We start from the raw sequence: 57,105 nt of genomic DNA, 5'->3' as shown, positions 1-57,105 counted from the left end.
TGGGCGGCCGGTCCCGACGGCAGGCGGTCCCCGGCGAAGGCCTGCAGGAAGGCGCGCTGGAAGCACGCCCCGAGGAACAGGGCCGCCGCCGCCTCGGGGTCGGCGTCGGCGCGGACGCGCCCGGCGGCACGCTGCTCGCGCAGGTAGGCGGCCAGGGAGTCGAGCGGCTTGTGCGGGCCCATGTCGAGCCTGTCCATCTCCTCGCCGTGCCGCCGCAGCAGCGCCGGATCGGAGAACAGGGAGGCGGCGATCGGGAAGGACGACGCGTAGAACGCCACGGCGTGCCGGGCGATCTCGGCCAGGGTCTCCTCGACGTCACGCCCGTCCGCCTCCCCGCTCTCCAGCTCGGCGAGGAGCGGGGCGAACCGGGGCAGCCGTTCCTTCAGGACGAACGTGAACAGCTCCTCCTTGCTGTCGAAGTGCTTGTAGAGCGCGGCCTCCGAGCATCCCGCGGCGCGGGCGATCTCCTTGGTGGTGGTGCGGGCCAGCCCGATGGTCCGCATCAGCTGGTCGGCCGCGTCCAGGATCCGGACCCGCGTCGGCTTCATGCTGGGCGCTCCCCGCGGTTGACGAATGGGTGGGTGAACACTCACTCTAATGGTTAGTGAGCACTTACCCACCAGGAGGGCACCATGAAGCTGACCGTCTGCGGAGCCACGGGCGGTACGGGCCGGGAGGTCGTACGACAGGCGCTGGAGGCGGGGCACGAGGTGACGGCGGTGGTGCGCGATCCCGCGCGGCTGCCCGGCGACCTCACCGGCGTGCGGGTGGTGACGGCCGACGTGACCGACCCGCGGTCGTTGCGTCCCGCGATGGAGGGACGGGACGCCGTGATCTCGGGTCTGGGCCCGCGCAGCAGGAAGCTCGCCAGAGACGGCGTCGTCGCGCCGGCGACGCGGGGGATCCTGTCAGCCATGGAGGTCTGCGGGGTGCGCCGCTTCGTCGCGGTGAGCGCGGCCCCGGTCGGCCCGTCGCCGCAGGGCGACCCCTTCCTCGACCGCAGGATCATGACCCCGCTGATCCAGAGATTCCTGCGGGACGTCTACACCGATCTGAGGGCGATGGAGGAGGCCGTCCGCGCCGGCGACACCGACTGGACGGTCATGCGGCCGCCCCGCCTGCTGGACAAGCCCCGCACCGGGACCTACCGGCTGGCCGTCGGCGGCAACGTCCCCGGCGGACGCACGATCGCCCGCTCCGACCTGGCCCACGCGATCCTCGCCCTGCTGGACGACCCGGCGACCGTGAGGCAGGTGGTCGGCATCGCGTACTGAGCCCCGCGAACCTCCGGCGCCCCGCTCCTGCGCGACGCGGGCACGGGGGCACGGGGGTACCGCCGGCCCGGACGTTCCCGACGGTCACCCGGATCCGACAGGCCCCGGCAGGACCCGGCCGAACTCCGCGGGACCCGGCACGGGAGCATCCCGGGGGGTGCCGGGACCGGTGCCCTATCCGGGCTCGCCGGTGAACGCCCGGGCGAACGCGTCGTGGACGGGCGTTCCGGGGGCGTTGTCGAGCACGGCGAAGACCACCCGCTCGAAGCGCCCGTGGAAGGCGCCCGAGGGGCCGAGATGCGTGGCGAAGCAGGCCGCCACGAGCGCGGGCGAGTTGCGGAACACCCCGCACCCCCACGCGCCCAGCACGAGCCGGCGCAGCCCCGAGGCGGCGAAGAGGCCCAGTGCCCTCCCCGAGCGCTCGAACAGCACCTCCGGCAGGCGGGCGCGCCGCTCGTCGTTCTCGTCCATGGCACCGGCGTTCGGCGCGGCCACGGTCAGGAACGAGACGGGGTACGGACGGGCGAGCAGGGCGTCCCGGTCGTCCCTGAAGACCGGGACCGCGGGCGAGAAGATCGCACGGTCGCTGTAGAGCGGGTCGCCCCGCTTCCGGTGGAAGGCGTAGAAGTCCGGCGCCTCGACCAGGCAGCGGTAGAGCCCCGACGCGTACGCCAGGCTCTCCTCCTGCGCCTGGGTCCCCCGCAGGAAACCGCCCCCGGGATTCTTCGCCGAGGCGAAGTTCAGGCAGCCGACGGCACCGTCACCCCAGCCGTCCCCGTTCCCGTCCCCGTTCCCGTCACCGTTCCCGTCACCGTCGATCCCGTCGGCCCCGGCCATCCGGCGGGCGGCCGACAGGGAGGTCTCGTTGACGACCTCCACCGAGGTCGCGACGGCCGGGGACGCGGCAGGCGGCCCGACCGTCTCGTCGGGCCCCCACAGCCGGGTGCCCGCGACGGCACCGGCGAGCTCTTTCGCGATGGACACCCGCCCCCGCGAGGGGTGGTCGTACCAGCCGCGCTCCAGGATCTCCACGGTCTCCGCGGCGAGCGCCCGGCGTGCTTGCGTCATCATTCCTCCCTGTCTTCCCTGGGCAAAGTTATCCTCACAGTGAGAAATTCTCAATACGAGAAAGACATGGAAGCGAGATTCCTCGGCACGGGCGGCCGGGGAGACGTACCGGTGCGAAGTTTCGCGGCCCTCTTATCTCGAACTTTCCGACTCGGCCAACCGGCTGGCGACCCAGTCCGTGCCCACGCAGGAGACGAGCGAGATGAGCCTTCGTACAAACCTGTCAGCTGCCTTGGGACTGATTCCGAGATCGCGGGTGGCGCGGGCCACCAGCTCGGCACCGTCCGTCGGGACGTCCGCGCAGATACCGGCTAGCAGCCCCCGGTGGTGAACGCCTTGGTTCGCCGTACGTTCACCGGCGATCAGCGTGGACAGGGTGCGGCGGGCGAATTCCTTCTCCTCACCGAGAATGAGCAGGTCTTCGGGGTTGTGATCCAGCGCGGGGAAGAGCTCGGGAAAGAACTCGCCCTGCTCCAGGTGGATGGTCACATTGGCCATGAAGAAGCCGGGCCGTAGCTCACGAAGCCGGTCCAGGGCGGCACGAAGCGAGCGGCGAGCGGCGAGCGGGTCGAGGTGGTGGCGGTCGAGCAGGTCGGCGGGAATGTCGTAGGGATCGCGGGCCCCGTTCCGCAGCCGGGTGACGGCGTCGGTCAGCAGCGCGAAAGACGTCTCGTCGTCGCGGAGTGGCCGCGCCCAGTCGGACTTCCCGAGGTCGCGCAGCGGCTGCGCGGAGGCGCCGCGCCCCATCGCGTCCTCACGGCACGTTCGCGCCTCGATGTTTCGCAGAGGGTGGTGGACGAGCTGGGCGCGAGCCGCGCGAACTCCGGCGGGTTCCCCGTTGCCGGGCCGCCGCCGGATCAGACGCGCCATGAGATCGATGTCGTTGACGGCGGCCTCCGGCGAGGTCACCCAGCGGGCGACCGTGGCCATCTCGCGCACCGCCTCCCCCGCCCTCGTCCGGGGAGGCGTTCCCGCCAGGGCTTCGCGCAGCCTGGTGTATCCGCCGAGGAGATGGTCGTCGATCGTCCGCTCGCACTCGTCGCACCAGCGCGTCCCGTCGGCTCCGCTACAGGGTCTGCCACCGTGGCGGGCCCTGCGTAGCGGTCCGCGCGCGACGTCCCTCATCGCCGGGGAGACCAGCGAGAAGTAGGCGAGGAAAGCGACCGGCTCGGGTGCTGCGGCAACGGCGGCGAGGTTCATGGCGGCGTCCTTCCAAGGCATGACAGGAGAACGCGTCCGAATGGGACGGTCTCTCGACATCGGCCTCGAAGTCCGAGGCCCTCAGAAGGAGCGACATGAAGCGCTCAAGCTCGCAGGCGACAGCCGTTGAACGCAACCAGAGTGGCAGGAGGCATGATCAGCGTCAACCGCTTTCGCGATACGCTCGATTAAGTCCATTTATGACTGATTTGTAGTGCTTAATAAGCTCATCATCTCTTCCACGTGTTCCGTCCAGCTCATCCGCCGCCCTGCGGACCAGCTCCCGCACGTCGCCACGGCCACCCCCCACCTGACGGCGCCCTCCACGACCCCGCTGATCGAGAGCATGCCCCTGCAGAGCGGAGTTCGCCAGCTTCGCAAGAGCGTCCAGTGCCGGATTCCCCGTACGCAACTCCGCCCAGATTCGCCAGGTGAACAGCGCCGGACGGATCGCCTCCACCGCGAGGTAGGCGGCGAGTTCGCGATGCTCGCCGCACACCTCGGCGACCAGCAGCAGGCGTCGTCTGGCGGCGGAGTAGCGCTCCTTCATCGTCCAGTCGTCCGGAGCCGGGCCGAGAAGCTCCATTTCAAGGGTCGCCAGACCGGGCAGCGCCGCGCGCAGCAGGCCGGAGCCACGCTCGATCAGCCGACGGGCCGTCCGCAGGTCCAAACGCCTGACGGCGCTCATCGCCAGGCCTGCCAGCACCCGGTCGGCACCGAGACGCGCCGCCACCGGCCGACCGGTACGCAGTTGGGGGACGGCACCCGGCACGCGGACCAGTTCCGTCACCCAGAGCGGGCAGGCAGCGGTCAGTGACCACTCCACCCCGGCCGCGATCATGCCGTAGTTCGTCATCGGCGGCCCGGGATTGAGCACGAGAACAATCTCGTCGACATCGCGCGGACTGCCCGACCCCATGCGACCGGTCGGCGGCGTCTCGGCCCGCAACGCGGTGACGACGACATCGTGAATCGACTGCAGGTCACCCGAGACGCCCTCGATCACTCGCGCGTCCACCGACTCGCCGGAGGTCTCGGCCGCCCACCGGGCGAGCCGGTGTGCCCGCTCCCGTGTCTCCTCGCTGGCGAGCAGCCTGAGCCGTAGAATCCCGCGGCGGGACAGCAACGCACGCCGTTCCCTCAGCCCGGCGAGAACCGTCTCCAATGCCGTCTGATCCTCGGTGTCCCTGCCTTCCCGGTCCAGTCCGACGGCCAGCAGCCCCAGAACGTCACCGCTGCCCAGGACGGGCCATCCGGTTCTGCCGGTGGCTGCGACGAGCTGGAATCCGGGATCGTCCTTCTCCCAGCGGTCGGCGGCCCTGAGCAGGGTCCGCGGCAGTGGCCCTGGCTCCACCCGCTCCGGCATCAAGTGCGCCCGATGGGTGGAGGCCGCCGTGTAAAGGCCGGTCAGCGCGTCGTCCCTGATCATCTGAACGCAGGCGGCGTCACCGACCATCTCGACGGTGCGAGCGGCCGCGCGAACAAGCGCGGACAGCCTGCCGGACCCACCGGCCCGGTCGCCGAGCGCGGCGACGAGCTTTCCGATCTCGCGTTCGGTGCGTGCCGTCAGAACCTTCTTGTCCTGGTCGCGTTCGAACGACCTGCGGAGTTGTTCCGCGAACCATGCTCGCAGCAGACCGTAGTCGGCTGCCTCTCCCCGCCCGATCCGCTCGAACAGAGCGGCCTGCACGGTGGGCCACTCCTTCGTGAACCAGTCGGCCTTCCCCGGCGTCAGGCCGGGAATCCCGGCCGTCCGGGAACGGTCCCGCAATCGTGCGGCGACCTCCAGGTTTCCGGCCTGCCGGGCGGCGAGCAGCTCCCAGAGCACCTGGTTGGCCGGGTCCACCTCGGCGAGACTGTCCCAGAACCGGTAGCGGAGCAGCCAGGCCGCCAGATGGGCGTCCATGTCGCGTGGCCTGTCCAGCGAGTACGGCCGGTCCGGGGTGTCGAGGTGGACGATCCGCGTGGGGCGGCGCGTCTCCAGGGCCGCGCACAGAGCTCCCACGCTGAGCGCGAACGCGCCCGAACCGCAGCTGATCAGGATGTCGTCGGGGTGGTGTTCCGCCAGCCACCGGCTCATGGCCCCTGCGGCGTCCCTCAGCGCGGGGTCGCCGAGCCTGACCACCGAGACCGCGCCCGGCTCGAAGCGAGCCCCGCACATCCCGGCCTCGGAGGTGAGCAGCCTCCGCATGGCCTCGGCGTGGTCGGCGAACGTTCCTCCTCCGGGCGCGCCGGGATTGGTCGTTCCCAGCAGGACGAGCAGGGAGACCGGGATGCCGGCCGCGGCCAGGCCTTCGAAGATCTTGCGCAGAGGGCGACGGTCCTTGCCCGTCGCCCTCGGGTCACCCTCGAAGACCGCCGTGTCGGAAGTCCACCGGCCCGCGATCTCCGGGTCATCCGCGCGCATCCCGGCGAACCCCAGATCACCGCCGCCGACCGCATGGACGAGCAGCGTTCCCTCCGTCTTCTCCGGAACCGTGTTTCCCGGAACCGTCCTTTCCAGAATTGCGTCCTCCCGCTGCCACCGAAACGCGACCGACCGCGCCGACGGTAACCCACGCCGGTGACATTCTCGGCGGAACAGCGGAACTACCGTGACCTTCCGCCGTTTCCGCGCGCGTTTCCCCGCCCCTTTCCGTCACGTCCTCGACGGGGAGAACCTGAGGGCGGTTTACGACCGCCCTCGTCGCCCTCTCCCTTTCTTGACGGGTAAACACCGAGCGGCGCGACAGGGTCCACCGGGTAAGGCAGCGAGCGCCCACGCCCCGGAACGATCCTGCCGTTCTCCTGCTTCTCGTTCTCGGTGAACCACTCGTAGTTCCTGCCGCGCGGATCCGGCGGCCCGGGAACGCCCTCGCCCAGCCACTCCGGCCTTGTGCGGGGATAGTGCACCGGGAGTTCCGGATCGCCGCGGGAGACCGCGAGCATCGCGTCGCGAACCGTGGACAGGGCTGGCGTGCCGTTCACCATGCGGGTGAACGCCTCACGTGCGTTGTCCAGGATCTTCGGACCGTCGGTGTCCGGTAGCGTCCCGGAGAGGTCGCGGTAGTAGGCGGCGTACTCCGCTCCGGAGTGCAACTCGGTGTTCTCCGCGTCGACGTCGAGCCGCACGCTGCCGAACCCGAGGGGTCTGCCGAGGCCGAGCCGGTGGAAGTGCCCCTGAGGCAGGGAGAGCAGCCAGGCGAGCGCTCCCAGCTCGTGGTCGTCGAGGTCACGGACCTCCACGGTGAACCGGAAGGTCGTCTCGCGGCGCACCCAGCCGCCGATCGAACGGTTCTGCGTGTCGCGCTGCTCGGGGGGCTCCGTCAAATAACGCTTCCCGCCGGGATCCGGATCGCCGCTGTCGCCGGGCGAGGTGCGGGACCGCCGGTATTCGCGGTAGTAGCGGCTGATGCGGACCTGCGCCGGGTCGAGCTTCCCCTGACCTTCGCTCCAGTGCTGGCTCCGGTCCAGCCCGGCGTGGTGCCAGTACGCCTTCCGGCCCCGCAGTCCCTGGCCGGGCTGGTACAGCTTCTCCTTGGGCGTGCCGTCCCTCACCGGCAGATCGGGCCTGACCGGAGACTCGGCGAGATAGAAACGCCCCTGCTGGGGCTTGGGCCCGCCCAGGATCGCGAGCGGCAGGCCGTCGCCGCCGAACCGCTCCACGGCCCGCTCCGCGTCCTGCTCACAAGTGACGGGACCGATGCGCAGCCTGCCGCGATAAGCGGCGGGACGTACGCCGGAGCCGTTGGGAGGAGCGACCCAGCCGAAGACCCGGTCCGCAGGGGAGAGCTCGCCGTAGCCGGGCGCCGGGGCCAGTGAGGGGTGCAGCAGTTCCGAGGGGGCGGCGGGATAGATGTCCCTCGACACTGGGACCGGATACAGCTGGTAGATCTCACGCTTCTCATTACGACGGGCATAACAGACCGTGCCGGGTTTCAGCTTTGTCCCTTCCTTGTCATGGATGTGCGGGCTCCAGGCGAGCTGGCCGGGTCCGTCGCCGATCCGCTCACCGGGATCCGCCACGCGGTCGTCCAGGGTGCGGCGTTGCCGGAGTTCCTTGTTGGAGTGCGCGTCCCGGTAACTCTGGATCAGCAGATCCCAGTCCTTGACCAGCGCACTCCACTCGCGCGCCAAGGGCAGCACCTGCCGTTTCCCTCTTCCCCGCGACGCCGGGTAGAAGAAACGCTCATATCGTTTGCCTTCGATGTTGGGCCCCGTGACGTAGGCGATTCCCTCCACCATCGAGGTAACGAGCTGAGGATCGAGCGTGTCGGATAAGCCCTCCCTCACGAAGCGGACCACTTTGTCGTGTCTGATCAGCGCCTTGAGACGTTCGAAATGTTGGGGACTTTCCCGATCAGAGCGAAGAGCCCTGCCGTCCTTTCCGTACATCTCCAGTGCCGCGGTCTTGTACTCGTGGAGCACGCCGTCGGCGTGCACGTAGACCGGCACCATCTCCGCGGCATCATCGGCACTACGGCGGAACCCCAGCCGGGTACCGTGGCTGTCGAAGACCCCGAACCGGGAGTTGGTGACAGCCTCGTAGGCGGCGCGCAGCATGCCCTTGACCGAGGTGGCGGGCAGGTGCGGCCGTCCGTCCCTGAGCCGGACGGGGTAGACCAGGTGACCGTCCACGCCTTCGTCCGGTGGCGTCCCCCGTGTCGTGTCCAGGAGGAGCAGCGGCGTCTCGACGGTGAGCGTGACGCCGACGCGACCGGTCCAACAGCCGGGGCGCAACCGGTCTCGGGCGGGTGGCGGCCCGTCGCGGAGCGGCTCGGGCAGGCCGTCCCGGGGAAACGCCGGGACGAACGTGTAGGGGTTCAGGAATTTCGCGTCGCCGCTCATCACGCGACCTCCTCCGCGTAGGTTTCGGGCTCGGTCTCCGGGGCGTAGGGTTCGAACCCGATCAGGCGTTCCTCGGCGACGTAGGCGTTGCCGTGGATCCGGTCCGCGACGACGTACTCGCGGGCGGTCAGTCGCACCCGGTCCTGGGGGGCGGGGGTCGTCATCGGCACGGTGACGGCGCCGATCCGGGCGGAGCGGAGCGTGACCCAGCCGGGCACGGACGCGGCGACCGGTGAGACCGTGGCCTGAGCCGGTGCGACGACCTTGCCCCAGACGAGATACCGGGCTTCCAGCGTCGTCTCGACGGGTAATGCGTCGAGCGGGTCGCCGAAGGACGCGGGCAGCAGGCTCTCGTCCTCGGTGAGCGCCACCGCGTACCCGGCCTCCACCCAGCGCAGTTCCATCCGCGAGGTGAAGACCCGCGCCTCGTACACGGTGGACAGGTCGACGGGACCGGCCGAGGTGACGCAGCCACGCCCTTCGACGCGGGCCACGTGGTACGCCGAGGGCGCGGTCAGCAGGGCGCATCCTCCGGCGACGCCGGTCGCCTCCAGCGCGTCCGCCAGGGTGACCCCGGTGGTCGCGGCGCCGTACAGGGCGGTCATCTCATTCCTTCCAGAGCTCGTGGGAAGAAGGTCATGACGACTCCTTCGCCAGGTGGTCGGCCCAGGCCCGGGTGATGGGCGAGATCTCCGGCCCGCTCATCGCCCGGGGCAGCGTGACCGGTTCAGGCCAGGGACCGCCGCTCAGGGTGATCTCGGTGACGTCGACGTCGCCGAACCCCCGGTTGACCAGGGCCCCGAGCGGTATCCGCCCGTCCGCGAGGTCCCGGAGGGTGAGGAGCAGCAGGGCGAGCCCGCTGTCTCGCTCGCCGCCCAGCCGGGTGAGGTCCACCGAGAGCCGGATGGGCTCCCACTCCACCGCGTGCGGCTCCAGCACGCTGAACAGACGCCCATCGGCCGCCCCTCCGGTCCAGCGGTCGAGCGCAACGTGGTCGGCCTGCGCCATGCCCAGGTCCTCCAACCGGTCACGTACGGAGTCACTGAGCACGGGCAGCCGCTCGTCCCCATCTCCGGCCTCCCCCGGCACGCCCGCCGTGTCGGCCTCTCGTGAGGTCCCCGTGGTGACGGACTCCCAGAGCGTGTCCGGGACGGTCAGCAGGGCGGTGCACTCCTCGGCGCGCAGCGCTCCCGCCCGGCGGGCATCGGCGTCGTCGCGAGCGGAGCCGAACAGGGCCCGTACGGCACGCAACTGATCGAGCTGCGCCCGGAAAGCGGCGCTGTGCTCACTTGGGGACGCGCCCGGCTCGGCCGACGGCGCGTCGATGTCATTCCGCGCGGTGCGTTCCACCAGTTCGGCGTGGCCGCGCAGCGCTCCCTTGATGGACCCGCCCGGCAGGACCAGCGTGAGGTGGCGGCGGTCGACACGCGTGGTGAGCGGCAGCGTGTCGACGACCAGGCCCCTCGAACCTGACCTGACCATCACCGGAGCGCGAGGAGCCCAGGTGACGCGGACGTCGAGAACCTCTCGGCGTCGCGGAAGCCCCGCATCGGTTGACCGCAACGACGCCGTCGTACGGGCTCGGGCCGGGTCGTCCCGTAGCACGGCCAGCAGGCCGGCCGGGGAGTCGAACCGGTCCACGAACAACTCGAACGGGTCATCGAGCAGTCGTACCGCCCCCAGCCCCCGGCCGGTCGCCGCGCCGACCCGCACCTCCCCCGCGCTCAGTGCGGCGAGCAAGGCCCCCAGCCGGGCCTCGTCACCGGCGGCGTCGTCCATGCGCGACTCGACGTCGATCTCCAGCCTCAGGTAGCACCCGGCGGGCACGACGGTCCTGCCGTACAGAAACTCCTGGGCCGCCGTACCCGTCACCCGGTCGATGCCCACCGACTGCCGGAGTTCCAGGCCGGCGGGGTCGAGAGGGCTGGCGGGCAGCCCTCGCTCGTCCAGACGATGATCGGTCGTGACCAGCGCGTCGGCGACGATCACCCGGCTGGCGCCACCCTCCTCGAAGTCATCTTTGGATATGAAACCCCACAGCCTGTCGAGGAGCAGGGATGCCTCGTCGGCGCCGCGCGACCAGTTCCGCAGGACCCCCGCCAGCGTGGTGCCGGGGACGTAGAGGCGGCCCAGGCCGTCCAGGGCGATCGGCAGCGGCTCCGAAGGGTCGTGGCCGAGACCTCCGACGTGTAGCGGCGACTCCGTACGCAGCCAGCCACGCACCCGGATCCTGCTGGTCACGTGCCGTCCCACTCTGGCGGTCATCCCTCACTCCCCACGGTCGCCGTGACGGTCCCGGCGTCACCGTTCCGCGTGGTTCTTTCGCGGCTGCCCGCCGCCTCGTCACGGCTGTGCGCGGCCAGGCAGGCGCTGACCAGGACCCGTACCGCCTCGCCGTGGAGCTCGGCCCGCAGGGTCGCGACCCCGTCCCCGGTCACGACAAGCCTCTCCTCCGGCAGGGCGAGCAGCGCCCAGACCGGATCCGGGGTGGTGAGCAGGTCAAGCAGCTGCGTCACCGCCTCCTTGGGCCAGTCGGGCCGGCCCGCCCTTTTCCGGGTGAGCCACAGCAGGCGGCTCCTGGCGCGCTCCTGCGACGGCTCGCGGACGATCTCGCGTAGCGCGTTGAGCTGCGTGCTGGGGACCCTGGCGGGAATCACCCGCGACCGACTCTCCCGGTCCCCCTTGATCCGCTCGCAGGCCCGGTGAATCTCTGCCCGCCAGGCGGCGCGCTCGAAGATCCTCGCGGTGTCATAGCCGTCCTCGCCCGGCGTGAGGAGTCCGGGTGAGGACGTTCTGGCGGACGCGACCTGAGACTCTGCGGAGAGCACCTCGCCCGGCACGACGGCGAATTCCGTGGGAGACACGTCGTCCGGCGCGACGGTGAGCGGGCCGGAGGGACCGTTCTCGATCGAGGCGACGGCCGAGGACCGGATGCCATGAGAACCCGCTGCCTCGACGGGCAGCATCAGGAGGTCGTGATCCAGCTCCACCTGCCCGAATCCCTCGGCCCTGCGCTCCCCCACCCCTGCGGCCCGGACCTCGGTCAGGATGTCCGGGGCGATGGGTCCGCCGCTCACCTCGAAGGTCAGGCAGCTCCCGGCGGCCAGGCCGTACAGGGTGGGGCGGGGCAGGCCCCAGCCGCGATGCCAGCTCTCCGTCCGGTGGACGCCCAGCGCGACACCGACCCGCCCGTCCCGGCGTCCGGTCACCGGGGTCAGGCTCACCCCGGGGGCGCCGGCCTTGGCCAGGGCCTGTTCCAGTGCCCTCTTCACGTCTTCGACCTCCGTACTGGGCCGCAACCTCAAGTCACGGACCAGCAGTTCCGACAGCAACCACACCCGCAGCAGATCTCCCCCCTCCGCCGCTCGCCGCCCGTCGGCGACCGGCCGGGCCGCGACCTTCACCTGTCCGTAGTCGTCCTTGGATGACCGGCCGACCCGCCACCGCCCGTTCAGCCTCTTCTCCCAGCCCTCCTCCAGCGCGCCCGCCCGGACACGCACCTCGGCGCGGAGCACGGTCCCGGCGGCCAGTGCCCGGTAGACGTAGACACCGCCGATGTCCCGGGTGGGCCGCTGGACGTCGTCACGGATGCTGTTGTGCATGCGCAGCATGGACGGAGGATCGACGACCTCGTGCACGTCCTCACCGTCCGGCACGACGTATCCGCCCCGGTACGGCTTGCCGGACGACACGGCGCCGGCCATCCGGTTTCCGGTCACCATGCCCGGCTTCCCCTTCTCGTGGACGAGGACCTTGGGTACCGGCAGCGTGCGGGCGCCTCCGGCCGACTGCGGGGTGGCGGCCGTGACCAGCAGATCCCCCGTACGGACCAGAGCGTGCGCGGCGCCGCCGAGCCGCCGGGCCACCTCCGGCATCAGGCACCAGCCGGGAATGTGGCCCGCGCCCTTCACGACGTTGCCCAGGACGGTGGCCGCGGCGAGAACCGCCTCCTGCACCGTGATGACCAGCTCCGCGCGCTCCCAGCCGTCCCGCGTCGGCCGGGACACGGGAATGGGCCGGTCCGCGACCGCGTACGCCGGGCCCGACGGGGGCGGCACCACCCGCTCGGGGGGCGGCATCGACCAGACGGGAGCGAACCCGGCCCCTTCGACGGTCATCGTGCACCGCCCCGATCCCCGGCGACGCTTGCCTCCGATGCCTTCCAGCAGCCGTGCCCCCGCCCCCAGCAGCGCCACGGCGACATCTCGCTGGCCCTGGTCCAGCTCCGCGAAGCCCTCGATCCGCCCTCGGCCCGTCAGCGTGACCCCCGCGCGTGCCATCTCCTCGAATCGCAGCATCTCCGCCTCGGCGGTGCCGGTACGGACGTCGATCGCCACCCCCGGCTTGCGGAACGTCGCCGCCCAGGCGACCTGCGGCCTCGCCCGCAGGAGCCGGGCGAGCTTCGCGGGAAACCGCAGCGGGCCCTCGACGACCAGCGCGGCGGGCCGGGGCGCGTTCCCGTCGAACCTGCCGCCGAACAGGAAGCCCACCCAGTCGTGCCAGACACCGCTGGGACCGCTGTCCAGAGCGTGTGCCGCCAGCTCGCAGGAGTCGCGCCAGACCCCGACCAGCGTCTTGGCGGGCACGATCGGCGCGGCGGGAGCAGGAGACACCTCCGTACCGTTCAGACCGTCCTGCCGGACAGTCCCGACGGCGTTCCCATCGCCGTCCTCGTCCCTGTTCCCGGACAGGACGGGTCGGCTCGCCTCCTCACCGTCCCGCTGGACGAGCCGGTCGGCATACCCCTGAATGCCCGTCCCGGTCCCCACCCGCCAGTCACTGACCATGAACAGCGAGATCGCGAAACTCCCGGCCTCGTTCACCTCGCCTCCTCCTTCGCCTTCAGGAACCGCTGCGCCGTCATCGCGTCCAGCAGGCCCGTCACCTTCTTCGCTCCGTGGGCGTGGTCGCCGTGAACGTGATCGGTCCACAGCAGCTCTCCCTCCTCCGTCAGCTCCATGAGCGCCTCCCTGCGCTCCCGGTCCTTCTCGAACCGCCGCAGCAGCAGGCCGAACCGGGACGCGGCGACCTCCTCGCCCAGGCACACCCCCTCGCGGAGGTCATGGGCCGCGCTCCGGGGAATGAGCGACTCCTTCGACCCGGTTTCACACAGGTTCAGCGCATCGACCCGCCGTCGCAGGTCCGCCCAGCGCCGCCCTCGCGCCCGGGCATCCTCGCTGCCCTCCCCTACCAGGTACGGCGAGGCCGATCCTCCCGAACCGCCCGACAGGGTGACCGACGCGCGGATCCGCTTCAGGTCGGGGGCCGCGCTCTCGAACAGCACGACGAAGGCGAGCGCGGACCCCCAGCTCTTGACTCCCTTGGCTTCGACCTCGGTTAGTTTCTCGGCCAGTTCGTACGCGAAATGGAACGGGTAGTTGCGCTTGACGATGGCCACACCGGCGCCCGCTCCCAGGTGCGCGCGACCGCTTCTGGCCAGCGTCGGGCCGAGCAGGGGATCGGTCGCGGTCTCCTCCTCGAACGCCTCCAGATAGTGCCGGGTGAAGGGCAACGCCACCTCACCCGCGCACACCACGGTCAGGTCGTCGCCACCGAGCACCAGTGGCAGGACCGGCAGCGGATCCTCTCCGCCCAGTTCCTCGGCAGTACGGCGCAGCGCCTCCTGAAACGCCCCTTTCCCGCAGCGGTCCACCCCGAGGGAGAACGCCCGCAGCGCGTCCGCGTAGGCGCGGTCACCCTCGCCTCGCACCGACTCGCCCAACGTCCGTAACAGCTCGCCGAGCCCGTTGCCGTCGGCGTGCACCACCGCGACCCACTCGGCGTTCAGGCCAAGCTCGTCGACGATCCCTCGCATCGCCCGCCGGCCGGCGTGAGCGTCCTTCACCGCGGCCATCCGGTCGAGGGCGGACCGGTAGGCGGCCAGCTTCGCCGCCGCCGCCGCCGACCTCGGCTGCGCGGGCTCTCCCTCTCCCTCGAAGCGGATCGCCTTCGCGGGCAGCCCGCTCGACGCGCAGTCCTCGACCAGCGGCAGCCGCAGGAACCGCGCCTGCGGTCCCGGCCGGGCCTCCCGCACGGCCGCCAGCTCCGTCCGCGCCTTTCCGATCGCGTCGGCCAGCTCGCCCGGGACGTATTCGACCACGACACCGCAGACGTCCAGCCCCGGCGCCTCCTTCAGCGCGCGCCGGGTCAGCTCCGTCACCAGCCTCCGCCCGGCCTCCTGGTTCCTGACCAGCACAGTGATCCCGCCCGCGCCCGCGACCAGAAGCTCTGCGTCGTGGCTCTCGACACGCCACTCGCTTTTCGCGAAACCGCGGAACACCTCCTCCAGGGCTTCGTCGGCCCAGGCCCCGTCCACCCTGGCGATCAGATCGGACGCTCCGACGACCTCCTGCCGCTTCCCCGAGGAGAAGATGTAGCGCTGGTTGCCCGCCGTACCGATCATGACGACGTACATGGCTCTCCCGTCTCGTCCATGCCGCCCTTACGCGGCTCGCTCCTGTCCGTCCCCGTCCCGGACAGCTCGGCGCCGCGCGGTCCGGCCCCACCCGATCCGGTCTCGCGTGGTCCGACCTCGCGCGGTCCGACCTCGTGTGAATCGGTCTCATACGGATGCGGAACCGCCTTCATCGCGTGGCCGAGCAGCCAGCCCAGCGCGAAGGCGACGCTGGCCGGAGCCGCGATGAACAACCGGGGACTCAGGGCGGCGTACTGCGGCCTGGCCGCCACCCACGCCTGCCACGCCGCATAGACATGCCGGACGACCAGCTCGAAGTCGACGGCCGCCTCCGGAAGGTTGGCCGGCCCCCCGTCGACGACGAGGGCCGCCCGGCACCGCTCCCAACGTCCATCGGTGTCCACGCAACCGTCACCCGCCGCCCGCAGCGCCTGAGCGACCATCATCGGGTTGTCCGACAGGTGCACCACCAGGGCGACCGCCCGCCCCTCCTCGGCCCCCTCGAACTCCGGCTCCTCGACCACCCTGGCCAGCCGTGCCGCCCGTACGGCCTCCGCCGGGCTCAACGGCTCCTTCATCCGTCCGCTGATCCGTACCGCCGTGAAGAAGTCGGACCGGCCATTCTCCGAACGCTGCGGCAGCACGGGAGCGACGGCCGCCTCCATTCCCCCCGCCCGTTCCCCCCGAGTGGCGCTGACCCCCCGCAACTCCCGCTGCACGTTGAACTTGAACCGCGTGCCCAGCTCGAAGGCATCGGGCAGCGCGGCGTTGACGTAGAGCGACACCGGCGTGGAGGGGTCGGCTTCCGACAGCTCGGTCAGCCGCGCGGTCACCAGCTCGTAGGCCAGATCCAGGGTGTCCCTGCGAGCCTCCCGAGCCGCCGCCCTCTCGTCCGCGTCGGCCCCGGGCCCCACCCCCTCGACCTCACGTCGTACGACGAAGCAGGAGTCGTGATTACGCCGGGCGTGGTCGGTGGCCGCGCCGATCCACTGGGCGCTCCACGGCGCCCGCCAGTTCGCTCGCGGCAGGGCGATGACGATGCCCACGCCCTTGCTGCGCTGCTGCCACAGGTTGATACCGGCGAACATCACGGCCGCGGCCACGCACAGCACCGTCAGGAGCAGCCGCTGGTCACCCAGCCACCCCTTGATCACATCTGGCACGGTCCCGGCGGCCACCGCCGCCGCCACCCCGGCCACCGCCGCCACCATCCACCGCGAGGCGCCTTCCCACAGCCCTTTCACCCCGCCCGTCCCCGCCCCAGCCCTGCAAACCCCATCCGCCCGCCCTTCCTCCTCTTTTTCCGCCTTCACCTAATACAGATGGACGACGGAAAAACAGCAGGTAGAACCCTTCATAGGAGCGATGAGGACCACCCCGCCCTGGCGGAGGAGTAACACCCTCCGCGGTTGCGACCCCTCGTAGGAGCGATGAGGATGGGGGCCATCTACCGGCGCAGTGTGGCCGTGTACTGTTGCGATTCCTCGTAGGGGCGATGAGGACGCTGGAGCCGGGAATCAATAATCTGAGCATCGACCGGTTGCGACCCCTCGTAAGGGCGATGAGGACAGAGGCGGGTCTGCTCTGGAGCAGGACCGGCGGACCGGTTGCGACTCCTCGTAGGGGCGATAAGGACGAGCGACACCCTGTGCGGGATCGACCTCTTCGCGCCGTTGCGACCCCTCGTAGGGGCGATGAGGACCGGTCCACGGGGGTTGGGCACGGCGCACACGTAGCCGCGTTGCGACCCCTCGTAGGGGCAATGAGGACATGGCGGAACAGGCGCCTAAGACGACGCGCAAGAGGCGTTGCGACCCCTCGTAGGGGCGATGAGGACCGCCTGACGCACGTCCTTAGGTTCAGCCTTCGTCCAGGTTGCGACCCCTCGTAGGGGCGATGAGGACAAGGTCAACGGCCGCACCATCCGTGTCGGGGTTGAGTTGCGACCCCTCGTAGGGGCGATGAGGACGTGGAACGAGATGGACGCGGTGATGCACGCCGATTTGTTGCGACCCCTCGTAGGGGCGATGAGGACCCGGAGTCGTCCGCTACCGCATCGGCCGGCATCTCGGTTGCGACCCCTCGTAGGGGCGATGAGGACCTGGCCTTGGGTGCCCGACCTGCCCCGGGTAGGGCTGTTGCGACCCCTCGTAGGGGCGATGAGGACCCCTGGGCAACGGCGTGAGCGTGCTCCTGGACGACTCGTTGCGACCCCTCGTAGGGGCGATGAGGACGCGTAGCCGTTGCGGTGGCCCTTGACCTCGTTCCGTTGCGACCCCTCGTAGGGGCGATGAGGACTCGACCTGGCCGGTTTCGGGTCGGCGCCCGTTCACTTGTTGCGACCCCTCGTAGGGGCGATGAGGACCGGTGCGAGTCCAGACGGAGGCGGCCCGATGAGTAGGTTGCGACCCCTCGTAGGGGCGATGAGGACCCCAGGGTAAAGACGCAGGTCAACGAGTGCAACATCCCGGGCTGAAGTCGATGTTTTGCAGTGAACCTCCGGTCGTGCAGAAAACCCCGGAGGTTTGCTGCAAAAAGCATGATCATGTGGAGTCCTGCCCGTCCATGAATCGCTCGACGCAAGCCGTCGTTTTGACAGGTGATCGGCTGGCAACGACTCCGGTCACAGAGAGGCTGCGGGTAGCGCGAGCCACTCTCGGTAGTCACGCACCGTCGCACGGGACTGGCCCGAAGCGGGTACGGCGTCAGCAACCATTGAAGCGGTCCGAACCACGAACTGACTGACGTTGGAGCCGAGACCCGTCACGATGCTACGAGCATGCTCCAGCCCGTCATCGACGTCTCCGTTCCGCACTGCCGATATAGCTCCATGCAGCCGCAGTTGAACTTCTCCCCGAGGCACGCCACGGGGATGAGCCCGAAGCGCCTCACTCTGGGCTCGCTCGGCGTCCGGATGCCTCGACAACGCATGGACGAGAGAGCGAGTGTGCAGGAGTCTGCGTTCCGTCCAGCCTCCTACCGACAACTCGTCAGCCGTGACGTGGTTGGGAAGGGAGTCGAAAACGCGGGCCTGCTGGTCGAGACTGGCACGCGCGCCAGCGTGATCTCCGAGCATGGCCAGCAGTTGGGACCGGGTGGCAAGTGCCCGGGCGGTAGCCGCGTTCGGACGATCCTGGGTAAGTGCGAGCGCATTGTTCAGGCGTGACAGCAGCAGCGCAGGCGGCCGGTCTTCGTAGAATCCCTGGATCGCCTCATCGGCGTCCACCAGGGCAATGGCCTCATCGTCACCGGTCTGTAGCGCCGCGCGTCGTGCCGTCGCCCACCATGCCCACGACTCCAGGCGATTTCCCGCGTAACCGAGCACGGTGGCCAGCAATAGCGTCAGGCGGGCGTTGACCCGCGCCCATTGGGGGAACTCACTGCCGGGTGCCCCCGCCATGGCCTTCTGGAACGCGAGCAGGGCGAGTGACAGATCGGCGACCATCGAGGCAGGAGGCCGGGAAGGGATCTGCAGACCGTACTCCCAGACCCGTTCTTCCCATTCGGCGATACCGGGCACGCCCACCCGGTGGTCAATGATCGCGCGAAGCTGTTCCAAGCCCTCCGTGGGCGGCACCATCGCTGATGCGCCCAACGCGGCGAGGCCCGCCAGAAGGTTTCGTCGTGCCTGGTCCATATCGTCAGGATCGGACATCGTCGCAGCCCTCGCTACCGATGTGGACACTTGCTTGGTGACAATCCCGTGCAAAGCAATCAGGATTCCTCCGGCATTCAGGTGAATGTCGAGGCGCCGCACGGCGTCGGCGGGTGCAGGCCGGGCACCTCGCTCCCATCGGGCGAGCAGTGAGTAGTCCACCAGGACCTTGCTCGCCACTTCCTGTAGGGAATCACCGGCTAACTCTCGGTAGTGCCGCAGAGTCGCACCCAGCAGATGCCACGGCGACTGTGAGGGATCGACCGGATCCGGTTGACGTGGCACCGCGACCTCCTGATGTTCTTGGTCGATTTGGCCAACGGCGTTGGCCAAACGAGGCCTATGGATGACCCCCCGATCTGCCTCCACTATGGCACGCGAGAGCCTTTCAATCACGGATAGTTCACAACTCATCACCCACCGGATTGGCTCGCCCTGTCCGTTTCAACTGCCCAGGAAGTGCCCCTGTGCCCAGCCAGCCTGACGCCGAATCGACGACCGGTCGACCGTACGACAACAACCGCGCCGTGAACACTCTGTGTTTCAGCCGTCCGAGCGCTCCCCGTATCGATAACTACTTACTCACCGGGAAAGCCATCTATGAGCTTGACCAGGAAGCCGGCGATTCGTTGATCGCCGCCGTCCCCGGCATCCGCGACACGGTCCGCGCACGGCGAGCGTTCGTCAAGCGCACTGTACGACGCTTTGCCGAAAATGGCATCGACCAGTTCGTCGACTTCGGCTGTGGCATGCCCAGTAGCGAGAACGTCCACCAAGTCGCCCATGCCGTGAACTCGAATTCCCGCGTCATTTATATCGACCACGACCCGATCGTCCTTCAACATGCCTGGGCGCATCTGAGCTACCCCGGCACGGAGGTCGTCACCGCAGACGTACGAGACATGCGGCTCGTCCTGGCCGCCCTGCACGAGCATGGCCTGCTGAATCTGTGTCGCCCTGCCGGTGTACTGCTGACCGGCGTCCTTGATTTCGTCGCGGACACCCACCTCTCCGCCATTTTCACCGGACTTCGCAAATCCCTTGCTCCCGGTAGCCGCGTAGCTTTGACCCATATCTGCACGAACAAGCTGGTTAGCACCGAGATCGAAGCAATAACTTCGATTCACACACAAACTCAAACACCGATTTATCTACGCGACCGTAACACCATCGGCAGCCTGCTACAGGAGTTCGACCTCGACGGACCTGGCCTGGTAGGGCTATATCCCTGGGGGCCAGAGGAAGGTGTCTGGCCGGTCAAAAACAGCTTCCTCCTCGGCGCCACCGGCACCCTCAATCACGTCATATGAATTACAAGCATAGAGTCCAATAGGCTTTTAAAAATTATCAAGAATAACCTCCTCTTTCTCCTCACATAGTCGATAAGTCCCTATCCCAAACCAGGGGGCGATCACCACGTTCCTGTTGCAACCCCTCGCAGGGGCGATGAGGACTCGCACTTGATGAGCACCTTCAGGGCTTCGTGATGAGGTTGCGACCCCTCGTAGGGGCGACGAGGACGCGCCGAGGTGCTGCAGCTGCTCGCCGTCGCGGAGGGTGTTGCGACCCCTCGTAGGGGCGATGAGGACGTGGGACACGGTCGGCGACTGGGTCTGGGCCCACATGTTGCGACCCCTCGTAGGGGCGATGAGGACCTCGTTCAGCGGGTGCCGGTTATGGCCCTTCACGTGCTGTTGCGACCCCTCGTAGGGGCGATGAGGACCGTTCACGGATGCGGCGATCGTTCCGCCCACATTCGCGTTGCGACCCCTCGTAGGGGCGATGAGGACCCCAGGGTAAAGACGCAGGTCAACGAGTGCAACATCCAGGGCTGAAGTCGATGTTTTGCAGTGAACCTCCGGTCGTGCAGAAAACCCCGGAGGTTTGCTGCAAAAAGCATGATCATAAAGGCATTCATCTGGAAGTGGCCCCTCCGTGTCAGATACAGATCAGCCCGGGCTTCCCGCTCAAGGTTACGAGCCATCGCTCCCGACTGTCTATCAACCTCCTGAGCTGCACAAAAGCACCATGAAGCTCCCCGCCGGAGCCGTCGTCCATCTGTAGTAAGTGAAAGACGAAACAAGGCGGGAGGGAAAAGGTGAGGTTGCGGATCGAGGTCGCCACGGCGGCTACCGAGCTTGCGTGGGCGAAGGTGTTGGCGCCGGGGCGGTCGCTCGCGTACGACGTGCTCGCCCGGGAGGCTCCGGCGCTCGGGCGACAGTTGCACAATCAAGGAGCGGGGCCGTACGGCATGGTGCCGCTGGGGCATGGGGCTCCGGTGTTTCCTCAGGCGAAGAGGCGGCGGGGAGCGTACGCGGTCGGCGGGCGGGGCTGGGTGGAGCTGGGCAGCCCTCTCTTCGACGTGGTGACCGTGCTGGCGCAGGGGATCAAGCAGCGGGAGCTGCTGGACTGGGGAGGCGTGGCGTTCCGGGTACTGAACGTCGTGGCGGTGGAACCTCCGGGATTCGAGTCGGGGCGAGGCCGGTTCCGGACGAGTACGCCGGTGGTGATGAAGGGAACCGGCCGGGACGAGTCCGGGCAGCGGACCACCAGGCAGGCCTGGCTGCTCCCGACGGACCAGGAGTTCCCGGTGTTCTTCCAGCGCAACCTGCGGCGGAAGGCCGAGACGCTGGGGCTGGACCCGGAGGTGTCGCTGACGGAGATCTCCTGGGTGGGGTCGAAGCGTTCCTTCTCGGTAGGCCAGGGCGCGAAGCCCGGGGCACCGGTCGAGGTGGAGCTGACCGGGCCGCCGGAGACGCTCCAGGCCATCTGGAGCTGGGGCCTGGGGCAGGCCAATGCGGCCGGCTTCGGCTGGGTGGCCGCGTGAGCGAACCAGACAGCCGGGCGAGCGTAGCGGACGGTCCGGTGAGCGAAGCGGGCAGGCCGGACGGCCAGGTGGGTGAAGACGATGAGCAGTCGCGGTTGGTGCTGAGCGCGCATCCGCTGCAGCGCGTCGGTGCCTACGCGCTGGCCTGTCTGGGAAAGGCGCCGTCGCCGGAGCGGCTGGCGCCGGACGCGTTTGAGAAGGCGGTGCACCGGATCACCGAGGACGCCGTACGAGCGGCTCTGGTACGCGACACGAGAAGCGACAAGGGCTTCTGGCTCAAGTCGAGCCTGTCCTTCTTCCCGAACTCCAAGATGAACCATCTTAGCAACGCGAAGAAGGACGCCGACACCATTCGTGACGCCGTACGGGAATGGCGTCGGCGTCCGAGCCCGCACGTCCGGCCGGCGGTGGCATGCGTGCTGTGCGGGCGCGGCGCGGTGGGGTTCTTCGGCAAGGTCGACGTTCCGCTCGCCGAGAGCGATCTCTACCGCAACAGCACGCCGCGCGGGCACGCCGGGATGGCCCTGTGCCGGCCGTGCCTGTGCAGTTTCCACGCGTTGCCGTACGGCTGCCGCCTGACGGGCGGACCGTCGATCGCGCTGCACAGCTGGGACGAGCCCTTCATGGCGCGGACGCTGTCGCGGCGGGTGGAACACAACCGGCGGCTGATCGCCCTGGGCCAGGCCGATCCGCGAGGGATTCCCGCCCGGGAGGTGCTGGCGCTGCACGCCCTGCGTCACCACGAGGATCGACTGACCGCGGGTGTGGAGCTGCTGGTCTTCAGCAACAACAACCGGGGCCAGACGCTGGAGATCCACACGATGGAGCAGCCGGTCGCCGAGTGGTTGCGGCGCTCATCGCGGCCTCCGCGCAGACGAGGCTTCCCCGCTCTGCTGCGTGCGCACGCGACGCCCGACAGGCCGGGTGTGGTCGGGCTGGCGCGTAACGCCTTCCGGTCGCCGGACCGGATCGTCGGGGCCTGCGGCCGTTACCTGACCGCGCGCCTCGACCGGGGCGTGATCCGTGACGACACGCCCGAACTGGCCGAGCTGTGCTTCTCACTGACGATCGAGGTGATGCGGATGAACCAGAACGAGGTCGACGAGATCAGGACCGCCGGGGCCCAGGTGGCGGCCTGGTTGAAGGCCGAGAACTCCGCCGGAAGGCTCCGGGAGTTCAACGCGACCCTGAAGGAGCAGAAGCGGATGCGGCACTGGCTGATGCGCCGCAACATCGACGCCCTCCTGGACACGTCGGACCGGATCGACGGCCCGCTGGTCACCGAGGAGCAGTTCCGGCTGCTCTTCGACCCGGAGGTTGAGCAGTCCTGGCTCCATCGGCAGCTGCTCATCGTGTCGGTAGTGCAGTGGCTCCACGAGCTGGGCTTCAAGCCCGAGGACCGCGCCGAGGTGGCCGCCGCGATGGCGGACGAGGACAAGGAACATCCCGAGGACATCGGCTATATGAAAGGCGAGGAGTCGTAGATGAGCTACCTGGTCGGAAAGATCGTCCTGGATGTGGTGGCCGGGGCGCCGAACAACGGACTGGGCGAGGACAACGTCGCCCGGGTGAAGCAGCTGCGCGTCGGGCGTGACGTCCATCCGTACGTCTCGGCGCAGGCGTTCCGCCGCTGGGTACGCGACTCGCTGCCCGCGTCGGAGCCGGTGTCGCCGGTGGTGCGCTCGGGCAGCGGCCAGAAACAGCAGGCGTACACGCACGGCCGCCCCGATCGATACCTCGACGACGACCTGTTCGGCTACATGGTCGCGGTCAAGGGCGACAAGGCCAAGACCTGCCAGCGGGACACGGTTCTGGCCACCGGCACGTTCGTGTCGGTGGCCCCGCGCCGTCCCGAGCGGGATTTCGGGACGATGAGCCGCGGCTTCGGCTCCGGGGAGAACCCGGTGCTGCACGGGCACGAGTTCTACAGCGCGGAGCTGGCCGGTGACGTGCTGCTGGACCTGCCGCGGATCGGCGTCTTCGAGACCGACGGGACTGGCCTGAAGGTCGCCCTTCCGGAACCTGCCGCCAAGGAGGCGCGGGAGAACGGTGCGGAGCCGGTGACGTTCCGGGGGTCCTCGGCACTGCGGCTGGCGATCGCCGAGCGTCGCCGCAGGGCCGCGTTGCTGTTGCGTACGCTGACGGCGGTGCGCGGTGGCGCCAAGCAGTCGATGCACTACGGGGATCGGGCTCCGGCCCTGATCCTGCTCGCGCCGGTCAAGGGTGGCGTCAACCCCTTCACGCGGGTGGTCGGTGTCCGGGGTGAGCGGGCGCGGTTCGACGCCGGGGTGCTGCGCGCCGAGATCGAGGCCTGGGCCGACGAGCTGGACGGTCCGGTGCTGCTGGGCTGGGCACCGGGTTTCCTCGGGGAGCAGCGGGATCAGGTGCGCGCCGAACTGGCCGACCTGGTGAAGGCCGAACACCTGGTGATCGATCATCCTCGGGTGCTGCTGTGCGGTCTGGCCGAGCGGATCGAGCGCGGCGAGCACGACACCTGGTTCGAGGATCCCAAGGCATGACCGCCTCCGGGCCTTTCGAGGAAGACGGGCGGGCCGTCGAGGCGCTGGAGGTGACGGTGACCGCGCCGATTGTCTCCTTCCGCAACCCGCTGTACGCCGGGGTGCAGGTGGCGCTGCCCTGTCCTCCCCCGGCGACCGTGGGCGGCATGCTGGCCGCGGCGGCCGGAGGGTGGGACGCCGTCGATCCGGGGACGCGGTTCGCGATGGCGTTCCGGGCGTGCGGCGCGGGGGTCGATCTGGAGACCTATCATCCGCTGGACGCCACCGGGAAGAAGGCCGATCCGACCCCTCGGGAACGGGAGTTCCTGGCCGGTGTGACGCTGACGGTGTGGCTCGTCGCCGACGCCGGGCTGTGGGAACGCAGGCTGCGCAGGCCGGTGTGGCCGCTGCGGCTGGGCCGGAGCCAGGATCTCGTCGGGGTGGCGACCCGGCGCGTCACGCTGCGGACCGGCCCCGGCCGCCAGGGGCATGCCATCCTGCCCGAGGGAATCACCTCCGCGTCCGGCGGGACCTTGTTCCGGTTGCCGACGGCGGTCTCCCTGGACCGTTCCCGGACCCGCTGGGACGGCTACCGCTTCGACCCCTCCGGGCGAAGTGAGACGCCGATCGCCGGCGACCGGGTGAACGAAGCCGGTCAGACGGTGGCGTTCCTGCCACCCGTTCATCCCGCTCAGCTCACCGCCGCTGTGGGAGCGTGAACGTGGAGCTACGGGAGATGCTCGCCAAGAGCGCACCGAAGGAGAAGCTCACCGCTCACCTGGCGGCTACGCTCGCGGGCGCCGTCGTCCTGCGGCGGCGCGTCGGAAAGGTCGCCCTGCTGGAGCGGGCCACCAGCGGCCTGTTCTGGCCCGCCGCCTGCCTGGCAGGGCTGTGCCACGACGCCGGGAAGATCCCTGACGGGTTCCAGGCAATGCTCAGGGGAGCCGTCCGGTCCTGGGGCGAGCGGCACGAGGTCGTCTCGCTGGGCTTCCTGCCCGGTCTGATCGGCGATGAGTCGCTGCTGCGCTGGGTGGCCACCGGTGTGGCCACCCATCACCGGTCACTGGAGGGGGAGCGCGGCTCGCTGACCCTGGCGTATGGCGGCGTTACCGAAGAGGAGTGGCGGGAGCGGCTCCAGCCTCTTCCGGGGGACGTGGCCGCTGAACTCGCCGATTGGCTGGCGGCCACGGCGTCGTACGCGGGGCTGCCTGTCACGCCTTCCCAGGCCGAAGAATTGGACGTGCTCGGGGAGGCTCGGCGGTTGTTCGAGGGCGTGCGGGAGACATGGGAACTCCCCGTCGCCCCGGACAAGGGGCTCGCCGCCGTCCTCCTCCAGGGGGCTGTCACGCTGGCCGACCACGTCTCCTCCGCGCACGGCACGCTGCACGTCGGCCAGCCTCTCGACGGCGAGTTCCGGCCGACGCTGGAGAAGACGTTCGCCGCCAAGGGCCGGAACCTACGCCCTCACCAGACCGAGGCGGCGGCGGTGGACGGTCATCTCCTGCTCCGGGCTCCCACCGGCTCGGGGAAGACCGAGGCGGGGCTGCTGTGGGCGGCCGGACAGGTCGCCGCGATCGCCGACGAGACCGGCGGCGTGCCGAGGGTCTTCTACACCCTGCCCTACCTGGCCTCGATCAACGCGATGTCGGAGCGGCTGGGGGCTCTGCTGGGAGACCGCACGCTGGTGGGGGTGATTCACTCGCGGGCCGCGTCCTACCACCTGGCCGCGGCCATCTGCCCGGAGGACGGCGAGGACGAGCACGTCGAGGCCGCGCGAAAAGCCGTCTCCAGGGCGGCGGCGACCCGGCTGTTCCGGGAGACCGTGCGGGTGGGCACCCCGTACCAGATCCTGCGCGGCGCGCTGGCCGGTCCCGCGCATTCGGGAACGCTGATCGACGCCGCGAACTCGGTCTTCGTGCTGGACGAGCTGCACGCCTACGATCCTCAGCGGCTCGGCTACATCCTGGCGACGGCCGGGCTGTGGGAACGGCTCGGCGGGCGGGTGGCCGTGCTGTCGGCCACGCTGCCGGATGCTCTGGAACGCCTGTTCCGCGAGGTACTCGACCAAGATGCTCATCTGGTCGAAGCTTCCACCGCGGGCACCCGGCTGCGGCATCGGCTTGCGACGCGCGGACGGCACCTGACCGATCCGGAGTCCGTCGAGGAGATCAAGGGCCGGTTGGCGAGTGGCGAATCGGTGCTCGTGGTGGCCAACAACGTGGCCGACGCCCAGCACCTGTTCGCCGAGCTGGCGCCGGAGGTCGGCGACGAGACCGCGTTCCTGCTGCACTCGCGATTCCGCCGGATGGACCGGTCGGCCCTGGAGAGGGCCATCGGCGAACGCTTCGGCGTCGGCGGGCCCCGAAGGCCGGGACTGGTGGCGGCCACCCAGGTCGTCGAGGTGAGCCTGGACGTGGACTTCGACTGCCTGTTCACCTCCGCGGCACCCCTGGAGGCCCTGCTGCAGCGGTTCGGCCGGGTCAACCGGGTCGCGGCCCGGCCGCCCGCCGACGTCGTCGTCCATCCGGCCACCTTCGCCGCCCGGCGCAAGGGCGGAGAGGAGTTCGCCGACGGCGTCTACCCCCGTTTCCCCGTCGAGGCAGGCTGGGAGATCCTGAGCCGCCACGACGGAGAGGAGGTCGACGAGGCGCACGCGCGGATGTGGCTGGACGAGGTGTACGGCACGGCGTGGGGCCGGGATTGGTACGACGAGGTGCTGGAGCACCGGACGGACTTCACCGAGGCGTTCCTCGGCTTCGCGTACCCCTTCGTCAGCCGCGACGAGCTCACCGAGCGGTTCGACGCGATGTTCGACGGCACGGAGGCGGTCCTCGCCCAGGACCGCGACGCCTACGAGGCGGACCTCAACCGGGTGAGCGGTGACGCGGCGGCGGGGCGCCTGCTGGCCGAGCGGTATCTGATCCCGATGCCGCACTGGGCCGCTCCCCTCACCTCGTGGGAGAGGAAACTCCGTCTGCGCGTCGTCAACGCCGACTACGACGAACGGCTGGGCCTGGGCGAGATCCACGGACCGGCCGCCCAGGTCTATCAGGCGGGTGAGGTGCTGTGATCGGCCCCGAGGACGTGGGCGGGGTGCACGTCAAGTATCTCCACCACTGCCGGAGACAGCTCTGGCTCTATGCGCGGGGCGTTCGCCCCGAGCATCTCAGCACCACCGTCCAGATGGGCGAGGCCGTCCACGAGACCTCGTACACCCGCAGCTCACCCGTCGACCTCGGCGCCGCGAAACTGGACCATCTCGACGGCGCGGCCTGGGTCCACGAGGTCAAGTCGTCCTCCAAGCCAGGTCGCGCCGACGAGGCTCAAGCCATGCACTACTGCTATCGGCTGCACGGCGTCGGGGTCGCGGCTCAGGGTGCGATCCTGCACTATCCCAAGACCCGCCGCACCAAGCGCCTGCCGTACACCTCGCAGGCGGCCGAGCAGGCCGAGACCGACATTGCCGCTGTGCTGGAGGTGGTCTCCGCGCCCGTCTCCCCGCCGCTCCTCCCTCGGCCGTCCTGCCGGGGTTGCTCTTACCTCGACTACTGCTGGAACGAGTAGATGCCCACCGCCACCCGAACCTACTGGCTCACCACGCCCTGCCGGATCCGCCGCAAGGACCAGTCACTGCGGATCGAACGGCCCGACGGCTCACCGGTGCACATCCCGATCACCGACGTACGCGACATCGTGGCCTGCGAGCCCGTCGACATCAACACGGCCGTGATCAGCCTGCTGAACCAGCACCGCGTCAACGTCCACTTTCTCAGCCACTACGGGGACTACGCCGGTTCGCTGCTGACCTCCGACACGAGCACCTCCGGCCAGACCGTCATCGCCCAGGCCCGGCTGGCCGGCGACCCCGCGGCCTCGCTGGACATCGCCCGCGCGATCGTGGCGAGCACCGCGGCGAACGTACGCCGGGTGGTGGACCGGAAACTGCTGACCAGGCCGATGACCATGCTGGAGTCCTCCATCGCCGGAGCGTCCAGCCGCGAGGAGCTCATGGGCGCCGAGGGCACCTTCCGCCGCTCGGCCTGGGCGGTGCTCGACACCCGCCTGCCCGACTGGCTGCGCCTGGACGGCCGTTCGCGCCGCCCTCCGCTCAACGCCGGGAACGCCTTCATCAGCTACGTCAACGGCATCACGTACGCGCGGCTGCTGTCGGCGATCCGCCTCACCCCGCTGCACTCGGGCGTGGCCTTCCTGCACAGCAGCATGGAACGCCAGCGCCACTCCCTGGTCCTGGACCTCGCCGAGGTGTTCAAACCGCTGTTCGCCGAACGGCTTCTCCTCAGGCTCGCGGGCCGGGGCCAGCTCAAGCCCACCCATTTCGACGTCGACGTCAACCAGGCAATGCTGAGCGAGTCCGGCCGCAAACTCGTCGTGCAGACGGTCCGGGACGAACTGTCCGTGACCATCCAGCACCGTGCCCTGGGCCGCAACGTCGCCTACGACGAGCTGCTGTATCTCGAAGCCCTCCAGCTCACCCGCACATGCCTGGAAGGCACCCCGTACAAGCCGTTCAGAATCTGGTGGTGAGGTCCCCGTGTACGTCGTGGTGGTCTACGACACCCTGGCCAAACGCAACGCCGCCATCCTGCGGCTGTGCCGCCAATATCTGCACCACGTGCAACGGAGCGTGTTCGAGGGCGCCCTCAGCCCCGCACAATTACGGCGCTTCCACCACAAGATCACAGAAGTGATCGACACCGGCTACGACAGCGTCCTGGTCTTCACCTTCCCACCCGGCACCACCCCCGAACGCCACGAATGGGGCATCGCCCAACCAGCTCCCAGCGATATCCTCTAAACCACTACCCCACGATGATCATGAGCCTTTGCAGCGAACCTCCGGGGTTTCTTGCACAACCGGAGGTTCACTGCAAAACACTGCTCTTCATCGTCGATATTGCACTCGCTGACCTGCGGCTTTACCGTGGGGTCCTCATCGCCCCTACGAGGGGTCGCAACACGTACTACACCGACTGGTCTGCAGCCACCGTCGACACGTCCTCATCGCCCCTACGAGGGGTCGCAACGCCAGCGCGGGGGCGTGCGTCAGCAACGTCCCGAGCGGTCCTCATCGCCCCTACGAGGGGTCGCAACAGGTGCTCGTGCAGGTACGTGCGTGCCGTTTCCGGTGTCCTCATCGCCCCTACGAGGGGTCGCAACACGACCTGGGCGCCGGCCGCGACCAGAACAAACCGGTCCTCATCGCCCCTATGGGGGGTCGCAACATTGACACCCCAGAAAGGGCCTACGGCGGCAGTCGTCCTCATCGCTCCTACGAAGATTTGTAATCCAAAGTCCCACGTTGATACAGACCCCGGCCATGGTGCTCATCGCCCCCGCGGGAATCAGGCTATTCCCAGATACGAAGCAGAACGATCCCACCCGGCCGTAATGGCCAGGTGGGAGGGCGTTGCCTGGCTTGAATTCTCAAAAGTCACGAGTTCTCAGCGGCGGACCGCGGTGAACAGGGCGTAGCTGATCTGCGGGATCTCCCCGAAGCGCCGGTATATCTCCGCGCAGACGGCGAGCTGCTCGCCGATCTCGCCCCCCAGCTGGATGGCGGAGGCCGGGAGGATGTCGCCCACGAGCTGGAAAGACCGGCTGATGTTTGGCCATATGTCGTGAAATATCTCGATCTTCAGCCCGGCGCGGTCCATCTCCTCGTAGAACTCCTCCACGGTGGGCAGGAAATGGACGTTGAAGCTCCGCGAGAAATGCTCCAGGTCCGCGGCGTCGTCGTCGGCGAGCGGACCGAGCAGATACCACTCCCCCACCACGAACCGCCCGCCGGGACGCAGCACCCGGGCGATCTCGCCGAGGACCGCCGCCGGGTTCTCCATGTGGACGAGCGACTCGATGGCGTACGCGGCGTCGAAGGAGGCGTCGTCGAAGGGGAGCCACATCGCGTCGGCGAGCTGGAAGTCGGCGTGCCCCTGACCCTGGCCCGCCTCGGGGCGCGACTCGGCCAGCCGCACCTGGTACTCGCTCAGGGTGACCCCGGTGACGTGGACGTCGCGCGCGGTGGCGATGCGCGCGGCGGGTCTGCCGGTGCCAGAGCCGACGTCCAGGACGCGCTCCCCGGGAATGACCTCCAGGCGCTCGGCCACCAGGTCGGTGAGATGGTCCGTCGCCTGGGCGACGGGCGCCTCGTCGTAGTCGTCCGTCCAGTAGCCGACGTGGAGGTTGCCGCCGAACGCGTCGGCGCAGGAATCGGTGAGCTGGTTGTACATCTCGCCGATCACCTCGGGCGAGAGCTTTTCCTGACGGGCCATAACCAACCTGCCTCTCAGCGGCGGTCCGCGTGAAACCCCGTGGCGGGACGGCCCCATGAAAGACGCGCCCGCCAGGGAGCATGCGGCCGTGTGAGACCGCACGCTCACCCACCCGCGGCATCTCTTGGAAATCCCGGGACGAACGCCCGCGGTGCGGCATTCCCAGCGTTCTCAGCGTTCTCGGAGTTCTTGGCGTTCTCGGAGTTCTTGGCGTCACCGCACTTCACTTCGTGCGGTCGCCAGATTACTCAGGCCGCCCCCCGGCAGGTGCCGGGCCTGCGCCGCCTGTTCGGTAAACCTTCGTCCATGAGACACCGCCCCCGCGCGGACACCGGGAGGGCTCCCGCGGGGTGCCTCATCCGGTTCGCGTGCCCGGCAGCAGCTCCACCCGCCGGTCCTCACGCTCGACGATCACGAACGTGCGCCCGTTCCCCTTCCTCCAGTCCGCCACCGTGATCAAAGGGATCAGGTAGTAACGATCCCCGCGCGTCATCAGCAGGCGCAGTCCCTCGTAGCGGAACGGGTAGGTCTTGTCCGCCAGCGTGACGCGGGTGACTCCCGGAGCGTTGAGCGCGAGCGTCTTCCCGCTGTAGATGGCGACCGAGGTGTGGTGCGGCAGGGAGGCCACGAGCTGCTCCGCCGTCGCCTCTCCCTTGCGGTACGCGTGCAGGGACGCCGCCCACAACAGGCAGAAGACCGAGGTCACCACGGCGGCGGCGAACGCCGTGCGGCCGACCGCGAGCCCGCGCGTCGGCCAGGTGAGCAGCAGCGGGCCGATGATGCTCAGGGCCAGCACGACGAAGGTGTCGACCTGCCATCCGGCCAGCGCGGCGAACGCCAGAGCGGCCCCGCAGACCGTCACGACGGCTCCGCCGAATCTCGGGTCCGCCGCGATCCGGACCCGCCTCCTCGCGGCCAGCGCCGCGCCCGCCGCGCGAGCCCGTTGCGGAAGCGCGGCGGTCAGCGACGACCGGTACGTCGTACCCGCCAGGAGAACGGCCGTACCGCCGACCATGAAGGGCAGGAAGGCCGGGGAGAAGATGTTCAGGCCCCGCAGGGCGTACTCGTCCACCCCGAAGCCCATGTCCGTCGCCTTCAGCTGGAACGACCCCAGATAGCCGTCCAGGTAGGCCCATCCCATGTAGATGAGCACCGCGCCGCTGACGGTCAGCAGAAGGGTGATCAGCCCTATCACGTCGAGCGGCCTGGACTGTTCGGGGTGCTCCTGGCCGGCCTGCGGCACGCTCACCCCGTCTGGAGGGGAGAGGGCGGGCCCGGGGAGAAGATCGGGTCGGGAGAGGGCGATGTGGGCGGTTCCGATGACGGCTGTAGAGCGGTGAGACCGGGCGACGGCACCCTGCCGCCGATGCTCGGACAGGGACCCTCGACGGGATCCCCGCCACCGGTCGGGCACGCCTTCCCCGGCGGGGCGATCGGACCGGTGGTGGGCCGCTTCCGCGAGGGTTCCGGCTCCGGCGTGTTCGCAGGGCTCGTCGGCGCGAGAGTCGCCTCCGTCTCCGACGGCTCCGAGGAGCCCGGAGCGTCCGGGCTCTCCGTCACCGTCACGGTGGTCGCCGGCGGTTCGGCACCGCCGCCGCAACCGGCGAGCACGAGCAGGCCGGTGACCGTCAGGGCCGCCCGGCACAGGAGAGCCGCCGCCCTGGTGCCGTACGGCTCGCTCATGGTCGGCAGGCTCCTGGGGACGCGAGGGACAGGGTCTCCTCATATGCATCCCCCCGCCGTGGCCGGCCGTTACCCGGCCGGCGTTTAGGTGCCTGGCTTTCCCTTTCAATGGGACGTCCGGAAAACGGGACCGCGTGTCCCCGGGTCAGGTGACGAGCGGCCGGAGGCGACCTTCCCGCCGATCCGGGTGGCGAGGACGTCCACGGACGACCGGAGAGGCGAAGAAGGCCCCGCCGGGAAGGTCACGCTCCCGCCCGATCGGCCTCCCGGGCACCGAACACCCGGCACCGGGCTCAGCCGGCCTTGCCGTTCACCCCCGCCGCCTCCAGGAGCACCAGGGCCAGGCTGTCGGCGGCGTCGACGCGGCCCAGGGCACCGGCGGCGCCGGCCATGGCGGCGCGGGCGCGCAGGTCCCGCAGGAGGGCGTCGAGCTCGGCCAGGAGGTGGTCGGCGGTGGGGCCGTCCTCCAGGAGCGCGCGGGCCGCGCCCGCCTCGGCGAGGTAGCGGGCGTTCTGGCGCTGCTCGTCGGCGGCGGAGGGCACCAGGGGGATGAGGACGGACGGCTTGCCCACCGCGGTCAGCTCGGCGACCGTGCCCGCCCCGCTGCGGGAGACCACGACGTCGGCGGCGGCGAACACGTCGGCCAGCTCGGCGCCGACGTACGGCACCGGGCGGTAGCGGTCGCGCACCGCCACGGGGAGCCCTGCGGCGGTACGGGTGAACTGGGCGATCCAGCCGGGACCGCACTGGTGGATCACCTGGGCCCGGGAGAGCAGCGCGGGCAGGATCGCCTCGACCATGGTGTTGATCTGGCGGCTCCCCTGCGCGCCGCCGGTCACGTAGACCAGGGGCAGGTCGGACGAGAGCCCGAAGTGGCGCCGTCCCGCGTCGACGTTGCCGCGCAGCAGGTGGGGACGCACCGGGTTGCCGGTGATGACGGCCCGCTCGCGCACCCCCGCGGGCAGGTGCTCGATCGAGGAGGGATGGGTCAGCGCGATGCGCCGGGCGAAGCGCGACAGGATGCGGTTGGCCAGCCCGAGCGAGGTGATCTGCTCGTGCATCACCAGCGGCCGGCCCAGCAACCGGGAGGCGACGCCCAGCGGCACGCACACGTACCCGCCGGTCGACAGCACCACGTCGGGCCGGTAACGGGCGGCGATGCCGAAGGCCTGGAACACGCCGACCGGGATCCGGAACAGGTCCGCGAGGTTGGTGGCCAGCTCTCGCGGGTTGGGCGAGCGCCTGAGCTTCCCCGCCGTGATGGCGCGGAACGGGATGCCGTGCTCCGCCGCGACGCGGGCCTCCAGGCCGGCCGCCGTACCGACCCAGAGCACGTCCAGGTCGAGCCCTCGCGCGGCGGCGTGGTCGCGCAGGGCCGCGACGGTGGTCAGCGCGGGGTAGGTGTGGCCACCGGTCCCGCCTCCGGTGACGAGCAATCGCAGGGTCCGGCGATTTCCAGCCTCCATATGTGTCCATCCTTCCAATGTCACGGTGGCCCGCGCCCGGTCCGCGTTCGCGGGCCGCGCCGGAGTGCTCAGGGGCCTCGGGCACGGTACCCGACGTCCCGGTGAAGATCCACTTTGCCCTTCGTCGCCGCGTGGTCGCACCCGGTGGTTCTCCGACACGCCCACCATCCGGGATGGTCCTTTGAACGGCTTTCGGATTTCGCGGCGATGAGTACGGTATGTGACATGGATCTGACCGATGAGCATTTCTCCGGGGCGTCGGAGCGTCTCGATGACGCGTTGACGGTGCTCCGGCGGCAGGCCGGGGCCGGCGCGGCGGCGCTGGACTATTTCGGCGACATCACGGAGGAGTTGCACCCGATCGGATCCTGGCTGCGGCGACCGGCCCAGGCCGGCGAGTGGCCGCACCACATCATGCCTCCCGTCTACGGTCTGCTGTTCGCGCAGGCGTGGTCGCTGGCGTTTCCCGGCGAGACGCCCTCGGTCTTTCCCGACGGTGCGGAGCGGACGGAGTCGGGGTGGATCGTGCACCGGGCCACGATCTGGTTCGGCGACACGTACGTTCCCGGCTGGCTCGACGTGAAGGCGCCGCTGATCGTGATCGGCGGGCTGGTGGTGGAGGGGCTTCTCGACGACGGCGACGCCTCGGAGAGCTACCTCGCGGTCACCGGTGACCTGCGGGCCCGCGCGATCCACAGCGCGGCGGACCATCTCGTGCTCGGCAGCGTCGCCGCGGGGGTGATCTTCTGTTCGGGCAACGACGGGGTCCTCGTCGCGGGCGGGGACATCGTGGCGGACCTGTTCGTGCCCGCCGAGCACGCGTACGAGCACTACGGCCGGCTGCTGGCCGGGGTCGTCGGCGCCGGTGACCGCGACGACATCGTGGCCGAGCGGGTGGCGCCGTGGCTGCCGTCGGGCTACGTCCGGCTCGGCGGGTACGGGGCGCCGGTGGACAGGTGGCGCGTCCTGCAGGAGGCCGCCGCGGGACGGTCACCGGTGCTCGCCCAGCCCCGGCCGGTGATACTCCCGCCCCCCGCGCTCCTGCTCTCGGCCCTGGCCGCGCCCTCCGGGGTGGAGGAGCTCGACCTGTCCGGCAGCCGCCTGCACCGCGTCCCCGAGGACATTTCGGCCCTCACCTCGCTGACCCGGCTGGATCTGGAGCACACGCCGCTGACCGGCCTGGACGGCATCGAGGGCCTGCGCACCCTGGAACACCTGTCGATCAGGAACACGCCCGTGCGGTCACTGGCCCCGCTCCAGGCGCTGAAGGACCTTCGCCACCTCGACGTCTCCTACTGCGACGACGTCCAGGACTGGGCCGTCCTCCTCGACCTGCCCGCGCTCGACACGCTCGTCGCGCACGGCTGCGCCCTTCCTGCGCACGTACGCGCGCAGCTCGTCGCCAGGCTCGGAGACCGGATCATCGGGCGGGGACCGGGCCCGGCCGGCTGACCGGCCGGGCGCGGGCGTACGGGCTCGGGCGCCCGGGCCACCTCGGCGCGCGCGGCTCAGAGGCGCTGCCAGAGGGCGGGGGTGGTGGACGGCTCCCAGCCGACCTGGGCGGTGTGCGCCTGCAGGCACCGGTAGCTCACGCCGGAGTAGGTGACCTGGGCGCCGACGGCGTAGGCGGTGCCGGCCCTCCAGGACGTGGCGCCCGTCTGGGTGGGCGTGGGGGTCGGCGTCCGGGTGGGGGTGGGCGTCGGGGTCGGCGTGGGGGTGGGCGGGGTGGTCCCGCCCACCAGCTGGTAGCCGCGCATGTTACGCAGGAGCAGGTAGGTGTTCTGCAGCGAACCCGAGGTGTCGCCGAGGGAGCGGTAGATGCCCCACTTGGGACGGACGCGGTCGGCCAGGAAGGTGTCGACGCCGGTCCTCGTGGCGTCGATCACCGTGGTCCCGCCGCTGCGCAGGACCCAGCGCACCGACCCGGCGGTGCCGTTCCCGATCTTGATCTCGTACTCGACGTCGACCCACTTGTCCTGCAGCGGTTCGAGGTCGGTCCGGCCCACCAGGACGTCCTCGGCGAAGATCTTGTGCTCGATGGTCTGCTTGCCGCCGACCCTGCGCAGCGAGGTCACCGTGATGGGGGAGGTGCCGGTGCCGGGCTGCTTGGTCTGCATGATGTGGGTGAAGGTGGTGGTGGCCTTCAGCGTGCTCGGGATGTACATCGAGTAGGTGACCCGCCAGGTCTCGCCGAGCCGCCACTGCAGGTACGACCCGCCGTCGCGCATCCCGGTCACCTCGTGGCGCTGCCGGTCCGTGGCGGTGTCGCGGTCGGCCGTGTGCATGTCGAAGCGGAAGTCGCCGCCCGACACCTTGATGTGCGGGGCGGCGGCCGGGTGGGAGCCGGCCCGGTCGTCCTCGATGGTCTCGAAGGCGGACAGGCCCGTCCGCGCGGCGTCCGGCGACCAGCGGAGCTGCCAGGCGGCGGCTCCGGCCGCGGGGAAGGCGGCTCCGGCCGCGGAGGCGGGCAGGGCGGAGGTCGGGAGCAGCAGGGTCGCGAGGACCAGCAGAGCCGTGCGCGAATGTTTCATGGCGGCCACCTCTGAGTCGCGGCGTATCGGGGGGTGAACGCCATCCTGCCCCGGCGAAAACCGTTAGGAAAGCTTCCTAACGATTAAATTTTCTTAAGCGGGCAAGGAGATCTGGGTCTTGCATGACAGGCCCGCGCCACCTAACGTCACGTGTCACGTTAGGAAAGTTTCCTAATAAAGCGCCATGACGTGTCCACCACCCCCCACGCAAGGAGCGATGATGCGGCGCACCACCCCAGCCCTGGTGCTGACCGGGCTGCTGACGTTACTGTTCACCCTGCTCGTCCCGTCCGCCGCCCACGCGGACACCGCGACGTTCACCAAGCCACAGGATTGGGGCAGCGGCTACAGCGGCCAGTACACGATCAAGAACACCGGGACCACCACGCTGAACGGCTGGACGGTCTCCTTCGACCTCCCGTCGGGCACGAGCCTCGGAACGTACTGGGACTCCCTGATGACCAGCAGCGGCAGCCGGTACACCTTCAGGAACCGGGAGTACAACGGCACCCTGGCCCCCGGGGCGAGCACCACCTTCGGCTTCGTCGCCTCCGGCTCGGGCTCGCCGGTCAACTGCACGCTCAACGGCGCTCCCTGCGGCGGCGGGCAGAACCCCGGCGACACCACGCCGCCGAGCGTGCCGTCCTCCCCGCGCAGCACCGGCACGACGTCCTCCTCCATCAGCCTGGCCTGGAACGCCTCGACCGACAACAGCGGCACGGTCAAGGACTACCGGGTCTACGAGGGCTCCGCCGTGGTCGCCACCGTGACCGGCACGAGCGCCACGGTCTCGGGGCTGGCCGCCTCGACGACCCACACCTACACCGTCACCGCCCGCGACGCCGCGAACAACGAGTCCGCGAGGAGCGCGTCCGTCACGGCGACGACCCAGGCGGGCAGCGGCGGCGGCACGCCGGTCGCGGCCAACGGGCAGCTGCGGGTCTGCGGCACCAAGCTGTGCAACCAGAACGGCAAGCAGATCCAGCTGCGCGGCATGAGCACCCACGGCCTGCAGTGGTACCGGCAGTGCGTCACAACCGGCTCGCTGAACGCGCTGGCGACCGACTGGAGGGCCGACGTGGTGCGCCTGTCCACGTACGTCCAGGAGGGCGGCTACGAGACGAACCCGCGGGCGTTCACCGACCTCGCGCACACGCTCATCGAGCAGGTCAGCGCGCAGGGCATGTACGTCATCGTGGACTGGCACATGCTCACCCCCGGCGACCCCAACTACAACCTCACCCGGGCCAGGACCTTCTTCACCGAGATCGCCCAGCGGCACGCCGCCAGGCCGAACATCCTCTACGAGGTCGCCAACGAGCCGAACGGCGTGAGCTGGAGCACCATCAAGGGCTACGCCGAGCAGATCATCCCGGTGATCCGGGCGCAGGACCCCGACGGGATCGTCCTGGTCGGCACCCGCGCCTGGTCCTCGCTCGGGGTGTCGGACGGCGCCACGGAGACCGAGGTGACGGGCAACCCGGTCAACGCCTCGAACATCATGTACACCTTCCACTTCTACGCGGCCTCGCACGGCACCGAGTACCTCAACGCGCTGTCCCGCGCGGCCGACCGCATCCCGATGTTCGTCACCGAGTTCGGCACGCAGAACTACGCCGGGGAGGAGGCCAACGACTTCGCCATGTCCCAGCGCTACCTCGACCTGATGGCGAGCAAGAAGATCAGCTGGGTGAACTGGAACTTCTCCGACGACCACCGCTCCGGCGCGGTCTTCAAGACCGGAACGTGCGACGCCGGCGGCCCCTGGACCGGCACCACGTCGCTGAAGGAGGCCGGCGTCTGGATCCGTGACCGGATCCGCACCGCCGACGACTTCTGACCGGTTCCCGCCGGCGAGCCGGAAAGAACGGGTAACCGGGAAGATCGGGAAAGGACCAGGAAGGACCGCAAGGACCAGGGAGGGAGACCGGCTCGGGGGCCGGTCTCCCTCCCCCTTTCCCCCTCCCCCGGTCGACCGGCCGCGGCCGTGACACCGGGACATCGGATTTCCCCGGGGTTGGGAGTTCCTGCCAGGATTGGGACATGGTGAGGATCGGGCAGGTGGTGCTGGGCGTCACCGACATGGGACGCGCCGTCGGCTTCTGGACGCGGGCACTGGGCTACGCACCCCGCGAGGGGCAGGCCGGCGACGACTGGACCGTGATCGAGCCCGTGGAGGGGAACGGCGTCCCGCTGGCGCTCGACATGACACGGACGCCGGTCCAGGAGCACCCCCGAACGCACCTCGACCTGTTCACCCCCGACGCTGCGGAGCAGGCGGCCGAGGTCGAGCGGCTGGTGTCACTGGGCGCCGAACAGGTCGCCTGGGATCTCTACCCGGACGACCCCGACTTCGTGGTCCTCGCCGACCCCGAGGGCAACCTCTTCTGCGTCATCGACCTCAGCCACGGCTGAGGGCCCGTTCCGGACCCCACCAGGAGGTCTCCTTCCATGCACGCCATGCAGTACGAGATCGGGCTGCCCGCCGACTACGACATGGGGATCATCCGTGAGCGGGTGGCGACCAGGGGCCACGCGCTCGACGGCTACGCCGGGCTGGGACTCAAGGCGTACCTGATCAGGGAGCGGGGCGTGGACGGCTCCGCGGTCAACCAGTACGCGCCGTTCTACCTGTGGAGCTCGCCGGCCGGGATGAACGCCTTCCTGTGGGGCGGGGGCGGCTTCCAGAACATCGTGCGCGACTTCGGCAGGCCCGCGGTCCGGCACTGGACCGGCGCCGGCTACGAGCGCGGGCCGTCGTCGGCGGCGGTCCCCCGCGCGGCCTCGCTCCGTACCGACCCGATTCCCGCCGACACCGACCCCGCGGCCGTGGTCGAGCGGGCCCTGGCCGGGCTGCGGCGGCACGCCGGCACGGCGGGCGTGCACTCCGCGGCCCTCGCCGTCGACCCCCGGCACTGGGAGCTGGTGCGCTTCACGCTGTGGGAGCGCGAGGTTCCCGGGGAGGGGGACGGGACCGCCTACCGGGTGCTGCACCTGTCGACACCGCATCTGGGCGACATCGCGACGGGCCGCCACTGGTGACCTGAACGACTCCCCCTACGCGGCCACGACGGGCGAGCGGTCGGTGGCGATGCGCAGGGCGAGCCCGCCGAGCACGGCGCCCATCAGATAGCGCTGCACGCGCATCCAGGTGGGCCGCCTGCCCAGGAAGGTCGCGACCGAGCCCGCGGTCAGCACGATCAGCGCGTTGACCGACAGGGCAATGACGATCTGGGTGGCTCCCAGCAGCAGGCTCTGCGTGCCGACGTCACCACGTGCGGGATCGACGAACTGCGGCAGCAGCGACACGTACAAGATGGCGATCTTGGGGTTGAGCAGGTTGGTGACCAGCCCCATGGAGAACAGCCGCCGCGGGGGGTCCGCGGGAAGGACGCCCGGCGCGAAGACCGGCCGGGCGCCGGGCCGGATCGTCTTCCAGGCCAGCCACAGCAGGTACGCGGCGCCCGCGAGCTTGATCGCGACGTAGAGGGCGGGCACCATCGCGAAGATCACGGCGATTCCGGCCACCGCCGCCAGCAGGTAGACCAGGAAGCCCGCCGCGACGCCCGCCAGCGAGATCATGCCGGCCATGCGTCCCTGCGTCACCGACCGCGACACCAGGTAGATCATGTTGGGACCGGGGGTGAGCACCAGGCCGAGAGCGATCGCGGCGATGCCCGCGAGGGCGCTGACAGAGATCATGAGCACATCATCGAGCAGCTTCCGCACCGAAAGAACGGCCAATTCCCAGGATTGGCCCGCAACCGGTCCGCGGGGCCCGCACCGCAGTACCGGCACCGGTCCGCGGGACCCGCACCGCGAGATCCCCGGGCCCCACGTGGGCGGCCGACGATCTGGGCGCCCACGGCACGGTTGTGCAGGGGACGGTGGCGGTGGTCGGCGGGTGACATCGCTCAACGCCCCCGCGGCGAATCCTTCGAAGCAGCCGATCGGCCGCCCTCGCCGCCCCGGTGCAGGTAGTGCTCGAGCTCGTCGGCGGCGCGCAGATAGCCGCCGGCCTCGCGCTGGGCGACCCGCAAGGTGGCCGCCGCGGCTCGGAAGCCCGGCTCGTCGAGCAGGCGCCGGGCGAGGGCGTTCACGGATTCCACGGTGGCGTCCTGGGTACGGATCGACAGGCCGGCGCCGAGCTCGACCACCCGCCGGGCCACCAGCGGCTGATCCGCTCCCTGGGGGACCACCAGCATCGGAACCCCCGCGTACATGGCCTCGTTGACGCTGTTCATCCCACCGTGGGTGACGAACAGCGCGGCGCGGGCCAGCACCTCCGGTTGCGGTACGAAGCGGCGGGCGAGCACGTTGGCCGGCAGCGGATCCAGCGCGGCCGGATCGGTCCCTCCGGTGGAGACGATCACGGTGCCGCCCAGTGGTGCGAGCGCGGTGGCGAAGTCGTGCAGCAGTCGCGGGCCGGCGTCGAACACCGTGCCCAGCGAGGCGTACAGCACCGGATCCCGCAGGCGGTCGGCCGGGAACGACGGGTCGGGCGGACGGGCGCCGAGGCTCGGGCCGACGAACCGGTAGGACTGGTCGAAGGCGTCGGCGCCGGGCTGGAACGCGCGCGAGGTGAAGACCAGGTTGAGCGGCTGGCGTATGTTCGCCAGGTCGAGCAGGGGCAGCTCACGGGTGTCGTAGCGGCGGTGCAACTTCCACCGCGACCGCAGGTAGCCCTGGGCGTGGCGGGGCCACCTCGCCGCCGAGGCCAGCAACTCCCACGAGGCGCGGGTGGGGCTGGGCACATGCCGGTTGAACGCGAACGTGGTGAACAACGCCGCCGCCGGCACCCCGAGTTCGCGGGCGGCGACCGCTCCCCAGGGACAGGCCGCGCCGTGGACGACGAGGTCAGGACGGACGTCACGCAGGTCGGAGAGCACGGCGGGCAGCAGGGCGGTGGCGGCGCGCGCGAGCCCGTCCAGCAGCGTGAGCGGCATCGGCGGATCGGGGAGCGGCCGGTCACCCCCGGGGTAGAGGCGCACGGCCGCGCCGGTGGCCTCGATCTCCTTCGAGAACGCGGGCGAGGTGTGACAGATGACGGAGTGCCCACGGCGGACGAGCTCGGCGACGACCGGCAGCGTCGGGTTGACGTGCCCGTGCATGGCGATGTTGAGGAACGCGACGGTGCTCACCGGCCGGCCTCCCAGACGTCGGTCCATGCCCCGGCCTGGCCGGCCGATGTCGCCCCGGGACCGTCGACCCGGTACAGGCCGGGCCCGCTGATGCACAGCCCGTCGAAGAAGCGGCCCGCCGCCAGGGAGGCGGTGCTGATCAGCCGCCGGGAATGGCCGAAGTCCCACGGGGCGGGCCAGGTCTCGATGCCGGTCGGCACCACGATGGTCGGAATCCGTTCGGACACCTCGCACAGGTCGCGCTCGATCTGATGCTCCAGCAGCAGCAGCCCTGCCCTGGCCGCGACCGCGCCGGCCCGCCGGGGCGGGCCGTTCGGGGGCAGCGGCCGGCTCTTCTGCCCGGTCGACAGCACCACCACGCTGGCCGCCCCCGCCTGCAGGGCCGCCCGTACCGGGACAAAGGCGATCACCCCGCCGTCGACGAGCGTCCGGCCTTCCCGATCCACCGGGGGCAGGATCCCCGGAATGGCCGTGCTGGCCAGTAGCGCGGACTCGAGATCTCCGTGGTCGAGCAGCGCCTGAGCGCCGGTGGCCAGATCCATGGCCACCGCGGTGAAGGGGATTTCCAGCTGCTCGATCCGCCGCGGCAGCGCGGCTTGGGCGATCAACCTGCGCAGGCCGCGATCGGCGAAGACGCTGGCCCGCGAGGACAGGTAGCCGAACGGGAACACCTCACGGCGACGCGCGCGGGTCCACACGAGATCCAGCCACGGTGCGGCCTGGCCGGGGTGGGCGGCCGCGATCGCTCCGTTGAGGGCGCCCACCGAGGTTCCGATGATCAGGTCCGGGACGAATCCCCGCTGCTCCAACGCGTACCCGACACCGACCTGCGCGGCCCCGAACACTCCCCCGCCCCCTACCACCGCCGCCACGGGGCGGGGAAGGGCACCCAGGCCCACCGGCTTCCGGCCCGCGTCCGGGCGGCTCGACGCCGAGGAGCGCGTCCCCTCGTCGCCCTTCATGGCCTGACGCTGCTCGTCGCCTCGCCGTGACCATCCGGCCGGTCGCCCTCGCTGACGCCATGGAGAGCCGAGGAGGCCGATCTCCGGCGATATGCAACGTTCATGGTCCGTCCTCCCTCACCACCGCGCCTGATCGGATGCGTGCCCCGGCTGGGACCGGGTGGTCACCACATCGCTGACTTCGTCGGCCGACGCGTTCGTCTCACGTCGTCGCCATGATCGATGACGACGGTCTCCGGCCGGCCGGGTGCCAAAGGGCCCGGTGGCAGGCTGGTGGTTCCGTTTGGAAACCGATGTGCTAAAAGCCCAGCGTACAGGGCTTTTTTCATGGGAGAGCAACGGTGCGGCCCGCAGGATGAGGCGAGGCCTGCGGCGTCGCCGGAGGTCCCGGCCCCGGCGAGGGCGCTCGACCGGGCGGCCGGGTTCTCCTCCGGGTGAACCGCGGAACCGGTCCTCGGACGAATTCCGGCAACGGCGGTGGGGTCGACGCTTGACGACAAAAGCTACTAACCATAGCTTTGGAGCTATGAGCGATAGCCAAGGAGTGCGCGTGACGGGTACGGAGTTCCTGGACGTGGCCGGCGGGCGGCTGGCGTACGAGGTCATCGGGCCGCAGGACGGGCCCCTGGTGGTGTGCGCGCACGGCATGGGCGACACCCGCAGGGTGTTCCGGTTCCTGGCGCCGCGACTGGCGGAGGCGGGCTACCGGGTCGCCACGGTCGACGTGCGCGGCCACGGGGAGTCCAGCACGGGCTGGCCCGACCACAGCCCCCGGTCGATCGGCGCCGACCTGCTGGCCCTGGTCCGCCACCTGGGCGGCCCCGCCGTCCTCGTCGGCAGCTCCTCCAGCGCCGGGGCGGTGGCGTGGACCACGGCGACCGCCGCCGAGGGCGAGGTGCGCGCCGTGGCCATGCTGGCGCCCTTCGTCGGGCAGCCACAGCTCAGCCTGATGCTGCGGCTGGTGAAGGGTCTCGTCCTGGCCAGCCCGCTCCTGTGGGGGATGTACTACCGCTCGCTCTATCCCACGGCCAGGCCCGCCGACTTCCCCGGCTACCTGCGCGAGCTGAAGGCCACGCTGCGCGAGCCCGGCAGGATGGCCGCCGTCTCCGGGGTGGTCGCCCCCGCCGAGGGCCACTGGACCGACTGCGCCCCCCGCATGACCTGCCCCGTGCTGATCGTCATGGGGTCGAAGGATCCCGACTTCCCCGACCCCGCCGCGGAGGCCCGCCTGGCCGAGGAGGTGCTGAGGCCGTACGCCGCCACGGCCGAGGTCGCGATGATCGAGGGCGCCGGCCACTACCCGCACGCCGAGCTGCCCGGGGCCACCTTCACCGCCCTGGAGGGCTTCCTGGCCGGAGCGGTCCGTGCCTAGGGCGGGCCTGACCTCGGGCGCGGTGGTGGACGCGGCACTGGCCCTGATCGACGAGGAGGGGCCGGGCGCGCTGACGCTGGCCGCGGTGGCCGCTCGCACCGGGGTGGCCGCCCCCTCGCTCTACAAGCACGTGCGCGGCCTGCCCGAGCTGCGCAAGCTCGTCGGCCTGCGCGTGATGGACGACATGGCGGTGCGGCTCGGCACCGCGGCGATGGGAAAGAGCCGTGACGAGGCGACGGCGGCCCTGATGCGCGCCTGGCGGAGCTACGTGGTCGACTTCCCCCACCGCTACGCGGTCTTCCCCGACAACCCGCTGCTCGATCCCGACCTGGTCGGCACGGCGACCCGCCTGCTGGAGGTGATCCTCGCCGTGCTGCGCGGCTACGGGCTGGAGGGGACTCGGGCGCTCCACGCCACCCGCTGCGTCCGCGCGGCCGTGCACGGTTTCGCCTCCCTGGAGGCGGCCGGCGGGTTCGGCCCGGACGAGGACCTGAACACCAGCTACGAGATGCTGATCGCCATGGTCGTCTCGGGCCTGCCCCGCGCGCCCGCGTCCTGAAGGGGCGGGCGAGAGGGCCGGCCGGACGGCACGCTCAGGCCTCCCGGAACCGGCGTGCTCGGCTTCCCGGAAGTCCCGGAACCCCTCAGGCCTCCCGGAAGCGAATGTCGCGGGACGTCGCCGCCGGGGCGACGAAGTCGAGCATGCGCGCCCCCTCCACCTCCAGATCCGCCCGCTCCCCCTCGCTCACCGGCGCGAAGAGCTCGACCTCCAGGATCGCCTCGCCCCGTTTCACCGTCACCTTCCACATGCCCCGCACGAAGCCGTCGACCAGCACCGTCGCCTTGATGATGCCGTTGACGGTGAAGATCCGCCCCCGGTACTCCTCCTCCGCGATCCGGGTCCTGGTCCGCTGGGCGAACGACAGCAGCATGTTGTCGAACTCCGACAGGTAACGCACCGGGGCGGGAGTCCCGGGGGCGGGGCGCGACGCCTCCGGCAGGTCGAACAGCTCCGCGCCGTCCTCGGTCACGAAGACCCGGAGGCCCATCTCGCGGACGATCTCCCCCAGGCGGGTCATGCCCGACCACTGCTGGACGTCCATCACCGTGGCGGGACCGTAGGCGGCGAGATAGCGGCGGATCGCCTCCTCGGCCAGGACGCCGCCGGGCCGCTGGTCCTGGGACCGGCCCAGCCATGCCTCCGCGGTGGTGTGGGCGGCCTGCCCGCCCACACCCCAGATCCCCCTCGGCGGGACCTGGACCAGCGCCAGCGTGTTGCGCACCCCGGCGACCAGGTCGGTGGCCGGAGCCTGTGGCCACCGCTCACGCAGCAGCGCGCCGAGCTCGCGGAAGGTCAGGGGGCGCTCCTCCACCAGCTTCCGCCCCACGGCGGCGAGCTCGTCCAGGTCCACGTCCGCCAGGCCCCTGCCGTGCGCCGTCCCCCGCAGGCCCCGTACCAGCGTCGGCCCCAGCAGCGGGCGCAGCGCCAGGCAGTCGTCGGCGGTGACCAGATGGATGGTGGAGCGCATCAGCGACAGCCGCACCACCAGGCGCTCGTTGATCAGCCGGGCGAGATCGTCGGCGGCGAACCCGGACAGGCGGGCCCACAGCCCGATGTAGGGAGGGTTCGGCGCCTGGGCCTGCATGCCGTACAGGTGGCGGACCGCCTCCAGCGCCGGCAGGTCCGCGCGGGCCAGCAGCAGCTGCCGTTCCAGGGTGGCCCGGTTGAGCGCGCGCCTGCTGAGCACCTCGGGCATGCGTGTCCTCTCGTGGGCGAGCCACGACGGCGCGGCATGGCCGCGCGACATGGCCTGGCCGGCGACACCGTGATGCCGCTTCCGGGTCCGCGCCAGAATAGCGGCGCCCCCGCGTGATCGGAATCAGAGAGTCGGCGGCACCCACACGTACGGCGTCGTCGTGGTGACCGCCTCCAGGCCCAGCCTGGCGAGGATCGGGCGGCCGGCGTCGGAGGCGTCCACCTGCACCAGGCGGAAACCCCGCGCCACCGCCAGCTCCGCCCGGTACGACACCATCGCCCGGTAGACGCCCCTGCCCCGCCACTCCTTCAGGGTCGAGCCGCCCCACAGCGAGGCGAAGTCGGTGCCCTCGTGGAAGCGCACCCACGCCGCGCACACCACCTGCCCGTCCGCCTCGGCGATCACCACCGCGCACGGGTCCCCGGGACCGGCGAGGTCACGCTCCAGCATGCCGGGCAGCCAGCCGTGGTCCGCGTCCCAGACCGTCTCCTCCAGCTCACGGATACGCTCCAGGTCCTCCCGCCCCGCCGCCTCGCGCAGCCGCACCCCGGCGGGCGCCGCCTTGGCACCGGCCAGCTCACCGGCCTCGCCGACGAACACCGTCTCCCGCTCCTGCGGCTCGAACCCGGCCGCCACGAGCCGCTCGGGCAGGTCGGCGGGCAGGTCGTAGCCGTGGTACTTCCACTCGACCTCGCGCCCGACCCGGGTGAAGAAGTCTCGCTGGCGCGCGATGAAGGCATCCAGCTCGGCGCCCTCCAGACCACCCAGGTCCCGATATGTCAGGAAACCCTGGCCGTGGCCGTTCGACACGGTCCTCAGCAGCGGCCCGATCCGCTCGGCCGTACGGCCCGGCATCGGCCTGGCCCGGAGCTGCTCGTCATATGCCGCGAGGTAGGCGGAAGCCCGCGATGAGATGTCCATTGCGAACAGCCAATCACACACTCATCGCCTCCGACATGGCGTTATGGACCTAGACACGACCCGGAGCCTCTCGTCCCGCCCCACTGCCTTTACAACGTAGATTCACTGGCGGCCGACGGGGTCAGCGCGGTGCGCGTGCCGGCCGCCCCCGCCTCACCCGCCCCCCGCCGAGCCCGCGGGAGACCCCACCGGCCCCGTCCCGGCTCCCCGGCACGCCGTGGAGCCCCGCCGCACCACGTGCCGGCCGCTCCGGCAGGCCCGTCGCGCTCGTCCCGGGCGGCGGGTCCGCCCGGCACCATGACGGGGATCTGATTCCGACACGTTCCACCGGGCGCGCCGTAACTGTCGGTGGCGACCCCTACTATGAGCCACCTCAAGGAGGGATAGCCGCTCATGGTTGACGCGCTGAGGGTTTCGCTGCTGGTCACGACCGATCTGCCGCCCGACACCGACCTGAAGGAGTTCGGGCGGTTGCTGGTCGACTCCGTGCTCACGCTCCAGCGGGGCGAGGTGACGTATCCCGCGCTCCTGCGCGGCGGGGTGTTCTGGCTGGACCGGCCGCTGCCGCCGTCCGACGACGGGCTTCCCCGCGCGGCGGCCGAGGAGTTGCGGTTCGCGGCGCTGCTGGGTCACCTGTCGGCCGCTCACCCACCGGGCTCGGCGAAGGAGACGGTCGCCGACGCGTGCCGGGCGATCACCGCCGCCGTCGCCGCCCGGTACGGCGACCTGGGCAGCCCGCCCGCCGTGATGGCGATCCGCGGCGAGGACGTGCGGGAGCGCACCCCCCGGTCGGCCATCGCGGTGGGATCGGAGACGGCGGAGCCGCTGCCCGAGACGAAGCCGCTGCCCGAGACGGAGTCCCCGCCCGAGGCGGTGCCGTCCCTGGGCGCACCCGCCTGAACGCCCGGGACGGGGTCCTTCCGGCCCCACCCCGGCGGGCTGTTAGCTTCCCGTCCGTGGACGTGAACATCCGGTACGGGCGGGTCGAGGATGTCGAGGCGCTGCTGGCCTTCTGGCTGGTGGCCGCCGAGGGGACCGACAGGAACGACGATCCGGCCAAGGTGGTCGCGCTGATCGAACGGGACCCCGAGGCCGTCCTCATCGCCGAGATCGGCGGGAAGACGGCCGGCACGCTGATCGCGGGCTGGGACGGCTGGCGAGCCCATCTCTACCGGCTGGCCGTGGATCCCGCTCTCCGGAGGCGAGGAGTGGCGACCGCGCTGATCCGGGCGGCCGAGGAGCGCTTCGCGGCGTTCGGCGCGTTCCGGGTCGACGCTATGGTGCTGCACGACAACGAGCAGGCCCATCACGCCTGGGGCGCCGCGGGCTACGCGCCGCAGCCCCAGTGGTCCCGCTGGGTCAAGCCGCTGGGGTGATTCCCAGGGGGACGGGTCCGCGACCACGGGTCCGGCGGCCCCCGGGATGCGTCGGACCCCCCGGATCCGGCCTCGCCCCCGCACGCCAGGTCCGGCCCCGCCCTCGTCGCCCTCGTCGCCCTCGTCGCTCCCGTCGCTCCTCTCGTGCCGGGCCCGGCGGACCCGCCGGGCCGACCGGCCACGGTCCCGGCCACGGTCCCGGCCACGGTCCCGGCCACGGCCACGGCCACGGTCCCGGCCACGGCTCTGGCCACGGCTCTGGCCCGCGGTTCTCCGAGACCGTCGCCGAGGGCTGTGACCTGCGGATCTCCGGGTCAGACGGCCCCACAGGACACGCCGGTGACCTCAAATCGGAATAACCAGCGGCAGACGTCCGTTAGAGTGATCGTGCCGATGTGGTTTGTGTCCCCCGGGCCGCAAATTACCGCCTTCACGGAATACCGTTCGGCTGGAGCCGTGTTGTGCCTCTCGCCGAGGAGGCGACCGCCACATCGGCACCAAACGTCACGCCCCGTGAGCCCTCCCGGCCCGCGGGGCGTTTCTTTTCCTCCGTGACCGGTGGGGGGTTTTCACCGGATTCACCCTGGAAAAGAGCGGTGGCGATGGAGGAGGGCTACAAACCTGGGCGCTCCGCTTGTGCGGGTGCGTACAACCGTCGGCCGCCAGGCCACCACCTAGTGTTGGGTCACCCGTCTCATGAGGAGAGCCCGTGCTCTATCGCCTGACCAAAATCGTCGGCGGCCCGGTCCTGCACCTGCTCTGGCCGACCTCGGTCACCGGGCACGAGCACGTTCCCGTCATGGGTCCGGCCATCATGGCCTCCAACCACCTGTCGATCCTCGACTCGACCTTCCTGCCCCTGGTGCTCAAGCGCCAGGTGCGCTTCGTCGCCAAGTCCGAGTACTTCACCGGTAATCCCGTCACCGCGATGTGGATGCGCGCCACCGGCCAGATCAGCATCGACCGGCAGAGCCCCACCTCGGCCCAGGACATGCTCGACGCGGCGGCGGAGGTGCTCAAGAAAGGCGAGCTGTTCGGCATCTACCCGGAAGGCACCCGCTCCCCCGACGGGCGCCTCTACCGGGGCAAGGTGGGCGTCGCCTGGCTGGCCCTGGCCACCGGCGCCCCGGTGCTCCCGGTGGCGATGGAGGGCACCGGCGAGGTGCTGCCGATCGGCGCCGCGAGGCCCAGGCTCGGCCGGGTGAACGTACGCATCGGCAAGCCGATGACCTTCACCGGCTCGGAGACGAGCGCGCGTGACCGGCGCAGGGTGACCGACGAGATCATGTTCGCGATCCAGGAGCTGTCCGGCCAGGAGTACGTGACGAGCTACGCACCCAGTCGCACACAGGCCAAGTAACCATTTGTCGGCATATGTCGCGTTGGTCACGCTAGGCTGCGGCCCTGGGGAAGAGAAAACTGGGGGATCGGGTGGCACGGGGCAAGACGATCGCGATCACATCGGCAGCCGTCGTGCTGGTGGCGGGGGCCGCCGGCGGCGGCGCCTGGTGGTACCTGCACACCAGGGGAACCCCTCAGGAGACCGCGGAGCGGTTCGTCGGCGCCTGGCAGAGCGGCAACCTGGCGGGCATGCGCGCCGAGCTCGGAACGCCGGACCCGGCGTTCGCCAAGGCGTACGACGGCATGCGCAAGGCCCTCGCGGTGGAGAGCACGACGGTACGCCTCGACGGGGTGCGCGAGACCGGGGACGGCACGGGACAGGCCTCCTACACCGCCACGCTGAAGCTCAAGGACGTCGGCGAGTGGAGTTACTCCGGCAACGTCGACCTCGCGGTCGTCGACCGGCACTGGCGGGTCAAGTGGTCGCCCAAGGCCGTCCACCCCGACCTGACCGCGACCACCGCCTTCGCGCTGAGGACGAAGTGGCCCGAACGGGCCGCGATCACCTCGGCGGACGGCGACCGCATCGACGGCTCTGACGTGGGCGGCTCGGTGCAGCAGCTCGTCGGTTACCTGGAGAAGGCCACGGCGAAAAGCGTCGCGAAGCTGGGCGTCCCCTACAAGGTGGGTGACGCGGTCGGCGCGAGCGGACTGCAGCACACCTTCCAGGAGCGCCTGGCCGGCACCCCGGACACCGAGATCGAACTCGTCGGCCCGGACAAGAAGACGGTCAAGACGCTCGGCACGGTCGAGGGCAAGAGCGGCGAGCCCCTGGAGACCACCCTGGACATGCGGGTCCAGCGGGCCGCGGTCGAGGCCGTCCGCGACCTGAAGAAGACCGCCGCCCTGGTCGCGATCAGGCCCTCGTCCGGCGAGATCCTCGCGGTGGTGAACAACCAGGGCGGCTTCAACCGGGCCCTGGACGGCAACTACCCGCCCGGCTCGACCTTCAAGGCGGTCACCGCCGTAGGGCTGCTCGCCGAGGGGATGAACCCCGGCGATCGGGTCACCTGCCCCAAGAACGTCACGGTCGGCGGCCTGCCGATCCGCAACTCCGAGCACGCCGCCTACGGCTCGGTGTCGCTGTCGGACTCGTTCGCCTACTCCTGCAACACCACCTTCGCCCCGCTGACCAAGGAGCGGCTGGGCGCCGACAAGCTGCTGAGCACCGCCGAGCTGTTCGGTTTCAACAAGCCGCTCGACATCGGTGTCGCGGCCGCCAAGGGCAGCTTTCCCAGGGCCGAGAGCGACGCGGAACTGGCCGCGGAGTCGTTCGGCCAAGGACGGATCACCGCCAGCCCGCTGATGATGGCCTCGGTCGCCGCCGCGCTGGCCGACGGCACCTGGCGCCCGCCGACCCTGGTCCCCTCGATCAAGCAGGAGACGCAGCCGCAGGCCCTCCCCGAGACCGTCATACCGAACATGCACCGGATGATGTCCGCGGTCGTCACCAAGGGCACCGCCGAGGACGCGGGCCTGCCGCAGGGAACCCGGGGCAAGACCGGGACCGCCGAGTACGGTGAGCAGGACGATCTGAAGACCCACGCCTGGTTCATCGGCTTCCGCGGCGAGGTGGCCTTCGCGGTGATCGTCGAGGAGGGCTCGGGCGGCGGCTCGGTCGCCGCCCCGGTGGCCGCCGACTTCCTGCGCGCTCTCGGCTGACGATGCTCCTGGCTGACGGTGCTCCCAGCCGGCGACGTTGCCGGCTGACGGCGTTCTCCTCGAGACGGCGTTTCTTCCCAGGTCGGCGTTCCCGGCCGGCGGCGCCCTTCCCGGGAGGGCGGGGATTCCTTCCCGGGTGACCCGTGGCGACGGGAGCCTGCGGGACCGGCGCCGGAGCCCTCTCCCCTCACCTCTAAGTTGATCATTACCTTCGAGGTATTGTCGCGCTCGCGGGGTCATGTGAAAGCCTTCACAAAGCATCCCCCTGCCGTTGGGACCGCCTCATGACGATCCTGATCACCTCATCACTCGAGTCGTTCACATCGCCCGCGTCGCCCGTGTCACCCGGATTCCAGGCGCCCGGCCTGGAGCTGTTCGACTTCCCCCCGCTGTGGGCGGGCGCGCCGTACTGGCTGACCAAACCGATCCTGATGGCCGTCCTGGCCGCGGCCCTGGTCTGCGGCGTCTGCTGGGCCGCCTTCGCCAACCCCAAGGTGGTGCCGCGCGGCCTGCAGAACGTGGTCGAGCTGGGCTACGTGTTCGTCCGCGACCACGCGGCACGCCCGTTTCTCGGCAAGGACACCGACCGGTGGATGGGCCTGCTGCTCAGCGTCTTCCTCCTGGTCTGGATCTGGAACCTGATGGGGGTGGTCCCGCCCGTCCAGATCCCCGTCTCCTCGTTCCTGGCCTTCCCCGCGGTGATCGCCGTGAGCGTCTACGTCCTGAAGATCTATCTCGGCGTCACGCGGCACGGCGTCGTCGGCTACCTCCGCGGGCTGATCCCGCCCGGGCTGCCCGTTCTGGCGTACGTGCTGGTCATCCCGCTGGAGCTGCTCTACACCTTCGTGAACTCGCTGTTCGCGCACATGCTGCGGCTGGCCGCCAACATGTTCGCGGGCCATCTCATCCTGGCGTTCTTCAGCATGGTCGGCTTCTGGTTCCTGTTCGAGGAACCCACCCTGCCGGGCGTGCCGGTCGGCGTGGCCGGCGTGCTGATGGCGATCGTCATCACGGCCCTGGAGATGTTCGTCCAGTTCCTGCAGGCGTTCCTGTTCACGCTGCTGACCGCGATGTTCATCGGCAACGCGCTCAACCCCGAGCACTGACCGGCCCGCCGTCGCCCCGCGCGACCGGGGCGACCGGCACCGGGACCCGGCACCCTCCGGCCGCTTCGGACCTCCACGCGCCCCGCACCGCGCCACCCGCCGCCGTCACCCGCACCCCGGCGATCACGGGGGGCGATCACGGTGGGGGTCGCGGGGTGACGTGGCGACCGCGATCACAGAGGGAGAGCCGCGACCGCGTCGTGACGCAGCACCATGATGAGCAGCGTGATGATCAGTGTCGCGATCAGCAGCCAGCTGAACATGATGATGACCGTCGAGCGGCGGAGACGCCTGGAGGACCGGCTCCGCCCGTTCCTCGCGCCACGCTCGCGACCGCCGCCCTCCTTGCGCTGGACACGCTCGTTGAACGACTCCAGCCGCGCGGCGAGCCGTGGGTCCTCGTCGATGAGGTGGCGCTCGATCTGCAGCAGCATGCGCTCCTCGTCTTGTGACCAGGCCATGCATCACCTCCCCGGAACGCAAGCCGTGTGCGGACGTTCTGCCCAATCATGAAGATCATTATCCTTTCCGAGGGCTTCGATTTACCTCTTCTTTTCACGGGCGCAATCCGAGCACGCGATCATGCCCTCGCGCGGGGGCCGGTGCGGCGCCGGCGGGGTGTCGGGCGATTCTCAGCCTTCTCCGCGATCTCGACATTCCACCGCCTCGGCCTCCCTTCATCGCGCCGCGCGAAGGCCGGGGCACTCTCCGTGGCACCACCTCCGCGCCCGACGGCGACGCACCGTCAAGCCCTCTTGACGTCAGGCTCGCTTGACGAAAAGATGGGGGCATGTTCACACCGGACAGCCTCGAAGGCGACTTCACGCTCCTGACCGCCGCCGCCCGCTACGACGAGCTCCGCGTGCGCGACGCCCTGGCTCCGGCGGCGGGCGACGCCACCGGCGGAGAGCACCCCGACGACGTCAACGACCCCGCCGACCCCGAAGTGCCGTCCCTCACCCGCGACGAGGTGCTGGAGCTTCTCGCGCTCGGGGAGGTGGTCGCGCGCAAGGCAGGCTACGGGCGCCAGCTCGCCGTACGGTCCGCGCGGGCCGCGGGCGCGTCGTGGTCGCAGATCGGCGCGGCCCTGGGCACGAGCAAGCAGGCCGCGTGGGAGGCGCACGGCCGGTGGATCGACGACCAGGCCGAGCAGCACCGCAACAGTGGCTACGAGGGCATGAGCGAGCGCGACGCGGCGGCCGCGCGGGCCCTCGCGGGAGATCCCGGCGGCGAGGACAGGGCGTGAGGGTGACTCTCCGGCCGCCCCGGATTCCGGACCACCTCGGCGACACCCCGCCCAGGTGATCTCCGGCCCCGGTGAGGACGCGCGGCGGCCGGGGCCGCTCTCGGCGGTCAGGGCGCGGGACTCCGGCGCGCCGACCGGCACCCGCCGGGCCCACCACGCCATCCGGTCACACTCCGTGCCCGACGCCCTACGGATCGTGGATGACTGAAGCCTGCAAAGGGTACTAAACCTCTTTGAATGCCTAATCAACGGCATCGTCCATCAAGCACAACGGGGGAAACGATGACGGACTCCAAGGACACCAAGGATTCCAAGAACAAGGCCGCGAAGGGCTCAGGGAAGAGCAAGAAGGCCGCGATCAAGGCGACACGCTCGGCGAAGGAAGCGAAGAGACAGTCCGGGCAGCCCGAGGCCAGGGTGCCGGAGACGGGGCCCGCCCACCAGGGCGCGCGTGCCGCCCAGCCGCCGAGGGCGTGAAATCATGATCGGGTGACCGGGGTGAAACCCGGTCACCCGATCATGGAGTGACACGATGCCCGCCTACCTTCGATTTCCCACCATCTTCGGCGAGATGGTCGTCTTCGCCTCCGAGGACGACCTGTGGATGGTCACCGCCGGCGGCGGGCGGGCCTTCCGGCTGACCGCAGGGGTGGCCGAGGCCGGATATCCGCGTTTCTCCCCCGACGGTGACCTGCTCGCCTTCGTCGGCCGCGAGGAGGGGCCGGAGGAGGTTTACGTGATGCCCGCCGACGGCGGCGCGGCACAGCGGGTGACCTACCACGGGGCGCGTTCCAGTGTCACCGGCTGGGACCCCCGCGGCGGCGTCGTCTACGCCAGCGACCAGGGCCAGCCCTTCGACGGGCGCACCTGGCTGCACCGGGTGGAGCCGGGCGGGGTGCCAGAGCGCCTGCCGTACGGCCCGGCCAACACCATCTCGTACGGCCCGCGGATCGTGCTCGGCCGCAACACCGCTGACCCGGCCCGCTGGAAGCGCTACCGGGGCGGCACCATGGGCGACCTGTGGATCGAGACCGGCGAGGACGGGCGGTTCCGGCGGCTCACCGCGCTGCCCGGCAACCTCGCCTCGCCCTGCTGGACCGGGGACCGGGTCTACTTCATCTCCGACCACGAGGGGGTCGGCAACGTCTACTCCTGCGACGCGGACGGCGGCGGCCTGCGCAGGCACTCCGACCACGGCGACTACTACGCCCGCAACCTGTCGGGCGACGGCCGCAGGCTCGTCTACCACGCCGGGGCCGAGCTGTACCTGGTGGAGGACGGGGAGTCGCGCCCGATCGAGGTGCGGCTGCGCAGCTCGCGCACCCAGCGCAACCGCCGTTTCGCCTCGGCCGAGGACTTCCTGGACAGCGCGACCCTCAGCCCCGACGGCGCCGGCCTGGCCGTCACCACCCACGGCAAGGCGTTCTCCTTCGCCGCCTGGGAGGGCCCGGTGCGCCAGCACGGGGCACTGTACGGGGTGCGGTACCGGCTGCTGAGCTGGCTCAACGACGGCGAGCGGCTGGTGGCGGCGGCCAGCGACGAGGGCGATCGCGAGGTGCTGACGGTGCTCACCGCCGACGGCACCACCGAGCCCGCCAGCCTCGACCACCTCGACACCGGCCGCGCCGTCGAACTGGAGGTCTCCCCCGTGGCCGACCTGGTCGCGGTGGCCAACCACCGCAACGAGCTGATCCTGGTCGACCTCGCGCCCGGCCCCGCGCCCAGCGGGATCTCCGGCCGTACGGGCGAGGAGGACCGGGCGCGGGGCCGGGTGATCGACTCCAGCAGGTTCGGCGCGATCGAGGACCTGGCCTGGTCCCCCGACGGCCGCTGGCTGGCGTACGCCTGCCGCGACACCGCGCAGACGACGGCGGTGAAGCTGTGCCGGGTCGAGACGGGCGAGACGTTCCCCGCCACCCGGCCGGTGCTGTGGGACGCCCGCCCGGCCTTCGACCCGGGCGGCGACTACCTGTACTTCATCGGCCGGCGCGTCTTCAACCCGGTCTACGACGAGCTCCACTTCGACCTTGGCTTCCCCCTGGGCTCCCGCCCCTACGCGATCGCGCTCCGCGCCGACGTCACCTCACCCTTCGTCCCCGAGCCCCGGCCGCTCGGGGACGACGACGACGGCGACGGCGGCGGCGAGAACGAGGGCGAGGGCGACGGGCCGCCCGAGGTGGTCATCGACCTGGACGGCATCGAGAACCGGGTCGTCGTCTTCCCCGTCCCCGAGGGACGCTACGACGCCATCGCCGGGATCAAGGGCAAGGCCGTCTACCTGACCTTCCCCGTCGAGGGCAGCCTGGGCGACGACTACGCCGACTCCTCCGACGGCACCCTGCACGTCTACGACTTCGCCAAGCAGAAGCAGGAGACCCTGGTCGGGGACGTGTCGGAGTTCGCGCTCGGCCGCGACGGGAGCACGCTGCTCTACCAGTCGGGCAAGCGGCTGCGGATGGTCAAGGCGGGCGAGGAGCCCGAGGACGACGACGCTCCCGGCCGTACGAGCGGGTGGGTGGACCTGTCCAGGGTGAAGGTCTCCATCCGGCCCGAGGCGGAGTGGCGGCAGATGTTCAGGGAGGCCTGGCGGCTGCAGCGGGAGAACTTCTGGACCGAGGACATGGCCGGGCTCGACTGGGACGACGTCTACCGGCGCTACCTGCCGCTGGTCGACCGGGTCACCACCCGGGGCGAGTTCTCCGACCTGCTGTGGGAGCTGCTCGGCGAGCTGGGCACCTCCCACGCCTACGAGAGCGGCGGCGCCTACCGGTCCCGGCCGCACTACCGGCAGGGCAAGCTGGGCGTCGACTGGGCCTTCGCGGACGGCGTCTACCGGATCGCGAGGATCGTCGGCGGCGACCGCTGGGATCCCGAGGCGACCTCGCCGCTCAACCGCCTCGGGGTGGACGTACGGCCGGGTGACGCGGTGCTCGCCGTGAACGGCCAGCCCGTCGGCGCGGACGCGAGCCCGGACGAGTTGCTGGTCAACCAGGCCGACCAGGAGGTCCAGCTGACGGTCCTGCGCGGGGACGAGCGGCGGACCGTCACCGTGCGGGCCATCGGCGACGAGCAGCCGGGCCGCTACCGCGACTGGGTGGAGGCCAACCGGGCCCGCTGCCACGAGCTCGGCGGCGGCCGGATCGGCTACATGCACATCCCGGACATGGGCCCCGAGGGCTACGCCGAGTTCCACCGGGGCTTCCTCGCCGAGTACGACCGCGAGGCCCTCGTGGTGGACGTCCGCTTCAACGGCGGCGGCCACGTGTCGGCGCTGCTGCTGGAGAAGCTGGCCCGGCGCCGCCTGGGCTACGACTTCCCCCGCTGGGGCGTGCCCGAGCCCTACCCCGACGAGTCGCCGCGCGGCCCGATGGTGGCCGTCACCAACGAGTGGGCCGGCTCCGACGGCGACATCTTCAGCCACACGTTCAAGCTGCTGGGCCTGGGTCCCCTGATCGGCAAGCGCACCTGGGGCGGGGTGATCGGCATCTGGCCCCGGCACCACCTGGCCGACGGCACGGTCACCACCCAGCCGGAGTTCTCCTTCGCCTTCGACGACGTGGGCTGGCGGGTGGAGAACTACGGCACCGACCCCGACATCGAGGTCGACATCACCCCGCAGGACTACGCGGCGGGGGTGGACACCCAGCTGGACCGGGCGATCGAGGCGGCCAAGGAACGCCTGGTCCTCCAGCCGCCCCACACGCCCAACGCGGCGGCCAGGCCCCGGCTCGTGGTGCCGCGCCTGCCGCCCCGCCAGTCTCCCCTCGGGTTCCCGCCCTCCTCCACGTGACCCTCCGGGGGCGCGGGACGCCTCCGGAGGGCGGGCGCACCGGGGGCGAGGTGTCATGGCCTTCTCGCGGCCCGCTCTCGGCCTTTTCACGGCTTGGCGGTCCGAGGCTCCCGGGAACGGCCTCGCCACGGTCACCGACGGTCCGGGGCCTCCGGGCGGGAACCGGCGGCGCTCTCGCCCGGTGACGCCGTGTCCGTCCGCCGCGACCGGGCTCGGGCCCCGTCGGACAGGGCGTGGCAGCGCGCGATCTCGGTCGCCGGGTAGGGGGTTGGAAGCAGCTGGTGGTTGAGCATGTATCAGGATGTGTGAGTGAACGTGAAAGAGTGGGTTAAGGCGCAGGCGTCTTCATCGACGTGCCCGCCTCCACCGACCCCTCCACCGACACCGCCGGCAAGGCCACCGGCTCCCTCCGCGGCTTCCTGCGCTCCCGAGGAGGCGTAGGTCTGTTCGCCGATCGGGGAGTCGTTGATCATGACTCCTACGGTACGTTGACGGTCGGCGACGTAGCGTGAGGGGGAGGGTTGATGCGGGTCCACCAGGCCTACCGCTATGCCCTGGACCCCACCCCCGAGCAGGCGCGCCTGCTCGCCTCCCACTGCGGCGCGTCCCGGTTCGCCTTCAACTGGGGCCTGGCCCG

48 protein-coding genes, 1 pseudogene and 3 CRISPR repeat arrays (1 of these 52 only partly in view) are annotated in these 57,105 nt (G+C 70.5%); of the genes and pseudogenes, 27 read left to right on the top strand and 22 right to left on the bottom strand.

Annotated features, from left to right (window positions below; all coding sequences use genetic code 11):
* On the bottom strand, window positions 1-548 hold the 5' portion of the coding sequence (locus tag ACTOQ2_RS38375) for a TetR/AcrR family transcriptional regulator (protein WP_440106050.1). The gene continues 82 nt to the left of window position 1, outside the view; the window shows 548 of its 630 coding nt (coding positions 1-548); the start codon lies at window positions 546-548; its stop codon lies beyond the left edge, outside the window.
* Window positions 549-632: 84 nt separating this feature from the next.
* Here ACTOQ2_RS38375 and ACTOQ2_RS38370 point away from each other — a divergent pair, with 84 nt between their 5' ends.
* A complete protein-coding gene (locus ACTOQ2_RS38370) occupies window positions 633-1,274 on the top strand; it encodes an NAD(P)-dependent oxidoreductase (RefSeq protein ID WP_440106048.1) in 642 nt (213 codons plus the stop codon).
* A gap of 174 nt (window positions 1,275-1,448) precedes the next feature.
* Here the strand turns inward: ACTOQ2_RS38370 and ACTOQ2_RS38365 are convergent, their stop codons facing one another.
* The 10 genes from ACTOQ2_RS38365 to ACTOQ2_RS38320 form a co-directional block, all read right to left on the bottom strand.
* Window positions 1,449-2,342 carry a TIGR02452 family protein gene (locus tag ACTOQ2_RS38365; RefSeq protein ID WP_440106046.1) on the bottom strand — a complete coding sequence of 298 codons (894 nt, stop codon included), beginning with the start codon at window positions 2,340-2,342 and terminating at the stop codon, window positions 1,449-1,451.
* A gap of 132 nt (window positions 2,343-2,474) precedes the next feature.
* Window positions 2,475-3,542 carry a hypothetical protein gene (locus ACTOQ2_RS38360; RefSeq protein ID WP_440106044.1) on the bottom strand — a complete coding sequence of 356 codons (1,068 nt, stop codon included), beginning with the start codon at window positions 3,540-3,542 and terminating at the stop codon, window positions 2,475-2,477.
* 163 nt (window positions 3,543-3,705) lie between these two features.
* Window positions 3,706-5,949, bottom strand: a complete 2,244-nt coding sequence (locus ACTOQ2_RS38355; RefSeq protein WP_440106042.1) for a hypothetical protein — start codon at window positions 5,947-5,949, stop codon at window positions 3,706-3,708.
* A 182-nt stretch (window positions 5,950-6,131) separates the two neighbouring features.
* A complete protein-coding gene (locus ACTOQ2_RS38350; RefSeq protein WP_440106040.1) occupies window positions 6,132-8,369 on the bottom strand; it encodes a TIGR03986 family type III CRISPR-associated RAMP protein in 2,238 nt (745 codons plus the stop codon).
* Window positions 8,369-8,974 (bottom strand): type III-D CRISPR-associated protein Csx19, encoded by a 606-nt coding sequence (csx19, locus tag ACTOQ2_RS38345; RefSeq protein ID WP_440106038.1) that lies wholly within the window; start codon window positions 8,972-8,974, stop codon window positions 8,369-8,371. The genes ACTOQ2_RS38350 and csx19 overlap by 1 nt, the downstream gene beginning before the upstream one ends.
* A gap of 31 nt (window positions 8,975-9,005) precedes the next feature.
* Entirely contained in the window at window positions 9,006-10,634 is a 1,629-nt protein-coding gene (locus tag ACTOQ2_RS38340) for an RAMP superfamily CRISPR-associated protein (protein WP_440106036.1), read from the bottom strand.
* The gene (locus tag ACTOQ2_RS38335) at window positions 10,631-13,192 is read right to left on the bottom strand and encodes an RAMP superfamily CRISPR-associated protein (RefSeq protein ID WP_440106034.1); all 2,562 of its coding nucleotides are present in this window, start codon (window positions 13,190-13,192) and stop codon (window positions 10,631-10,633) included. The genes ACTOQ2_RS38340 and ACTOQ2_RS38335 overlap by 4 nt, the downstream gene beginning before the upstream one ends.
* A complete protein-coding gene (locus ACTOQ2_RS38330) occupies window positions 13,189-14,784 on the bottom strand; it encodes a Cas10/Cmr2 second palm domain-containing protein (RefSeq protein WP_440106032.1) in 1,596 nt (531 codons plus the stop codon). Before ACTOQ2_RS38330 ends, ACTOQ2_RS38335 begins: the two co-directional genes overlap by 4 nt.
* Window positions 14,769-16,028, bottom strand: coding sequence for a hypothetical protein (locus ACTOQ2_RS38325; RefSeq protein WP_440106030.1), 1,260 nt, complete (start codon window positions 16,026-16,028; stop codon window positions 14,769-14,771). The genes ACTOQ2_RS38330 and ACTOQ2_RS38325 overlap by 16 nt, the downstream gene beginning before the upstream one ends.
* Window positions 16,029-16,192: 164 nt before the next feature.
* Window positions 16,193-17,215: a CRISPR direct-repeat array (repeat unit 30 nt; unit sequence GTTGCGACCCCTCGTAGGGGCGATGAGGAC).
* Window positions 17,216-17,407: 192 nt separating this feature from the next.
* Window positions 17,408-18,853, bottom strand: coding sequence for a helix-turn-helix domain-containing protein (locus ACTOQ2_RS38320; RefSeq protein ID WP_440106028.1), 1,446 nt, complete (start codon window positions 18,851-18,853; stop codon window positions 17,408-17,410).
* A gap of 53 nt (window positions 18,854-18,906) precedes the next feature.
* Here ACTOQ2_RS38320 and ACTOQ2_RS38315 point away from each other — a divergent pair, with 53 nt between their 5' ends.
* The 9 genes from ACTOQ2_RS38315 to cas2 all read left to right on the top strand — a co-directional run bounded on the left by ACTOQ2_RS38315 (window position 18,907) and on the right by cas2 (window position 28,580).
* Window positions 18,907-19,749, top strand: coding sequence for an SAM-dependent methyltransferase (locus tag ACTOQ2_RS38315; protein ID WP_440106026.1), 843 nt, complete (start codon window positions 18,907-18,909; stop codon window positions 19,747-19,749).
* 114 nt (window positions 19,750-19,863) lie between these two features.
* Window positions 19,864-20,230: a CRISPR direct-repeat array (repeat unit 31 nt; unit sequence GTTGCGACCCCTCGTAGGGGCGATGAGGACC).
* A gap of 307 nt (window positions 20,231-20,537) precedes the next feature.
* Window positions 20,538-21,266, top strand: a complete 729-nt coding sequence (locus tag ACTOQ2_RS38310; RefSeq protein WP_440106024.1) for a CRISPR-associated endoribonuclease Cas6 — start codon at window positions 20,538-20,540, stop codon at window positions 21,264-21,266.
* A 68-nt stretch (window positions 21,267-21,334) separates the two neighbouring features.
* Window positions 21,335-22,750 carry a hypothetical protein gene (locus ACTOQ2_RS38305; RefSeq protein WP_440106022.1) on the top strand — a complete coding sequence of 472 codons (1,416 nt, stop codon included), beginning with the start codon at window positions 21,335-21,337 and terminating at the stop codon, window positions 22,748-22,750.
* The gene (gene cas7i / locus ACTOQ2_RS38300; protein ID WP_440106021.1) at window positions 22,751-23,785 is read left to right on the top strand and encodes a type I-B CRISPR-associated protein Cas7/Cst2/DevR; all 1,035 of its coding nucleotides are present in this window, start codon (window positions 22,751-22,753) and stop codon (window positions 23,783-23,785) included.
* Window positions 23,782-24,483, top strand: coding sequence for a CRISPR-associated protein Cas5 (gene cas5, locus ACTOQ2_RS38295; RefSeq protein WP_440106020.1), 702 nt, complete (start codon window positions 23,782-23,784; stop codon window positions 24,481-24,483). Before cas7i ends, cas5 begins: the two co-directional genes overlap by 4 nt.
* A gap of 2 nt (window positions 24,484-24,485) precedes the next feature.
* A complete protein-coding gene (gene cas3, locus ACTOQ2_RS38290; RefSeq protein ID WP_440106019.1) occupies window positions 24,486-26,834 on the top strand; it encodes a CRISPR-associated helicase Cas3' in 2,349 nt (782 codons plus the stop codon).
* On the top strand, window positions 26,831-27,328 hold the full coding sequence (locus tag ACTOQ2_RS38285; protein WP_440106018.1) for a CRISPR-associated protein Cas4: 498 nt from the start codon (window positions 26,831-26,833) through the stop codon (window positions 27,326-27,328). Before cas3 ends, ACTOQ2_RS38285 begins: the two co-directional genes overlap by 4 nt.
* Complete coding sequence (gene cas1 / locus ACTOQ2_RS38280) at window positions 27,329-28,309, top strand: CRISPR-associated endonuclease Cas1 (protein WP_440106017.1); 981 nt, start codon at window positions 27,329-27,331, stop codon at window positions 28,307-28,309.
* Window positions 28,310-28,316: 7 nt separating this feature from the next.
* The gene (gene cas2 / locus ACTOQ2_RS38275; protein ID WP_440106016.1) at window positions 28,317-28,580 is read left to right on the top strand and encodes a CRISPR-associated endonuclease Cas2; all 264 of its coding nucleotides are present in this window, start codon (window positions 28,317-28,319) and stop codon (window positions 28,578-28,580) included.
* 131 nt (window positions 28,581-28,711) lie between these two features.
* A CRISPR array of direct repeats spans window positions 28,712-29,007; the repeat unit is 30 nt; unit sequence GTCCTCATCGCCCCTACGAGGGGTCGCAAC.
* Window positions 29,008-29,226: 219 nt separating this feature from the next.
* Here the strand turns inward: cas2 and ACTOQ2_RS38270 are convergent.
* Window positions 29,227-30,054: a class I SAM-dependent methyltransferase gene (locus ACTOQ2_RS38270; protein ID WP_440106015.1), complete on the bottom strand. Its 828-nt coding sequence runs from the start codon at window positions 30,052-30,054 to the stop codon at window positions 29,227-29,229.
* Between the two features lie 355 nt (window positions 30,055-30,409).
* Entirely contained in the window at window positions 30,410-31,303 is an 894-nt protein-coding gene (locus ACTOQ2_RS38265) for a hypothetical protein (RefSeq protein WP_440106014.1), read from the bottom strand.
* 117 nt (window positions 31,304-31,420) lie between these two features.
* On the opposite strand from ACTOQ2_RS38265, the gene ACTOQ2_RS38260 reads away from it, so the two are divergent.
* The gene (locus ACTOQ2_RS38260; protein ID WP_440106012.1) at window positions 31,421-31,825 is read left to right on the top strand and encodes a hypothetical protein; all 405 of its coding nucleotides are present in this window, start codon (window positions 31,421-31,423) and stop codon (window positions 31,823-31,825) included.
* A 205-nt stretch (window positions 31,826-32,030) separates the two neighbouring features.
* On the opposite strand, the gene ACTOQ2_RS38255 is transcribed toward ACTOQ2_RS38260, so the two are convergent.
* On the bottom strand, window positions 32,031-33,203 hold the full coding sequence (locus ACTOQ2_RS38255) for a UDP-N-acetylglucosamine--N-acetylmuramyl-(pentapeptide) pyrophosphoryl-undecaprenol N-acetylglucosamine transferase (protein WP_440106010.1): 1,173 nt from the start codon (window positions 33,201-33,203) through the stop codon (window positions 32,031-32,033).
* 225 nt (window positions 33,204-33,428) lie between these two features.
* Between ACTOQ2_RS38255 and ACTOQ2_RS38250 the strand changes: the two genes are divergently transcribed.
* Complete coding sequence (locus ACTOQ2_RS38250) at window positions 33,429-34,655, top strand: leucine-rich repeat domain-containing protein (RefSeq protein ID WP_440106008.1); 1,227 nt, start codon at window positions 33,429-33,431, stop codon at window positions 34,653-34,655.
* Between the two features lie 56 nt (window positions 34,656-34,711).
* Here the strand turns inward: ACTOQ2_RS38250 and ACTOQ2_RS38245 are convergent, their stop codons facing one another.
* Window positions 34,712-35,734, bottom strand: a complete 1,023-nt coding sequence (locus tag ACTOQ2_RS38245) for a carbohydrate-binding protein (protein ID WP_440106006.1) — start codon at window positions 35,732-35,734, stop codon at window positions 34,712-34,714.
* A 184-nt stretch (window positions 35,735-35,918) separates the two neighbouring features.
* On the opposite strand from ACTOQ2_RS38245, the pseudogene ACTOQ2_RS38240 reads away from it, so the two are divergent.
* The 4 genes and pseudogenes from ACTOQ2_RS38240 to ACTOQ2_RS38225 form a co-directional block, all read left to right on the top strand.
* Window positions 35,919-36,320 (top strand): annotated as a pseudogene (locus ACTOQ2_RS38240) (cellulose binding domain-containing protein); the annotation flags it as partial.
* A 51-nt stretch (window positions 36,321-36,371) separates the two neighbouring features.
* The gene (locus tag ACTOQ2_RS38235) at window positions 36,372-37,574 is read left to right on the top strand and encodes a cellulase family glycosylhydrolase (RefSeq protein WP_440106061.1); all 1,203 of its coding nucleotides are present in this window, start codon (window positions 36,372-36,374) and stop codon (window positions 37,572-37,574) included.
* A 203-nt stretch (window positions 37,575-37,777) separates the two neighbouring features.
* Window positions 37,778-38,149: a VOC family protein gene (locus tag ACTOQ2_RS38230; protein WP_440106004.1), complete on the top strand. Its 372-nt coding sequence runs from the start codon at window positions 37,778-37,780 to the stop codon at window positions 38,147-38,149.
* A gap of 36 nt (window positions 38,150-38,185) precedes the next feature.
* The gene (locus ACTOQ2_RS38225; RefSeq protein ID WP_440106002.1) at window positions 38,186-38,776 is read left to right on the top strand and encodes a DUF4865 family protein; all 591 of its coding nucleotides are present in this window, start codon (window positions 38,186-38,188) and stop codon (window positions 38,774-38,776) included.
* 15 nt (window positions 38,777-38,791) lie between these two features.
* Here the strand turns inward: ACTOQ2_RS38225 and ACTOQ2_RS38220 are convergent, their stop codons facing one another.
* From ACTOQ2_RS38220 to ACTOQ2_RS38210, 3 genes are all read right to left on the bottom strand, one after another.
* Complete coding sequence (locus ACTOQ2_RS38220; RefSeq protein ID WP_440106000.1) at window positions 38,792-39,436, bottom strand: LysE family translocator; 645 nt, start codon at window positions 39,434-39,436, stop codon at window positions 38,792-38,794.
* A gap of 212 nt (window positions 39,437-39,648) precedes the next feature.
* A complete protein-coding gene (locus ACTOQ2_RS38215) occupies window positions 39,649-40,875 on the bottom strand; it encodes a macrolide family glycosyltransferase (RefSeq protein ID WP_440105998.1) in 1,227 nt (408 codons plus the stop codon).
* Window positions 40,872-41,837: a patatin-like phospholipase family protein gene (locus tag ACTOQ2_RS38210; RefSeq protein WP_440105996.1), complete on the bottom strand. Its 966-nt coding sequence runs from the start codon at window positions 41,835-41,837 to the stop codon at window positions 40,872-40,874. Before ACTOQ2_RS38210 ends, ACTOQ2_RS38215 begins: the two co-directional genes overlap by 4 nt.
* A gap of 550 nt (window positions 41,838-42,387) precedes the next feature.
* On the opposite strand from ACTOQ2_RS38210, the gene ACTOQ2_RS38205 reads away from it, so the two are divergent.
* Together ACTOQ2_RS38205 and ACTOQ2_RS38200 are read left to right on the top strand one after the other, a co-directional pair.
* Window positions 42,388-43,209, top strand: a complete 822-nt coding sequence (locus tag ACTOQ2_RS38205) for an alpha/beta fold hydrolase (RefSeq protein ID WP_440105994.1) — start codon at window positions 42,388-42,390, stop codon at window positions 43,207-43,209.
* On the top strand, window positions 43,202-43,768 hold the full coding sequence (locus tag ACTOQ2_RS38200) for a TetR/AcrR family transcriptional regulator (RefSeq protein ID WP_440105992.1): 567 nt from the start codon (window positions 43,202-43,204) through the stop codon (window positions 43,766-43,768). The genes ACTOQ2_RS38205 and ACTOQ2_RS38200 overlap by 8 nt, the downstream gene beginning before the upstream one ends.
* A gap of 85 nt (window positions 43,769-43,853) precedes the next feature.
* Here ACTOQ2_RS38200 and ACTOQ2_RS38195 read toward each other — a convergent pair whose 3' ends face one another.
* A complete protein-coding gene (locus ACTOQ2_RS38195; RefSeq protein WP_440105990.1) occupies window positions 43,854-44,966 on the bottom strand; it encodes a winged helix DNA-binding domain-containing protein in 1,113 nt (370 codons plus the stop codon).
* 123 nt (window positions 44,967-45,089) lie between these two features.
* The gene (locus ACTOQ2_RS38190) at window positions 45,090-45,887 is read right to left on the bottom strand and encodes a GNAT family N-acetyltransferase (protein ID WP_440105988.1); all 798 of its coding nucleotides are present in this window, start codon (window positions 45,885-45,887) and stop codon (window positions 45,090-45,092) included.
* 393 nt (window positions 45,888-46,280) lie between these two features.
* On the opposite strand from ACTOQ2_RS38190, the gene ACTOQ2_RS38185 reads away from it, so the two are divergent.
* The 5 genes from ACTOQ2_RS38185 to ACTOQ2_RS38165 all read left to right on the top strand — a co-directional run bounded on the left by ACTOQ2_RS38185 (window position 46,281) and on the right by ACTOQ2_RS38165 (window position 51,432).
* Window positions 46,281-46,787: a hypothetical protein gene (locus ACTOQ2_RS38185; RefSeq protein ID WP_440105986.1), complete on the top strand. Its 507-nt coding sequence runs from the start codon at window positions 46,281-46,283 to the stop codon at window positions 46,785-46,787.
* A gap of 56 nt (window positions 46,788-46,843) precedes the next feature.
* A complete protein-coding gene (locus ACTOQ2_RS38180; protein WP_440105984.1) occupies window positions 46,844-47,263 on the top strand; it encodes a GNAT family N-acetyltransferase in 420 nt (139 codons plus the stop codon).
* 709 nt (window positions 47,264-47,972) lie between these two features.
* Window positions 47,973-48,623 (top strand): lysophospholipid acyltransferase family protein, encoded by a 651-nt coding sequence (locus tag ACTOQ2_RS38175; protein WP_440105982.1) that lies wholly within the window; start codon window positions 47,973-47,975, stop codon window positions 48,621-48,623.
* Window positions 48,624-48,694: 71 nt separating this feature from the next.
* A complete protein-coding gene (locus ACTOQ2_RS38170; RefSeq protein WP_440105980.1) occupies window positions 48,695-50,326 on the top strand; it encodes a penicillin-binding transpeptidase domain-containing protein in 1,632 nt (543 codons plus the stop codon).
* A gap of 284 nt (window positions 50,327-50,610) precedes the next feature.
* Window positions 50,611-51,432 carry a F0F1 ATP synthase subunit A gene (locus ACTOQ2_RS38165; protein ID WP_440105978.1) on the top strand — a complete coding sequence of 274 codons (822 nt, stop codon included), beginning with the start codon at window positions 50,611-50,613 and terminating at the stop codon, window positions 51,430-51,432.
* A 173-nt stretch (window positions 51,433-51,605) separates the two neighbouring features.
* Here ACTOQ2_RS38165 and ACTOQ2_RS38160 read toward each other — a convergent pair whose 3' ends face one another.
* Complete coding sequence (locus tag ACTOQ2_RS38160; protein WP_440105976.1) at window positions 51,606-51,893, bottom strand: DUF3040 domain-containing protein; 288 nt, start codon at window positions 51,891-51,893, stop codon at window positions 51,606-51,608.
* Between the two features lie 329 nt (window positions 51,894-52,222).
* Between ACTOQ2_RS38160 and ACTOQ2_RS38155 the strand changes: the two genes are divergently transcribed.
* The 3 genes from ACTOQ2_RS38155 to ACTOQ2_RS38145 all read left to right on the top strand — a co-directional run bounded on the left by ACTOQ2_RS38155 (window position 52,223) and on the right by ACTOQ2_RS38145 (window position 56,468).
* Complete coding sequence (locus ACTOQ2_RS38155; protein WP_440105974.1) at window positions 52,223-52,678, top strand: hypothetical protein; 456 nt, start codon at window positions 52,223-52,225, stop codon at window positions 52,676-52,678.
* Between the two features lie 282 nt (window positions 52,679-52,960).
* On the top strand, window positions 52,961-53,155 hold the full coding sequence (locus tag ACTOQ2_RS38150) for a hypothetical protein (protein WP_440105972.1): 195 nt from the start codon (window positions 52,961-52,963) through the stop codon (window positions 53,153-53,155).
* Window positions 53,156-53,210: 55 nt separating this feature from the next.
* Window positions 53,211-56,468 carry a S41 family peptidase gene (locus ACTOQ2_RS38145; protein WP_440105970.1) on the top strand — a complete coding sequence of 1,086 codons (3,258 nt, stop codon included), beginning with the start codon at window positions 53,211-53,213 and terminating at the stop codon, window positions 56,466-56,468.
* A gap of 296 nt (window positions 56,469-56,764) precedes the next feature.
* Here ACTOQ2_RS38145 and ACTOQ2_RS38140 read toward each other — a convergent pair whose 3' ends face one another.
* Entirely contained in the window at window positions 56,765-56,941 is a 177-nt protein-coding gene (locus ACTOQ2_RS38140; RefSeq protein ID WP_440105968.1) for a hypothetical protein, read from the bottom strand.
* Between the two features lie 51 nt (window positions 56,942-56,992).
* On the opposite strand from ACTOQ2_RS38140, the gene ACTOQ2_RS38135 reads away from it, so the two are divergent.
* A partial coding sequence (locus ACTOQ2_RS38135; RefSeq protein ID WP_440106059.1) for a helix-turn-helix domain-containing protein occupies window positions 56,993-57,105 on the top strand: 113 nt, incomplete at its 3' end.

The sequence above is a fragment of the Streptosporangium sp. H16 genome (assembly GCF_051918855.1).
In the GTDB taxonomy this organism is placed as follows: domain Bacteria; phylum Actinomycetota; class Actinomycetes; order Streptosporangiales; family Streptosporangiaceae; genus Streptosporangium.
Note: the sequence above shows the minus strand (reverse complement) of the source record. Positions and strands in the feature narration are given on the sequence as shown.

What these genes read in the sequence shown, in the direction of transcription:
- ACTOQ2_RS38230 (WP_440106004.1), top strand. Translation starts at nt 37,778, where the DNA reads ATGGTGAGGATCGGGCAGGTGGTGCTGGGCGTCACCGACATGGGACGC.
- ACTOQ2_RS38140 (WP_440105968.1), bottom strand. Translation starts at nt 56,941, where the DNA reads ATGATCAACGACTCCCCGATCGGCGAACAGACCTACGCCTCCTCGGGA.
- ACTOQ2_RS38355 (WP_440106042.1), bottom strand. Translation starts at nt 5,949, where the DNA reads ATGCGCGCGGATGACCCGGAGATCGCGGGCCGGTGGACTTCCGACACG.
- ACTOQ2_RS38190 (WP_440105988.1), bottom strand. Translation starts at nt 45,887, where the DNA reads ATGGACATCTCATCGCGGGCTTCCGCCTACCTCGCGGCATATGACGAG.
- ACTOQ2_RS38145 (WP_440105970.1), top strand. Translation starts at nt 53,211, where the DNA reads ATGCCCGCCTACCTTCGATTTCCCACCATCTTCGGCGAGATGGTCGTC.
- ACTOQ2_RS38150 (WP_440105972.1), top strand. Translation starts at nt 52,961, where the DNA reads ATGACGGACTCCAAGGACACCAAGGATTCCAAGAACAAGGCCGCGAAG.
- cas1 (WP_440106017.1), top strand. Translation starts at nt 27,329, where the DNA reads ATGCCCACCGCCACCCGAACCTACTGGCTCACCACGCCCTGCCGGATC.
- ACTOQ2_RS38260 (WP_440106012.1), top strand. Translation starts at nt 31,421, where the DNA reads ATGCTCGGACAGGGACCCTCGACGGGATCCCCGCCACCGGTCGGGCAC.
- ACTOQ2_RS38185 (WP_440105986.1), top strand. Translation starts at nt 46,281, where the DNA reads ATGGTTGACGCGCTGAGGGTTTCGCTGCTGGTCACGACCGATCTGCCG.
- ACTOQ2_RS38165 (WP_440105978.1), top strand. Translation starts at nt 50,611, where the DNA reads ATGACGATCCTGATCACCTCATCACTCGAGTCGTTCACATCGCCCGCG.
- csx19 (WP_440106038.1), bottom strand. Translation starts at nt 8,974, where the DNA reads ATGACCGCCCTGTACGGCGCCGCGACCACCGGGGTCACCCTGGCGGAC.
- ACTOQ2_RS38350 (WP_440106040.1), bottom strand. Translation starts at nt 8,369, where the DNA reads ATGAGCGGCGACGCGAAATTCCTGAACCCCTACACGTTCGTCCCGGCG.
- ACTOQ2_RS38155 (WP_440105974.1), top strand. Translation starts at nt 52,223, where the DNA reads ATGTTCACACCGGACAGCCTCGAAGGCGACTTCACGCTCCTGACCGCC.
- cas7i (WP_440106021.1), top strand. Translation starts at nt 22,751, where the DNA reads ATGAGCTACCTGGTCGGAAAGATCGTCCTGGATGTGGTGGCCGGGGCG.
- ACTOQ2_RS38330 (WP_440106032.1), bottom strand. Translation starts at nt 14,784, where the DNA reads ATGTACGTCGTCATGATCGGTACGGCGGGCAACCAGCGCTACATCTTC.
- ACTOQ2_RS38195 (WP_440105990.1), bottom strand. Translation starts at nt 44,966, where the DNA reads ATGCCCGAGGTGCTCAGCAGGCGCGCGCTCAACCGGGCCACCCTGGAA.
- cas5 (WP_440106020.1), top strand. Translation starts at nt 23,782, where the DNA reads ATGACCGCCTCCGGGCCTTTCGAGGAAGACGGGCGGGCCGTCGAGGCG.
- ACTOQ2_RS38370 (WP_440106048.1), top strand. Translation starts at nt 633, where the DNA reads ATGAAGCTGACCGTCTGCGGAGCCACGGGCGGTACGGGCCGGGAGGTC.
- ACTOQ2_RS38250 (WP_440106008.1), top strand. Translation starts at nt 33,429, where the DNA reads ATGGATCTGACCGATGAGCATTTCTCCGGGGCGTCGGAGCGTCTCGAT.
- ACTOQ2_RS38245 (WP_440106006.1), bottom strand. Translation starts at nt 35,734, where the DNA reads ATGAAACATTCGCGCACGGCTCTGCTGGTCCTCGCGACCCTGCTGCTC.
- ACTOQ2_RS38210 (WP_440105996.1), bottom strand. Translation starts at nt 41,837, where the DNA reads ATGAAGGGCGACGAGGGGACGCGCTCCTCGGCGTCGAGCCGCCCGGAC.
- ACTOQ2_RS38255 (WP_440106010.1), bottom strand. Translation starts at nt 33,203, where the DNA reads ATGGAGGCTGGAAATCGCCGGACCCTGCGATTGCTCGTCACCGGAGGC.
- ACTOQ2_RS38340 (WP_440106036.1), bottom strand. Translation starts at nt 10,634, where the DNA reads ATGACCGCCAGAGTGGGACGGCACGTGACCAGCAGGATCCGGGTGCGT.
- ACTOQ2_RS38365 (WP_440106046.1), bottom strand. Translation starts at nt 2,342, where the DNA reads ATGACGCAAGCACGCCGGGCGCTCGCCGCGGAGACCGTGGAGATCCTG.
- ACTOQ2_RS38360 (WP_440106044.1), bottom strand. Translation starts at nt 3,542, where the DNA reads ATGAACCTCGCCGCCGTTGCCGCAGCACCCGAGCCGGTCGCTTTCCTC.
- ACTOQ2_RS38220 (WP_440106000.1), bottom strand. Translation starts at nt 39,436, where the DNA reads ATGATCTCTGTCAGCGCCCTCGCGGGCATCGCCGCGATCGCTCTCGGC.
- ACTOQ2_RS38320 (WP_440106028.1), bottom strand. Translation starts at nt 18,853, where the DNA reads ATGAGTTGTGAACTATCCGTGATTGAAAGGCTCTCGCGTGCCATAGTG.
- ACTOQ2_RS38225 (WP_440106002.1), top strand. Translation starts at nt 38,186, where the DNA reads ATGCACGCCATGCAGTACGAGATCGGGCTGCCCGCCGACTACGACATG.
- ACTOQ2_RS38270 (WP_440106015.1), bottom strand. Translation starts at nt 30,054, where the DNA reads ATGGCCCGTCAGGAAAAGCTCTCGCCCGAGGTGATCGGCGAGATGTAC.
- ACTOQ2_RS38160 (WP_440105976.1), bottom strand. Translation starts at nt 51,893, where the DNA reads ATGGCCTGGTCACAAGACGAGGAGCGCATGCTGCTGCAGATCGAGCGC.